This window comes from Anoxybacillus tengchongensis, from assembly GCF_014201585.1.
GTDB lineage: Bacteria > Bacillota > Bacilli > Bacillales > Anoxybacillaceae > Anoxybacillus > Anoxybacillus tengchongensis.
In genome coordinates, this window is record NZ_JACHES010000001.1 from 344650 (window position 1) to 402160 (window position 57511).

Annotated in this window: 62 protein-coding genes (2 of these 62 running past the window's edge); 40 read left to right on the forward strand and 22 right to left on the reverse strand. The window is 41.2% G+C overall.

The window, feature by feature from the left end; all coding sequences use genetic code 11:
- From asnS to HNQ82_RS01945, 4 genes are all read left to right on the forward strand, one after another.
- On the forward strand, positions 1 to 304 hold the end of the coding sequence (gene asnS, locus HNQ82_RS01930) for an asparagine--tRNA ligase (protein WP_183246679.1). 989 nt of this gene lie to the left of the window's left edge; only the last 304 of its 1293 coding nucleotides appear in the window; its start codon lies beyond the left edge, outside the window; it ends in the stop codon at positions 302 to 304.
- Between the two features lie 67 nt (positions 305 to 371).
- Complete coding sequence (locus HNQ82_RS01935; RefSeq protein ID WP_183246681.1) at positions 372 to 1043, forward strand: DnaD domain-containing protein; 672 nt, start codon at positions 372 to 374, stop codon at positions 1041 to 1043.
- Between the two features lie 13 nt (positions 1044 to 1056).
- Positions 1057 to 1707, forward strand: coding sequence for an endonuclease III (nth, locus tag HNQ82_RS01940; RefSeq protein ID WP_183246683.1), 651 nt, complete (start codon positions 1057 to 1059; stop codon positions 1705 to 1707).
- Positions 1708 to 2199, forward strand: a complete 492-nt coding sequence (locus HNQ82_RS01945) for a YpoC family protein (RefSeq protein ID WP_183246685.1) — start codon at positions 1708 to 1710, stop codon at positions 2197 to 2199.
- A 33-nt stretch (positions 2200 to 2232) separates the two neighbouring features.
- Here the strand turns inward: HNQ82_RS01945 and HNQ82_RS01950 are convergent, their stop codons facing one another.
- Positions 2233 to 4839, reverse strand: coding sequence for a transglycosylase domain-containing protein (locus HNQ82_RS01950; protein WP_183246687.1), 2607 nt, complete (start codon positions 4837 to 4839; stop codon positions 2233 to 2235).
- A gap of 15 nt (positions 4840 to 4854) precedes the next feature.
- A complete protein-coding gene (gene recU / locus HNQ82_RS01955) occupies positions 4855 to 5454 on the reverse strand; it encodes a Holliday junction resolvase RecU (protein ID WP_183246688.1) in 600 nt (199 codons plus the stop codon).
- 171 nt (positions 5455 to 5625) lie between these two features.
- Here recU and HNQ82_RS01960 point away from each other — a divergent pair, with 171 nt between their 5' ends.
- The 3 genes from HNQ82_RS01960 (at position 5626) to HNQ82_RS01970 (ending at position 8211) form a co-directional block, all read left to right on the forward strand.
- The gene (locus HNQ82_RS01960) at positions 5626 to 7371 is read left to right on the forward strand and encodes a SulP family inorganic anion transporter (RefSeq protein ID WP_183246690.1); all 1746 of its coding nucleotides are present in this window, start codon (positions 5626 to 5628) and stop codon (positions 7369 to 7371) included.
- Positions 7368 to 7712: an ArsR/SmtB family transcription factor gene (locus HNQ82_RS01965; RefSeq protein ID WP_183246692.1), complete on the forward strand. Its 345-nt coding sequence runs from the start codon at positions 7368 to 7370 to the stop codon at positions 7710 to 7712. Before HNQ82_RS01960 ends, HNQ82_RS01965 begins: the two co-directional genes overlap by 4 nt.
- A 295-nt stretch (positions 7713 to 8007) precedes the next feature.
- A complete protein-coding gene (locus tag HNQ82_RS01970; protein WP_183246694.1) occupies positions 8008 to 8211 on the forward strand; it encodes a hypothetical protein in 204 nt (67 codons plus the stop codon).
- Between the two features lie 33 nt (positions 8212 to 8244).
- Here HNQ82_RS01970 and HNQ82_RS01975 read toward each other — a convergent pair whose 3' ends face one another.
- Positions 8245 to 8412 carry a hypothetical protein gene (locus tag HNQ82_RS01975; protein WP_183246696.1) on the reverse strand — a complete coding sequence of 56 codons (168 nt, stop codon included), beginning with the start codon at positions 8410 to 8412 and terminating at the stop codon, positions 8245 to 8247.
- A 60-nt stretch (positions 8413 to 8472) separates the two neighbouring features.
- Complete coding sequence (locus HNQ82_RS01980) at positions 8473 to 8685, reverse strand: YppF family protein (RefSeq protein WP_183246697.1); 213 nt, start codon at positions 8683 to 8685, stop codon at positions 8473 to 8475.
- A gap of 154 nt (positions 8686 to 8839) precedes the next feature.
- Here HNQ82_RS01980 and HNQ82_RS01985 point away from each other — a divergent pair, with 154 nt between their 5' ends.
- Positions 8840 to 9166, forward strand: a complete 327-nt coding sequence (locus HNQ82_RS01985) for a YppG family protein (RefSeq protein WP_183246699.1) — start codon at positions 8840 to 8842, stop codon at positions 9164 to 9166.
- A gap of 21 nt (positions 9167 to 9187) precedes the next feature.
- Here HNQ82_RS01985 and HNQ82_RS01990 read toward each other — a convergent pair whose 3' ends face one another.
- Positions 9188 to 9610 carry an Hsp20 family protein gene (locus tag HNQ82_RS01990; RefSeq protein WP_183246701.1) on the reverse strand — a complete coding sequence of 141 codons (423 nt, stop codon included), beginning with the start codon at positions 9608 to 9610 and terminating at the stop codon, positions 9188 to 9190.
- 395 nt (positions 9611 to 10005) lie between these two features.
- Here HNQ82_RS01990 and HNQ82_RS01995 point away from each other — a divergent pair, with 395 nt between their 5' ends.
- Complete coding sequence (locus HNQ82_RS01995) at positions 10006 to 11649, forward strand: glycerol-3-phosphate dehydrogenase/oxidase (RefSeq protein ID WP_183246703.1); 1644 nt, start codon at positions 10006 to 10008, stop codon at positions 11647 to 11649.
- On the opposite strand, the gene HNQ82_RS02000 is transcribed toward HNQ82_RS01995, so the two are convergent.
- The 6 genes from HNQ82_RS02000 to HNQ82_RS02025 form a co-directional block, all read right to left on the reverse strand.
- The gene (locus tag HNQ82_RS02000; protein WP_183246706.1) at positions 11646 to 12434 is read right to left on the reverse strand and encodes an EcsC family protein; all 789 of its coding nucleotides are present in this window, start codon (positions 12432 to 12434) and stop codon (positions 11646 to 11648) included. The genes HNQ82_RS01995 and HNQ82_RS02000 overlap by 4 nt on opposite strands.
- A gap of 72 nt (positions 12435 to 12506) precedes the next feature.
- On the reverse strand, positions 12507 to 12932 hold the full coding sequence (locus tag HNQ82_RS02005) for an Hsp20/alpha crystallin family protein (protein ID WP_183246708.1): 426 nt from the start codon (positions 12930 to 12932) through the stop codon (positions 12507 to 12509).
- A 73-nt stretch (positions 12933 to 13005) separates the two neighbouring features.
- Complete coding sequence (locus tag HNQ82_RS02010) at positions 13006 to 13266, reverse strand: hypothetical protein (protein ID WP_055440613.1); 261 nt, start codon at positions 13264 to 13266, stop codon at positions 13006 to 13008.
- Positions 13267 to 13278: 12 nt separating this feature from the next.
- Positions 13279 to 14253: a hypothetical protein gene (locus tag HNQ82_RS02015; RefSeq protein WP_183246852.1), complete on the reverse strand. Its 975-nt coding sequence runs from the start codon at positions 14251 to 14253 to the stop codon at positions 13279 to 13281.
- 52 nt (positions 14254 to 14305) lie between these two features.
- Positions 14306 to 15388, reverse strand: a complete 1083-nt coding sequence (locus tag HNQ82_RS02020) for a diguanylate cyclase (protein WP_246348805.1) — start codon at positions 15386 to 15388, stop codon at positions 14306 to 14308.
- A gap of 71 nt (positions 15389 to 15459) precedes the next feature.
- Entirely contained in the window at positions 15460 to 16692 is a 1233-nt protein-coding gene (locus HNQ82_RS02025) for an aminopeptidase (protein ID WP_183246710.1), read from the reverse strand.
- A 120-nt stretch (positions 16693 to 16812) separates the two neighbouring features.
- Here HNQ82_RS02025 and HNQ82_RS02030 point away from each other — a divergent pair, with 120 nt between their 5' ends.
- Entirely contained in the window at positions 16813 to 17244 is a 432-nt protein-coding gene (locus HNQ82_RS02030; RefSeq protein WP_183246712.1) for a hypothetical protein, read from the forward strand.
- Entirely contained in the window at positions 17241 to 18362 is a 1122-nt protein-coding gene (locus tag HNQ82_RS02035; RefSeq protein WP_183246714.1) for a glycerate kinase, read from the forward strand. Before HNQ82_RS02030 ends, HNQ82_RS02035 begins: the two co-directional genes overlap by 4 nt.
- Before the next feature lie 86 nt (positions 18363 to 18448).
- On the opposite strand, the gene HNQ82_RS14770 is transcribed toward HNQ82_RS02035, so the two are convergent.
- Entirely contained in the window at positions 18449 to 19735 is a 1287-nt protein-coding gene (locus tag HNQ82_RS14770) for a methyl-accepting chemotaxis protein (RefSeq protein ID WP_183246716.1), read from the reverse strand.
- A 190-nt stretch (positions 19736 to 19925) separates the two neighbouring features.
- Here HNQ82_RS14770 and HNQ82_RS02045 point away from each other — a divergent pair, with 190 nt between their 5' ends.
- From HNQ82_RS02045 to bioC, 8 genes are all read left to right on the forward strand, one after another.
- A complete protein-coding gene (locus tag HNQ82_RS02045; protein ID WP_221260968.1) occupies positions 19926 to 22229 on the forward strand; it encodes a putative bifunctional diguanylate cyclase/phosphodiesterase in 2304 nt (767 codons plus the stop codon).
- A 120-nt stretch (positions 22230 to 22349) separates the two neighbouring features.
- Positions 22350 to 23210 carry an ABC transporter ATP-binding protein gene (locus tag HNQ82_RS02050; protein WP_183246720.1) on the forward strand — a complete coding sequence of 287 codons (861 nt, stop codon included), beginning with the start codon at positions 22350 to 22352 and terminating at the stop codon, positions 23208 to 23210.
- Positions 23146 to 24078 (forward strand): iron-hydroxamate ABC transporter substrate-binding protein, encoded by a 933-nt coding sequence (locus HNQ82_RS02055; RefSeq protein WP_425486231.1) that lies wholly within the window; start codon positions 23146 to 23148, stop codon positions 24076 to 24078. Before HNQ82_RS02050 ends, HNQ82_RS02055 begins: the two co-directional genes overlap by 65 nt.
- A gap of 62 nt (positions 24079 to 24140) precedes the next feature.
- The gene (locus HNQ82_RS02060) at positions 24141 to 25115 is read left to right on the forward strand and encodes a FecCD family ABC transporter permease (RefSeq protein ID WP_183246856.1); all 975 of its coding nucleotides are present in this window, start codon (positions 24141 to 24143) and stop codon (positions 25113 to 25115) included.
- Entirely contained in the window at positions 25112 to 26122 is a 1011-nt protein-coding gene (locus HNQ82_RS02065) for a FecCD family ABC transporter permease (RefSeq protein WP_183246722.1), read from the forward strand. Before HNQ82_RS02060 ends, HNQ82_RS02065 begins: the two co-directional genes overlap by 4 nt.
- Positions 26123 to 26186: 64 nt before the next feature.
- Positions 26187 to 27356, forward strand: a complete 1170-nt coding sequence (bioF, locus tag HNQ82_RS02070; RefSeq protein ID WP_183246724.1) for an 8-amino-7-oxononanoate synthase — start codon at positions 26187 to 26189, stop codon at positions 27354 to 27356.
- On the forward strand, positions 27353 to 28033 hold the full coding sequence (locus HNQ82_RS02075) for an alpha/beta fold hydrolase (protein WP_183246726.1): 681 nt from the start codon (positions 27353 to 27355) through the stop codon (positions 28031 to 28033). The genes bioF and HNQ82_RS02075 overlap by 4 nt, the downstream gene beginning before the upstream one ends.
- On the forward strand, positions 28026 to 28793 hold the full coding sequence (gene bioC, locus HNQ82_RS02080; protein WP_183246728.1) for a malonyl-ACP O-methyltransferase BioC: 768 nt from the start codon (positions 28026 to 28028) through the stop codon (positions 28791 to 28793). Before HNQ82_RS02075 ends, bioC begins: the two co-directional genes overlap by 8 nt.
- Here bioC and speD read toward each other — a convergent pair.
- The gene (gene speD / locus HNQ82_RS02085; protein WP_183243196.1) at positions 28786 to 29559 is read right to left on the reverse strand and encodes an adenosylmethionine decarboxylase; all 774 of its coding nucleotides are present in this window, start codon (positions 29557 to 29559) and stop codon (positions 28786 to 28788) included. The genes bioC and speD overlap by 8 nt on opposite strands.
- Positions 29560 to 29621: 62 nt before the next feature.
- On the opposite strand from speD, the gene HNQ82_RS14495 reads away from it, so the two are divergent.
- From HNQ82_RS14495 to HNQ82_RS02110, 6 genes are all read left to right on the forward strand, one after another.
- Positions 29622 to 30035 (forward strand): NAD-binding protein, encoded by a 414-nt coding sequence (locus HNQ82_RS14495; protein WP_343053367.1) that lies wholly within the window; start codon positions 29622 to 29624, stop codon positions 30033 to 30035.
- Positions 30004 to 30201 (forward strand): TrkA C-terminal domain-containing protein, encoded by a 198-nt coding sequence (locus HNQ82_RS14500; protein WP_246348809.1) that lies wholly within the window; start codon positions 30004 to 30006, stop codon positions 30199 to 30201. Before HNQ82_RS14495 ends, HNQ82_RS14500 begins: the two co-directional genes overlap by 32 nt.
- A 229-nt stretch (positions 30202 to 30430) precedes the next feature.
- Entirely contained in the window at positions 30431 to 30718 is a 288-nt protein-coding gene (locus HNQ82_RS02095; RefSeq protein WP_183246733.1) for a hypothetical protein, read from the forward strand.
- Between the two features lie 117 nt (positions 30719 to 30835).
- Entirely contained in the window at positions 30836 to 31096 is a 261-nt protein-coding gene (locus tag HNQ82_RS02100) for a hypothetical protein (RefSeq protein WP_032099827.1), read from the forward strand.
- Positions 31093 to 31491, forward strand: coding sequence for a retropepsin-like aspartic protease (locus tag HNQ82_RS02105; RefSeq protein WP_032099826.1), 399 nt, complete (start codon positions 31093 to 31095; stop codon positions 31489 to 31491). Before HNQ82_RS02100 ends, HNQ82_RS02105 begins: the two co-directional genes overlap by 4 nt.
- A 330-nt stretch (positions 31492 to 31821) precedes the next feature.
- Complete coding sequence (locus HNQ82_RS02110) at positions 31822 to 31965, forward strand: hypothetical protein (protein WP_183246737.1); 144 nt, start codon at positions 31822 to 31824, stop codon at positions 31963 to 31965.
- 340 nt (positions 31966 to 32305) lie between these two features.
- On the opposite strand, the gene HNQ82_RS02115 is transcribed toward HNQ82_RS02110, so the two are convergent.
- Entirely contained in the window at positions 32306 to 33535 is a 1230-nt protein-coding gene (locus HNQ82_RS02115) for an IS110 family RNA-guided transposase (RefSeq protein ID WP_183246739.1), read from the reverse strand.
- Between the two features lie 443 nt (positions 33536 to 33978).
- Between HNQ82_RS02115 and HNQ82_RS02120 the strand changes: the two genes are divergently transcribed.
- The 5 genes from HNQ82_RS02120 (at position 33979) to HNQ82_RS02140 (ending at position 39137) form a co-directional block, all read left to right on the forward strand.
- Positions 33979 to 34305 carry a nucleoside triphosphate pyrophosphohydrolase gene (locus HNQ82_RS02120; RefSeq protein WP_183243197.1) on the forward strand — a complete coding sequence of 109 codons (327 nt, stop codon included), beginning with the start codon at positions 33979 to 33981 and terminating at the stop codon, positions 34303 to 34305.
- Positions 34298 to 36730 (forward strand): DEAD/DEAH box helicase family protein, encoded by a 2433-nt coding sequence (locus HNQ82_RS02125; protein ID WP_183246741.1) that lies wholly within the window; start codon positions 34298 to 34300, stop codon positions 36728 to 36730. The genes HNQ82_RS02120 and HNQ82_RS02125 overlap by 8 nt, the downstream gene beginning before the upstream one ends.
- Before the next feature lie 24 nt (positions 36731 to 36754).
- Positions 36755 to 36958 (forward strand): hypothetical protein, encoded by a 204-nt coding sequence (locus tag HNQ82_RS02130; protein WP_183246744.1) that lies wholly within the window; start codon positions 36755 to 36757, stop codon positions 36956 to 36958.
- A gap of 228 nt (positions 36959 to 37186) precedes the next feature.
- The gene (locus HNQ82_RS02135) at positions 37187 to 38317 is read left to right on the forward strand and encodes a DNA cytosine methyltransferase (protein WP_183246746.1); all 1131 of its coding nucleotides are present in this window, start codon (positions 37187 to 37189) and stop codon (positions 38315 to 38317) included.
- A 58-nt stretch (positions 38318 to 38375) separates the two neighbouring features.
- The gene (locus HNQ82_RS02140) at positions 38376 to 39137 is read left to right on the forward strand and encodes a hypothetical protein (protein ID WP_183246748.1); all 762 of its coding nucleotides are present in this window, start codon (positions 38376 to 38378) and stop codon (positions 39135 to 39137) included.
- 146 nt (positions 39138 to 39283) lie between these two features.
- Here HNQ82_RS02140 and HNQ82_RS02145 read toward each other — a convergent pair whose 3' ends face one another.
- Positions 39284 to 40456, reverse strand: a complete 1173-nt coding sequence (locus tag HNQ82_RS02145) for a phospholipase D-like domain-containing protein (protein WP_183246750.1) — start codon at positions 40454 to 40456, stop codon at positions 39284 to 39286.
- A gap of 12 nt (positions 40457 to 40468) precedes the next feature.
- Entirely contained in the window at positions 40469 to 40684 is a 216-nt protein-coding gene (locus tag HNQ82_RS02150; RefSeq protein ID WP_088223723.1) for a helix-turn-helix domain-containing protein, read from the reverse strand.
- A gap of 608 nt (positions 40685 to 41292) precedes the next feature.
- Here HNQ82_RS02150 and HNQ82_RS02155 point away from each other — a divergent pair.
- Complete coding sequence (locus HNQ82_RS02155; protein ID WP_246348811.1) at positions 41293 to 42312, forward strand: M20/M25/M40 family metallo-hydrolase; 1020 nt, start codon at positions 41293 to 41295, stop codon at positions 42310 to 42312.
- 207 nt (positions 42313 to 42519) lie between these two features.
- Positions 42520 to 43161: a tetratricopeptide repeat protein gene (locus HNQ82_RS02160; protein WP_246348813.1), complete on the forward strand. Its 642-nt coding sequence runs from the start codon at positions 42520 to 42522 to the stop codon at positions 43159 to 43161.
- 263 nt (positions 43162 to 43424) lie between these two features.
- Here the strand turns inward: HNQ82_RS02160 and katG are convergent, their stop codons facing one another.
- Positions 43425 to 45611, reverse strand: a complete 2187-nt coding sequence (gene katG, locus HNQ82_RS02165) for a catalase/peroxidase HPI (protein WP_183246755.1) — start codon at positions 45609 to 45611, stop codon at positions 43425 to 43427.
- A gap of 231 nt (positions 45612 to 45842) precedes the next feature.
- Positions 45843 to 45974 carry a hypothetical protein gene (locus HNQ82_RS14645; protein WP_281380792.1) on the reverse strand — a complete coding sequence of 44 codons (132 nt, stop codon included), beginning with the start codon at positions 45972 to 45974 and terminating at the stop codon, positions 45843 to 45845.
- A gap of 208 nt (positions 45975 to 46182) precedes the next feature.
- Between HNQ82_RS14645 and HNQ82_RS02170 the strand changes: the two genes are divergently transcribed.
- Entirely contained in the window at positions 46183 to 47004 is an 822-nt protein-coding gene (locus tag HNQ82_RS02170) for an undecaprenyl-diphosphate phosphatase (protein WP_183246757.1), read from the forward strand.
- A gap of 27 nt (positions 47005 to 47031) precedes the next feature.
- Here the strand turns inward: HNQ82_RS02170 and HNQ82_RS02175 are convergent, their stop codons facing one another.
- Positions 47032 to 47592, reverse strand: a complete 561-nt coding sequence (locus tag HNQ82_RS02175) for a sugar O-acetyltransferase (RefSeq protein WP_183246759.1) — start codon at positions 47590 to 47592, stop codon at positions 47032 to 47034.
- 138 nt (positions 47593 to 47730) lie between these two features.
- On the opposite strand from HNQ82_RS02175, the gene HNQ82_RS02180 reads away from it, so the two are divergent.
- Positions 47731 to 48873, forward strand: a complete 1143-nt coding sequence (locus HNQ82_RS02180) for a TIGR04053 family radical SAM/SPASM domain-containing protein (RefSeq protein ID WP_183246761.1) — start codon at positions 47731 to 47733, stop codon at positions 48871 to 48873.
- Here the strand turns inward: HNQ82_RS02180 and HNQ82_RS02185 are convergent.
- Positions 48870 to 49115: a YczF family membrane protein gene (locus tag HNQ82_RS02185; RefSeq protein WP_183246763.1), complete on the reverse strand. Its 246-nt coding sequence runs from the start codon at positions 49113 to 49115 to the stop codon at positions 48870 to 48872. The two genes, HNQ82_RS02180 and HNQ82_RS02185, sit on opposite strands and share 4 nt — an antisense overlap.
- A 128-nt stretch (positions 49116 to 49243) precedes the next feature.
- On the opposite strand from HNQ82_RS02185, the gene HNQ82_RS02190 reads away from it, so the two are divergent.
- The 3 genes from HNQ82_RS02190 to HNQ82_RS02200 are packed head-to-tail and all read left to right on the forward strand — an operon-like array spanning position 49244 to position 53150.
- On the forward strand, positions 49244 to 50836 hold the full coding sequence (locus HNQ82_RS02190) for a spore germination protein (protein ID WP_183246765.1): 1593 nt from the start codon (positions 49244 to 49246) through the stop codon (positions 50834 to 50836).
- Positions 50832 to 52028 (forward strand): Ger(x)C family spore germination protein, encoded by a 1197-nt coding sequence (locus HNQ82_RS02195; RefSeq protein WP_425486232.1) that lies wholly within the window; start codon positions 50832 to 50834, stop codon positions 52026 to 52028. The genes HNQ82_RS02190 and HNQ82_RS02195 overlap by 5 nt, the downstream gene beginning before the upstream one ends.
- Before the next feature lie 15 nt (positions 52029 to 52043).
- Positions 52044 to 53150 (forward strand): GerAB/ArcD/ProY family transporter, encoded by a 1107-nt coding sequence (locus HNQ82_RS02200; protein WP_183246767.1) that lies wholly within the window; start codon positions 52044 to 52046, stop codon positions 53148 to 53150.
- Between the two features lie 9 nt (positions 53151 to 53159).
- Here the strand turns inward: HNQ82_RS02200 and HNQ82_RS02205 are convergent, their stop codons facing one another.
- Positions 53160 to 53990 (reverse strand): aldo/keto reductase, encoded by an 831-nt coding sequence (locus HNQ82_RS02205; protein WP_183246769.1) that lies wholly within the window; start codon positions 53988 to 53990, stop codon positions 53160 to 53162.
- Positions 53991 to 54074: 84 nt separating this feature from the next.
- Complete coding sequence (locus HNQ82_RS02210) at positions 54075 to 54779, reverse strand: polysaccharide deacetylase family protein (protein WP_183246771.1); 705 nt, start codon at positions 54777 to 54779, stop codon at positions 54075 to 54077.
- Between the two features lie 111 nt (positions 54780 to 54890).
- Here HNQ82_RS02210 and HNQ82_RS02215 point away from each other — a divergent pair, with 111 nt between their 5' ends.
- The 3 genes in view from HNQ82_RS02215 to HNQ82_RS02225 are tightly spaced (at most 23 nt apart) and all read left to right on the forward strand, a layout consistent with a single transcriptional unit that may run on beyond the window.
- Positions 54891 to 55769 carry an amidase gene (locus tag HNQ82_RS02215; RefSeq protein ID WP_183246772.1) on the forward strand — a complete coding sequence of 293 codons (879 nt, stop codon included), beginning with the start codon at positions 54891 to 54893 and terminating at the stop codon, positions 55767 to 55769.
- The gene (locus HNQ82_RS02220) at positions 55762 to 56343 is read left to right on the forward strand and encodes a Uma2 family endonuclease (protein ID WP_183246774.1); all 582 of its coding nucleotides are present in this window, start codon (positions 55762 to 55764) and stop codon (positions 56341 to 56343) included. Before HNQ82_RS02215 ends, HNQ82_RS02220 begins: the two co-directional genes overlap by 8 nt.
- A gap of 23 nt (positions 56344 to 56366) precedes the next feature.
- A protein-coding gene (locus HNQ82_RS02225; RefSeq protein WP_183246776.1) for a glycoside hydrolase family 32 protein crosses the window boundary here: on the forward strand, positions 56367 to 57511 show its 5' portion. Its footprint extends 346 nt past the window's final position; 1145 of the gene's 1491 nt are visible here — the first part of the coding sequence; the start codon lies at positions 56367 to 56369; its stop codon lies off the right edge, out of view.

Genomic DNA, 57511 nt, shown 5'->3' on the forward strand with positions numbered 1-57511 from the left:
GCAGCCAGATCCAAATCGCCCAGAAGTCGTTCTTTGCGCGGATTTAATTGCTCCAGAAGGATACGGAGAAATTATTGGCGGTTCAGAGCGCATTCACGACTACAATTTATTAAAACAACGGTTAGAAGAACACCAATTGTCGCTTGATGCATATAAATGGTATTTAGAGCTTCGCCAATACGGTTCTGTGCCACATTCAGGTTTCGGACTAGGACTTGAGCGGACTATCGCCTGGATTTGTGGTGTCGAACACGTTCGTGAAACGATTCCGTTTCCACGTTTACTTAATCGTTTATATCCATAATGATGAAATCCCCCGTGCTCACATGGGGGATTTGTTTTATGATATAATAGAGCGTGAGGTGTTTGACATGGATAATGAAATGATTCGCTTTTTTCGTGAAGGAAGTGTGGCCATTCCACGGTTATTATTAACGAACTATAAAGCGCTTGGATTAAATGAAACAGAGTTTATGTTATTGTTACACATCCATTCGTTTCTTGAACAAGGAACGTCATTTCCAACCCCAGATGAAATTGCTGCGCGTATGACCATTTCTTCTGAAATGTGCATGCAACAACTGCGAAAGCTTGTACAAAAGGGATTTTTGTCTATTGAAGAGCGAATGGATAACAACATCCATAGCGAATGTTACTCGCTTGATCCGCTTTGGGAAAAGCTCATTCGTGCTGTTTTTCAAGGCAAGAAACAAGAAGAAGAGCAAGAAGAACAATTGTATACCGTTTTTGAACATGAATTCGGTCGTCCGCTTTCCCCAATGGAGTGTGAAACGCTAGCGATGTGGATGGATCAAGACGAACACGACCCCGTAATCATTAAAGCGGCGCTACGTGAGGCGGTATTGTCGGGAAAACTAAATTTCCGTTATATCGACCGTATTTTATTCGAATGGAAAAAGAATGGGATTAAAACAATTGAACAAGCACAACAACATGCAAAGAAGTTTCGTAAAAATCAAGTGAAGCAAGAGCAACCATATAAACCAACCGTTCCGATTTATAATTGGCTTGAACAGTCGTAGAAAGGATGGTTACATGTTAACGAAGCAACAAATTCGCTATTGTTTAGATGAGATTGCAAACATGTTTCCAAACGCTCATTGTGAGCTCGTTCATCGCAATCCGTTTGAACTATTAATCGCCGTTGTTTTATCGGCGCAATGTACAGATGCGCTCGTCAATAAAGTGACGAAGCAACTATTTGAGAAATATAAAACACCAAAAGATTACGTGTCTGTTCCGCTAGAAGAGCTTCAACAAGACATACGTTCGATCGGACTATATCGCAATAAAGCAAAAAACATTCAGCAACTATGTCGTATATTAATTGAGCAATATAATGGGGAAGTACCAAAAAGTCGCGATGAACTAATGAAGCTCCCGGGTGTCGGCCGAAAAACAGCGAACGTTGTCATATCTGTTGCATTCGGCGTTCCTGCTATTGCTGTCGATACGCATGTCGAACGAGTGAGTAAACGGCTTGGCATTTGTCGTTGGAAAGATTCCGTGTTAGAAGTAGAAGAAACGCTAATGAAAAAAATTCCAAAGGAAGAATGGTCGGTGACCCATCATCGCCTTATTTTTTTTGGACGCTATCATTGTAAAGCACAATCGCCGAAATGCGACGTTTGTCCACTGCTGCATCTTTGTCGAGAAGGAAAAAAACGAATGAAAGGGAAGATGTAAATGATCGTTCCAAAAACGTTTCAACATCCGCTCTTTTTTTCGACCGATTCCATTAATATTCCTACGTTTCAAACGTTTCCGCTGATGATGAAGCATGTGCCGTTTTATTATGATATGACACAAGAGGAGAAGCCGTGGCAACGGAAAGAGCAGTCGCTTCCCGCTATATTTCAGCTTTGGGAGGAAGAAAAACGTGGGCTTGCTCCGTTGTTTGCAACTCGTCAAGGGAACAAAGCAAAAGACGGAATGGTTCGAGGGATTAGCTACTTTTTATGTGCGCTACATTGGCTCAATGAACGAGCAGTAAGTGACGTATGCCATTGGGAAAAGGAAGTGGAGTTGCTCCCGCTCAGCCCGTTAAATGTCGTTGATCGGCTTTCGTTTATTTTTGCTCGTCCGATCCTCCATCATTCTTTTGTTCAATTAGATGAACTATTTACCGAACTCATGAAGCTATTTTATAAACAAATGGTCCAACAAAAAAGAGACTGAGAATTGCACTCAGTCTCTTTTCTCATGTTATTATTAACGATTTGTTGTCCCGTCATTGTTTCCATTTCGTTGTTGATTGTTTGTTCCCGACGAATTTGTTGATGAATTGTTATTTGGGTTTGTCGGGTTTGTTGGTGTCCCCGGATTGTTTGGGTTTGGCTCGGTCGGGTTTGTCGGTGTCCCCGGATTGTTTGGATTTGGCTCGGTCGGATTTGTTGGCGTCTCCGGGGTTTCTCCGTTTCCCGGTTGTTCCGGTGTCTCATTTTCTTTTGGTTGCTCCGGTTCCTTTTTCGGAATTTGCACAAGCACTGTAGTTGGTGCGCTTGTTGTGCCATCTGCTGCGACGGCATATACTTCAAACAAGTACCCCGAGCCTTCTTTCGCATCAACGGTCAGCTGTGAATCTTTCGTTTTAGCAATGACGGTCGGTTTACGTCCATCTACCGTTTGCCGTACTTCAAACGATATATCTTTTTCTGGATCGATTGTATATGACCACGACAATGAAATGGTTTGTGTCGCTGGATCGTATTGTGCTCGTAAGTCTTTTACTGGTTCAACCACTTCTTGTTTATCTTCAGCTACTTCTGTTGGTTCTTCGTAACCGCGAACAAAATATTCGTACGTAATTTCACTTTTTGGCGTATATTCGCTCGCTAGTTTTGGCGGATTTGTTCCTTTTTTTACGGCTAGCTTGACAACGCTTTTTGGCTGTTTAAAGTCACCGCCGCTGCCATCATCTACGTGAGAAATGACGCGTTTAAACAATTGCTTCGCATATTGTTGTTCGTATTTTGATAAATACGCTTCGCTACTTTTTTTGCTAAATCCGGTCCAAATCGCCGCTGTATAGTTTGGCGTATAGCCGACGAACCAGCTGTCAGGAACGGCACCTTTTGAGAGACCGTACTTACGACGATCTTTTTCATCATAGTTTGTCGTTCCGGTTTTTCCCGCAATATGAAGCCCTGGTACGTTTGCTGCTGTCCCTGTTCCTGACTGAACGACTGTTTTTAACATATCGGTAATCATAAATGCTGTATAGTCTTTCATTGCAGCTTTTGGCTCTGGACGAAGATCTGCTTCTGTTCCATCTGGGAATACTACTTTTTTTACAGCGTGCGGTTCAATATAAATGCCACCGTTTCCGAATGCACTGTATGCACCTGCCATTTGCAATGGAGATACCCCTTTGCCGACGCCACCTACCGCATATGCTTCATGCATTTCTTCAAAGCCCATGCCAAGCTTGTTCGCAAATTGTTTGGCTCGCTCTAAGCCGACTTCTTGGAGCGCTTTTAGCGCTGGAATGTTTCGAGAACGGGCAAGCGCTGTTCGCATCGACATTTGTCCTTCGTATTTGCCGTCCCAGTTTTTAATTGGCGTTCCGTCCGAGTATTGATACGGTTCATCTTTTAATTGATGGTATGTCGACCATTTTAAATATTCAATTGCTGGACCGTAATCGACAATCGGCTTAATCGTTGAGCCGGGCTGTTTCCGTGTATCTGTAGCATAGTTAAATCCAAACGTAACTCCTTCTTCTTTTTTACGTCCGCCACCAAGTGCCCGAATTTCCCCTGTTTTTGTATCTACAAGAGCAATGCCGGCTTGGAAATCAGCCTTGTTTGTGCGAATGACCTCGTCGGAATTGAGTAATTCCTCCACATACGACTGAGCGTTTGGATCTAGCGTTGTATAAATTTGTAATCCAGCTGTGAACACGTCAAGGCCTGTTTTTTCTGTCACTTCATCAATCACTTGATCAATAAATGAATCGTACGGGATCGTACTTTGTTGTTTATTTTCTGTTAATAGTGATTGTACAGGTACTTTTTTCGCTTCTTCGGCTTCTTCTTTTGAAATAAATCCATGTTTAGCCATAAGCGACAATACAGTATTTCGCCGTTTTTCTGCCGCTTCTGGATGTGTAAACGGATTGTAATTGTTCGGGCTTTGCGGAATACCGGCGAGCAATGCTGCTTCTGGAAGCGTTAATTGTGATAAATCCGTTTTGCCAAAGTACGTTTCGGCTGCTTTTGCGACGCCGTAGGCTCGGTTTGAATAATAAATTTTATTCAAATACATTTCTAAAATTTCATGTTTTGAATATTTTTGCTCGAGCCGAATGGCAAGCCATAATTCTTGTACTTTTCGTTTCAACGTTTTTTCAGGTGTTAAAAAAGAAAGTTTTACGACTTGTTGTGTAATTGTACTTCCACCTTCAGCTCCAAATCCTTCGCGAATATTCGCTACAACGGCTCCGAAAAAGCGTACAATATCAAAGCCATGGTGTTTGTAAAAGCGAGCATCTTCTGTGGCGAGTACAGCTTCTTCAAGCACTTTCGGAATATCTTTATACGATACGTAAATGCGTTTTTGTTGCCCGAGTTCTGCCACTTTTTTACCGTTTCCGTCGTACACGATCGACGCTAAAGGATCGCGCAACAACGTTTCATCAAGTGGAGGAGCATCTTTAATCATCCACGCAAACGCTGCTACACCAGAAAACATACCAATGGTCATGATCAGCAACATAATAAGCACAATTTTTTTCATCATTGAACGCCCTCGCTCACGCGGACGTTGTTTTTTTTGTTCCGCTTGTTTTCGTTCTGTTCGTGAACGATAGTTCGCCATATCGTTCCTCCTATTCTAAAAATATAGTTTGTCCACAATTTGAATATAATCGATTCGTGGGTGATAGCCAAGCGGAATGACATAACCATGTCGTTCGACTTCCGCCTTTGTTATCGATTTGCGACCACCTTGTTGCTTGCGCTCCCAATATTCAAGGAGGTGATGTGCATCCAATAAATATGTCTCATCAAACGTCGTAAAACGCAAAATCACGAAGCAAATCGCTCCGTGGGCTAGCACTTGTTTCATATGTTCAATTTGGTGCTTGTGAAAATTTTGAAGCGGAAACGATGTACGATTTCGTGTTTCTTTTGCTTCAAAGTCGATATATTTCCCACGGTATACGCCGTTATAGTCCGTTGTGGACGGTTGTTTAAAATACGCTTCTTTAATGACGGCAGCGCTTCGTTTCGGATAATCAACGCGCACAATTTGCACAGGCGTCGGTTTTTTATGAATGACGGCAATACCTTGAGCTAAATAATAAGCGTTCGTTTCATTTAAATCTGCCTCGAGCGTCATCCCTCGATTTCCATACGTATCGGCAGCGGAAGTGCGCAACGTCTGTTCATTTTCTTTTTTTTTATACGGTCGCCCATTCGGATATTTCAACATATCATCCCCCCTTGAATGTTCAACATTATATCATATGTTTCGGTTGTTCGTCATTTGCTCGAAAATTAGAAAAAGAAAGATGATTTGACATGAAAATAAGAAAGTGATATAAATATTTTGTATATATGTATATTCAAAAATTTGAATATATAAAAAAAGGTGGGGTACTTTTTGAAGCGGTTCCAAGGATACACTATGGCTCATTTTCAAAAAGATTTAATATCAGGGTTTATTGTAGGTGTGATTGCTTTACCGCTCGGGATGGCGTTTGCGATTGCTTCCGGTGTAAACCCAGAGTACGGAATTTATACGACAATCGTTGCAGGTATTCTCATTTCTCTTTTTGGTGGATCAAAATATCAAATTGGAGGACCTACAGGGGCATTTATTCCCATTCTATTAGGTATTGTATTAACATATGGATATGAAAATTTACTTGTCGCCGGTTTTTTATCAGGAATTATGCTCGTGTTATTTGGAGTGTTGCGCTTAGGCTCTCTTATTAAGTTTATTCCCCGTCCTGTGACGATCGGATTTACAGCAGGAATTGCTGTTATTATTTTTGCTGGTCAAATCCCTAATTTTTTAGGATTAAATGTAAGAAAACATGAAGCGTTTATTGATAATATGAAGGAAATATGGACACATCTTCATGATGTCAATATATATAGTGTTATCATTGCATCGATAGGGCTTGTCGTTCTGTTGCTTGCGCCAAAAGTTGCCCCTAAAATACCGAGCCCATTATTAAGTTTAGTTGTTTCAAGTTTATTTTCCTTTTTTTTACTCGAAAATAAAGTAGCAACCATCGGCTCTGTTTATGGGGAAATTCCAAATACGCTTCCGCATGTTTCGGTTCCTCATTTCACACTAGAGCACATATATGAGATGATTAGACCAGCTTTTGTTATTGCGATGCTTGGCGCAATTGAATCTTTGTTATCGGCGGTCGTTGCTGATGGAATGACAGGAGAAAAACATCATAGCAATCGTGAATTAATCGGACAAGGAATTGCCAATATAGTAACTCCTTTTTTTGGTGGAATTCCAGCGACAGGTGCAATCGCACGAACAGCAACGAATATTAAAAGTGGAGCAACGTCTCCATTGTCCGGTATCATCCATGGCCTTGTTGTTCTCGCCATTTTGCTCGTTTTTTCACCGTATGCATCGCATATTCCGCTAGCAAGTATGGCACCGATTTTAATGATTGTTGCTTGGAACATGAGTGAGCGGAAAGAGTTTATACATGTGTTAAAAATGAAATCAGCTGATTCGATTGTGCTTGTCATCACATTCGTTTTAACAATTTTTGTAAATTTGACTATTGCTGTAGAAGTAGGTCTTATTTTAGCTGTACTATTGTTTGTAAAAAGAATGACAGATGTATTTCAAGTATTCAAAGTACTTCCAGATGAACAAAAGAAAAAAGTCAGTCCCCGAATGGTTGAACAAGGAAGAGACTGCCCGCAAATTAGTATATATACAATTGATGGTCCATTGTTTTTCGGTGTAGCTCAAATGTTTGAGCAATCGATTATGTCGACAATAAACCATACCCCGCGTGTTCTTATTTTACGCATGAGTAAAGTACCGTATATGGACCAAACAGGGGAAGCGAATTTAGCAAGTCTTGTTGAGCATTTTCAATCGAAAGGTGGAATTATTTTCGTTTCCGGTATACAACAACAACCGAAAGAGATGTTAAAAAGATGTGGATTATATGATAAAATTGGCGAAGAAAACTTTTTCGAGCATACAGGGGAGGCGCTAAAAACCGCTTTTTTACACATTAACCAAACGCAATGTGTTGGTTGTAAGCATTTTGCCTTTTCAGAGTGTCGCCAGTTATGTCATATTCAAGCAGAACAAGCGGTCAATCATTTTAAAACAGAATATGTTGGAGGAAACAAATGAACCTAGAATTACAGCAATTTAAAGCGGAGTTTTTCAAGGCTTTAGCCCATCCTTTGCGCATTCGTATTTTAGAATTATTAGCAGAAGGGGACAAAAACGTCAACGAATTACAAACGTTAATCGGTGCTGAAGGATCTGCCGTATCCCAACAACTGAGCGTGTTACGTTCAAAAAACATTGTGTATGGAACGAAAGATGGGAATCGAGTAATTTATTCATTACGTGATCCAATGATTGTCGATTTGTTACACATTGCCAAACAAATTTTTAATAATCATTTAATTGATGCGATCTCTATTTTAGATAAAATGAATGAAGAGAAAGAGACAGGGGGAACGTGATCCCCTGTCTTTTTATGTAGAAGGACGGTCTGGACCTTCTAGCTTTTTGTCGCCAAAACCTGTCGTTTCTTCTTGCTTCGGCTTTTGTTTTTTCTTTTGTTCTTTTTTGGCCATCACAATGCCCCCTTTCGTCTTTTTATTTTGACCGATCATGTCAAAAACATGCGCATGGATTTGTCGAATTTTGTACACATAACACTTTGTTTGCCGAATTTCTTCTAGTTTTGTCAAGTGAGAAGGGAGGAAGTGAAAGATGGCGAATGTGTATGGCAAAGGTCGAAAGGGGAGTTGGAGGATGGAACATATTCAAATGCAACTACAACAGTTGTTTGAGGAGATTGAGCAGTTGGAAAATAAATTAAAAGAGCGTACAGAAGAACAAATGGCTACACATTACGATATGCAGCAAGATAGTTTACAAGATATCGAACGCCAACTCGACAACATCGAACGACAAATGGAAAAAAGAGAAATATATACGTTCGCTCCAGCGATATAAAAGATATAAAAAAGGTGGCATAGTAGCCACCTTCTATTCTTTTACCCGTTCAATCGTCACCGGACGATGTTCTTCATTTCCTACTGTATCAATGGCGTAGTCAACCACTTCACGTTCTTTCGATGACGCCAATTCGCCATGTTTCGGCTTTTCGCTTTCATGCCCTTTTTTCTTATGGTGAAAATGAACACCACGACCCATTTCCATCATCCTCCTTTTGCATGCTAACGTCTCACTTAGCATGGCACAAGAGGGGACAAATCATTCAGCGCTCGCTGAATATTGTTTTACTCGTTCATCATCAGGTTTGTAAGCACCAAGCGCTTCTAAATCGCGCACGAGATGGCGATACACACCAAGCGGCAATTCGTTGCGCAAATACAGTTGGCGCGCAAAATCAAGCAATTCGTTTGCGTCAATCGGCTCATATTGTTTTGTCGCAATAAATTTGTTTTTTAATTCAATAATTGTCATAATTATTCCCTCCCCCTTTTGCACTTATCATAACATAAAAAAAGACGACATGTTAAATTCAAAAAATTGAGAATTCCGACATCGATTGACATGATTAGTCACGAACCATTTAGCTAAAAAACGAATATGATGTGATGAAAGGAGATGAGAAGCTATGTATCAACCATGGTCTACCATGCAAATGCCACATATTCCACCTGTTCATTATTATCCATACTATTCCCAACCGACCTCGTTTCCGACTCAGCCAGTCGTTCCGCCAGTTGTACCGTCCATGTCTCCATTCGCTCCACCAACCGTTTCTCCTTTTATGCCGCCGATGTCTCCATACACGAAACCGCCAAGCTTGCTTGAGCAGTTTAAAACAAAAGAAGGAACGTACGATATAACAAAAATGATGAATACGATGGGGCAGGCGGTGCAAGTCATGAACCAAATGAGCGGGCTTGTGAAAGGATTAACGCAAACGTTTAAATTGTAACGTTTGCGTTTTTTCGTATCGTTATTCAATTGGGATAAATGTTTTTTTCTGCGGGAGACGAATGATCAGCTTACCGTCTTGAAATGATGCGTGAATGTCTGATTCACTCACAGGATAAGGGAGAAAAATAGATTTCGTCGCTCGTTCATATGTGCGTTGGCGATGAACAATTTTCTTTTCATCATCAATTGTTTCCGTCTGTTCATCGTAAATGACCGATAGTAACAGGCGTGTATCATCTATGAACTGCAAATGAATACCGTCACGTTTTGCGTTTGGAATATGGGCAATGATGACATATTCTTCATTTGTTTCACGCACATCAATCGGAATATAAACAGGTGAAAATGTGCGATGAACATATTCATCAAGCGCATGCAACATTTTTTTTAACGACCGATCATCGAAAAATGAATCGAGCATATGAGACAAATCTTTTTTCATCAGCATTCACTCCTTATAACATACGTTTGTTCGTAATATATGCAGGAAAAAAGTAAATCGTGCGCGAAACTTTTTATGTTGTCATTCGTAAATATGTAAAAGAGATGAGAAAGGAAGAGATCGCGTGCAAAGAAAAAGAAAGGAAAACAAGCGACTAAACGCGAGACAGATTGTAAACAAATATAAAGAAAAAGGAATGAATATTAGCTTATGCAAGCCACGCTCAGCTATTAAATGGCTTTTTGTGCAAAACAGTTGCCTTTTTCCACGCATATGATACAATGAAACTAAAGTTCATACATGTCAAGAGACGAAGAGAGACCATACATGCATAATAAGCAAAAGCTTATTGTGCCTGTTTTGGTCTCTTTTTGTTTTTACAAGGGGGGATCGTTATGTTTTCAGCAAAACAACGGATGCAAATGATTGAGGAAATGGGCAAAACAACGTATGATGTGCTCGTCATTGGTGGAGGAATTACTGGTTGTGGCATTGCGCTCGATGCAACGACGCGCGGAATGAAAACAGCGCTTGTTGAGATGCAAGATTTTGCAGCAGGTACGTCAAGCCGTTCAACGAAGCTCGTTCATGGCGGATTACGTTACTTAAAACAGTTCGAAGTGAAAATGGTCGCAGAAGTAGGAAAAGAGCGGGCAATCGTGTATGAAAACGGTCCGCACGTGACAACTCCGGAATGGATGTTATTGCCGATTCATCGCGGTGGCACGTTCGGCAGATGGAGCACATCGATCGGGCTATGGGTGTACGATCATTTAGCGCGCGTCAAAAAAGGAGAACGACGAACGATGTTATCAGCAGATGAGACGCTACAAAAAGAACCGTTAATTAAACGAGATGGATTGCTCGGTGGTGGCTATTATGTTGAATATCGAACAGATGATGCCCGACTGACGATTGAAGTGGTGAAAAAAGCGGTAGAATGTGGAGCACATGCGGTAAACTACGTACAAGCGGAATCGTTTGTGTACGATGAAAACGGACGTGTCATTGGCGTCATATGCCGGGAGCAAATCACAGGGCAAACGTTTACAATATATGCAAAAAAAATAGTCAATGCGGCAGGTCCATGGGTTGATATACTTCGTGAAAAAGATGGTTCAAATGTCGGAGAAAAATTACGTTTAACAAAAGGTGTGCACATTGTCATTGACCAAGCACATTTCCCGCTTAAACAAGCGGTATACTTTGATACGCCTGACGGTCGCATGGTATTTGCGATTCCGCGCGATGGGAAAACGTATGTTGGAACAACAGATACGTTTTATGATAGCGATCGTGCTCATCCGAAAATGACAAGTGACGATCGCGACTATTTATTGCGTGCCATTCATTACATGTTTCCTTCTGTTCATATTACAAAACAGCATATTGAATCGAGTTGGGCTGGTTTACGTCCTTTAATTTACGAAGAAGGAAAAGATCCGTCAGAGATTTCTCGAAAAGATGAAATTTGGCAATCTCCTTCCGGCCTTATTACAATTGCAGGTGGAAAATTAACAGGGTATCGAAAAATGGCGGAAACGGTCGTTGATCTTATTGCTAAACAGCTAGGAAAGACGTATTCACCTTGTCAAACAAAACATTTGGCGATTTCCGGCGGGGACGTTGGCGGTGCAAATCAATGGCATACGTTTATGTCAAAAAAAGTAGCTGAAGGGATTGCTTACGGATTTACAGAAGACGAAGCGAAACGACTCGTTCAACGATACGGCACGAATGTCGATCGTTTATTTGCCCTTACAAACACATATGATCGAAATAAAACGTCCCTTCCGCTCGATTGGTATGTGATGTGTGTATATGCGCTCGAACACGAAATGACCGTCACACCCCTTGACTTTTTCATTCGTCGCACAGGGGCCCTCTTTTTCGACATCGCTGCGGTTCGCGAGCTAAAAGAAGCAGTCGTTGCATATATGCAATCATATTTCAATTGGACAGAAGAAGAACGAAACCAATATGACCAACAAGTAAACATGGCGCTTCATGATGCGGTCATTCCATGTACGAAATGTTAGGCGGGTTCTCCCGCCTTTTTCATTTCTTGAAGTTTTTCCATAATGCGCCGTTTTCGATAAAACATCGCACCCGTTTCAGCTATATCAGCAATCATTGCTTGATTCGTCCATGCGCCAAATACCATTCCTGCGATCGGAATAGCTTGAAATAATTTTTTCCAACCGTATTGATCGCGAAACGCCCAAACGATTTCTCGCCATCCTTGCAATTGAGAAATGGTTTGCTGTTCGCTCTTGGATGACCATTCGTTTAAAATCGCTTGCTTGCCAACGACGTCAGCGAGCGAGAATTGTAAACATTTTACGATAAACAATCGTTCTTCTTTTTCATGTGGATCAAATCCGTATATGATCGCCATTTCTTGCAATGTTTTTAAAGCTGTTCCGAGAACGACAGCAACATCGAGCAGTAACGTCCATGCGCCACCAAAGCCTGTCGCTGCCCCTTGATATGTCGCGAACGTTTTACGTTTTGCTACAAGTTTCTCACAAGCTTCATTCATCTTTTGTAACGGAATCGCACGTACCTCATTTAACGTGATCCTACCATAAAATGAAGATAGGACGGCTTCTTTATTCACTAAATATTGTCCACCTGTTTGAATATATTGGCCAAGCTCATCAAGAAGATGTGCCATTTTTTTATGTATCCATGCCGGTGTTAAACGGTCAAGTAAAACAAATGGCAAACGGCTTATTTTTTCCCAAAACCAAATACGCTTTTGTTCTTTTTCCCATTTTTCAATTTCGCGTAATTGATCGATTAAAAACGATTTGTCATCCATTCCGCTCACCTCGTGTATATATACGTGTAACAAAAAAGAAAGTTTCAAAAAACACCGGCGATATGGCCGGTGTTAATGAAATTGTACGTCAATTCGTTTTTTGTCGCTCGCTTGTACTTTCGGAATGCGAATTTCAAGCACCCCATTTTTATACGATGCTTGCACGTTTTCATGGGCAGCAGGGGAAGGGAGAGGGATCGTACGGTAAAACCTTCCGAAAAACCGCTCTTGCCGATGCATATGTTCATCGTGCACGTCATGTTGCCGGCGTACGTGTCCACTAATCGACAGCGTTTGATGATCAATATGAATATCGACGTCTTCTTTTCGTTCTAGCCCTGGAATATCACATGTTACGACTATTTCTTTTTCATTTTCATGCACATCGACGCGAGGCATACGAAACACATCATCTACGTGCGAGAAAAGCGAAGGGAAGTTAGAGAACATACGTTCTATATCCCGTCGCATGACATCTAATGAACGAAATGGATCCATCGTAAAACCTCCTCGTATCATATTCGCTACGTATTTTGCGCAAATGACGGGATGTTATACAAAAAAACTTGCCTTAGCGGGAAGGCAAGTTTTCGAGCTGTTGTACGTATAAACGAACGAGTTCGTATTGTTGTTTAGCATCAAGCGATGATGACGCAATACGCTTGATCGCCAGTGAAAATTTCTCGTAAGGCGATTTTCTCAAACGCGGATGTGTCATTTCATCTAATAAATCGCGCCGAATCGCATCGATTAACACTTCTTCTGCTTCATTTTCCGTTGCGGGTAGCGAACGGTTTGACCATAATGATCGATACGCTTCTAACAGTTCCAAAAAACTCCCTCCTTAGTCAATGCGGTCAATCGTTTCTGCCATTTGTAAAAACGGGTCTAACTCATTTGTTTGTTGGACAAAAATAGTCAGTCGCATCGGTGTTCCGTTTTTTACAACGAATACATACACTTCGCCATCTGCAATGGCACTTTTATATACATCCGCACCGTTCAAACGCGTTCCTTTTGTCCACGTTATTTTTTCGACCGTTCCGTCTTTACTGCTCGCTTTTACATATTGTTCAGCTTGTTCTGCGATAAGTGACCAATCTGCCCCTTCATCAATAAGTTCGACCGTCATCGATGATTTTTCTTCATCAAGAAAAATCATATCTTTGCCTGGTTCAATTGCTTCTGCTTGATAACCGTCTAAAATATTCGCTTGAAACGGTTGATTGCTACTTTTATATGTGTAAAATGATTCGCTTGTTTGTTCGCCCGTTTCATTTTCGATCGTTGCTGTACGTTTAATTGTTTTTGCCATCGTCATAAATGGCTCAAGCCAGTTATCTTCTTTTTTCGTAAACACCGTTAAAAACATCGGGGCATCTCCTGTTACACCAATAATATAAACGACACTATCATCGACCGGGGCTTCATATACGATGGCGTCTTCAAACGGCAACGTTCCTTCAAACGGTGTAGCTTGTTCGGAGACGGCCGTGGCCCGTTCTTTTGCGTACGTTTCGATTTGGTCTTTCGCTTCTTTCGGCAAAAGTTCAATGCGCATCCATTGTTCTTGCTCGCTTTCATGCATGACGACATCTTTTCCTGGTTCTTCTGCTTCTAAACTAAACTTTGGTAATAATGAAATTGTAAACGGTTGATTCGTACTTTCAACAGGTGTCAATTCAAGCGGGGCTTGTTTTTTTTGTTGCTCTTTATTTGCAACAGGCTGCTTTGCTGGGGCAGTTGTTTGTTCGTTGCAAGCAGAGAGCAATGTGAAAGCTGCAACGATGCTAATGAATAACTTCGATCGTTGTTTCATATTTTTCGCTCCTTTAATTGTTTTTACTTTTATTGTCGTATAGTTTGGCATTTCATGCAAGTGTTCCTTTATATACAACCGTACGATTTCGTCCTTGCTGTTTCGCTTCATATAAGGCGATATCCGCCTGTTTAAATAGTTCTGTTTCATTTGTTGCAAGCGTCGGGAAAAGTGAAATGCCGATAGAAACTGTAATATGCACCGTTTGTTTTTGTACGACAAATGGATAACGCTCAATCGTTGTTCGGACATGCTCGGCAAATGTTACTGCTTCATGTTCGCAACTTATAAGTAGGATCGAAAATTCCTCACCACCATTGCGAAAGGCTAGGCCGTTTTTCGGAACGAGCGAGCGAATGAGCTCACCAAGATGACGTAAAATGACATCTCCACCATCATGTCCGTACACGTCATTTACTGATTTAAAGCGATCAATATCAAATAAAATAAGCGCTAAACAGTTGTTTTGTTGCTTGACTTGTGCCATTTTTTCATTTAATACAGTATGAAACTGACGAACGTTATAAAGCCCCGTTAAAAAATCAGTCGTTGCCCATGCTTTATAATGTTGCAATAAATCTTTTGATTGGCGAATATCTTTACAAATATTAGCAGCTATATATGTGGCGATAATCGAGATGGGCCAGAAAATGACTAACGTTTCAGTGTAAATGTAGCGATCTGGAATATTAATGAATAAGGCAAACGAAATGAAACACATGCTGTAAGCATTCATCCAAAACGTTGTTACCGCGATGTTTCGCTTCATCCAGCGACTTATTAGCCCACAGCCGATTGCAATCGCAAGAGAAATAAAAAAAGAAACGAGCGATGCAAACATATTGCCGAATAAAAATCGTCCTGCTCCCATAATGATCCCTGCCGCCAGTGCGCTTGGCATGCCGCCGTAGTAGCTGACGACAATGAGTGGAATGTGGCGCAAATCCGCAATAACTCCATGTCCAAGTGGAATGGAAAAAAGCATAAGCACAATGCTTAATAAGCCACAAAAAGCCCCAGCAAGTAGGCGCATATAAAAAGGAGATTGTTTATGAATGTTTAAAGGGAAAAATTTACTAATTAAATAAAAACCAGCAATAAGTATGCCGCTGTTGGCAATAAATTGTTTGATCATCCCTCGCTCCTCCTCTCTTTGCCAATATATGCGAATGAAAAAAAATGTTGCGGACAAACGCCGCAACATCTTTAAATAGAAATCACCCATTCACCATTTCGCATAATCGGTTCGCGCACACCGTCTTTTGTGATGCCATCGACGTTTAATTCATGAGAACCGATCATAAAATCTTCATGCACTAAGCTATCGTTTGCTCCACGTTCAAGCAATTCTTCTGTGCGCATATTTGTGCCGCCTTCGATATTTGTCGGATACGCTTTGCCAAGCGCCAAATGTGAGGCAGCATTTTCATCAAATAACGTATTATAAAACACAAGATTTGATTGTGAAATTGGCGAGCGATGTGGCACGAGTGCAATTTCTCCTAATCGACGTGCACCTTCATCTGTATCGAGCAAATGTTTCAACGTATCGTAGCCAACTTCTGCTGTAAAATCGACAACTTTACCATCTTTAAATGTAAGTGTAAAGCCGTCAATAATATTTCCGCCGTAGTTCAGCGGTTTTGTATTGCGCACAACACCATTCGTTCCATCTTTATGCGGCATCGTAAACACTTCTTCTGTCGGCATATTTGGATTAAATACAATGCCGTCTGTACTTTTTGCTGCGCCACCAGCCCAAATATGTCCATCCGGCAACGCAACAGTTAAATTTGTGCCCGGTCCGTCATAAATGAGTTGTTTATATTGTTTGTTGTTTAAATAATCGACAATGCGCGCTAATTTTTCATTGTGCGCTTTCCACGCAGCAATCGGATCGTCTTGGTCGACGCGAGTGACTTGGAAAATAACGTCCCATAACTTTGCAATAGCTTCGTCCTCATCCATATTCGGAAATACTTTTTTCGCCCATGCTGGTGTCGGCACAGCAATTAAAGACCAGCAGTTATGATCGGCCATTAAGCGACTACGGTAATGTTGCAACGCCATGCTTGCTGCTTTTGTTGCTGCAGCTACTCGTGCAGGATCAATATCTTTTAATAAGTCTGGATTCGGTGCATAAATACTTAAAAACGCTCCACCTTTTTCGGCGACTTCCTCGCGTCCTTTCGCAAGCCATGTCGGGTACTCATGAAGCGCTTCTTCTGGCGCGTGTTTAAATTTTATGTACGTGATTTCTTCATCGCTCCACTCGACATGCACATGTTTTGCCCCAGCTTCGTACGCTTTTTTAGCAATTTCGCGCACAAGTGGAGCAGACGGTAGCGGAGCGTTAATAAACAACGTTTGCCCAGGTTGAATGTTTACCCCAACACGCACAGCAAGTTGTGCGTATTTTTGTAATTGTTTTTCTAACATAACAACGCCTCCTTATCGTAAAGCATACTACCATTTTAACAAAAGGAATGATGTTGTGAAAACATTTTCACTTGTATTATTATTTATTATTAAGGAACATCATTGGAAAGGGAATGACTTATGGAATGTGGTGACAAACAATTATTTTATGTTGAAGGTATGTTTATTTGCGCCCATGAGCGAACGGTTGATGTACAAGTCAAAGGAGAGACGCTCACATTTACGACGACAGAACCGCTGATCGGTTTTTGTGCGGGAGATGATGTTGGCGTCGCTTTCTGTGAAATTAGTGACGAAAAAAAACTCATTTCCATTGAACGACAAGACGGTCCACTGCTTTCGTATGTGAACGGTGAATGGTTTGCGGAAATTATATTTATCGATTCGATTGATGAGACAACATTTTTATTTGATTTATATCGCTCCCCTTATCGTGATGATGAACGAATGATGACATACGAACCGCTTTCGCGTGAACGTGGAACGATTATGACTGTTGTATTTGTTCGACAAGACGGAAAAAATGTATTAAAGAAGGTGGTAAGCGGATGAATGTAGTCATTGCACCCGATTCATTCAAAGGAAGTTTATTAGCGGGCGAAGTGTGCACGATTATTGAAGAAGCGTTTCGCTGTGAATATCCAGAAGCGACAGTCGTCGCTGTTCCGATGGCAGACGGGGGAGAAGGGACGATGGAAGCGATCGTTTCCGCGATGAACGGCTCCGTTCAATATGTCACAGTTCGCGATCCGCTTTTTGAAACGAGGCAGGCGGCATATGGTGTTGTTCAAGATACAGCGGTCATTGAAGTTGCTCAAGTCATCGGTTTGCCGCTCGTTCCAATGGAAAGGCGCAATCCGCTTCACACGACCACGTATGGTGTTGGGGAAATGATTATGTCAGCGCTTCATGCGGGGTATCGCCGTTTCGTCATTGGGCTTGGCGGAAGTAGTACAAACGACGGTGGGTTCGGCATGTTATGTGCGCTCGGTGCGACGTTTACGAACGACAAAGGAGAACCGTTGCCTCCGATCCCGTCTTCTTTACCGCATATTGCCTATGTTGATATGACATCCGTTGATCGACGTGTATACGAAAGCGAGTTTCTCATTGCATGTGATGTCGATAATCCGCTTTATGGGGAGCGAGGGGCATCGTACGTATTTGGACCGCAAAAAGGAGCAAATGATGAAACGATTCGTATATTAGATCAATGGATACATACGTATGCACAAACCATTGAACAGCAAATTGGTCGTTCATATGCACATGAGCAGGGAGCTGGAGCGGCAGGCGGTTTAGGTTTTGCCTTTTTATTGCTTGGAGGAAAATTAATTTCTGGAGCAAAACTTGTCGGGGAAACGGTGCAACTGCCGGAAAAAATGAAATGTGCACATATTGTCATTACGGGAGAAGGGCAAAGCGACGAGCAAACGTTGTACGGGAAAGTTCCATGTTACGTTGGACAACTGGCGAACGAATATGACGTCCCTGCTTTTTTATTGTCCGGCAGTCTCGGCGATGGATTTGAAAAACTATATACATATTTTGTTAGTTGCGATGCGATTGCGACAAAACCGATGACTGTAGAACAATGTATGCAATCTGCTGCCACACTTTTATATACGAAAGCACGCAACCTTGCCCGTACGTTCAAACGGTTTTCCTAGTTGAGAACCGTTTCATTTACGCCTTTTTTATTTTTATTAAACATTGTTCTAAATAAACAATAAACAAGGGGAGAAGCACCCCTTGTTTATTCCGCTTGTTCGACTAATTGCATAGACAAGGAAGATAAATGTTTCATCACGCGATGAATTTCTTCAATTGATCGCAAAATATAGTCGATTTGTTGTTGGTTTTCTTGGAACAGATGAGTATGATGATCGAGTTCCATTTTTGAAGCAACCATTGCTCCTTTTGTTTGTTCAACTTGACTAGAAGCTTCTTTTGCCATTGTACTCATATCGTTCATTTTGTGGACAAGGGTTGCAACTTGATGGTAGTTCGTTTCTATTCCTTCAATGATGTGTGTGCTCATTTGTTTTGTATGTTCAGCTAGTTTTCGTACTTCATCAGCAACGACAGCAAATCCTTTTCCTGCTTCTCCTGCTCGAGCCGCTTCAATTGCAGCGTTTAAAGCGAGCAAATTTGTTTGATCCGCAATCGTTTGAATTTGAGAAGACGTATTACGTATACTTTCAGATGAGTTAGATAATTGTTGTAAAATCGTAAGTACATCGTTTACTTTATCCACCACTTCATCGAATGTTTTGCGCGTTTGTTCAACTTGTTGTTCTGTTGAGTTCATAAGGCTAGATAAGTTTTGACTGCTTTTCTGCGTCATTTCTGTTTGTTCTCTCACTTTTCTTGCTTTTTCTCCGGCTTCACTTAGCCCTGCCTCCGTTTGTTCAATTGAAGCGGCAAGCTGCTGACCCATATCACGTAATTGTAATTGAGTAGCGGTTTGTTTTTTAGTTAGTTGCTCCAACTGTTGCATTCGATCATCCATATAGGCACTCATAATGAGTTGTGAGTCAAAGTTAATAAGATGAAAGAGAGCAGTTATTATGTGAGTCCACCGATCAATTCGCCCTTCCTGTTCCGCATATGTTAATAGGCGTGGAAGCAGAGCTGTTACAATTGCTTCATATGTTGCGATCATCCATTCGATTGGTAAGCCACGTTTATGATGATTACTACCGAGCTGTTTCCGAAAAGAAATATAATCTTCATTAATTGTTGCTGAAAAGAGAGAGTCAACATATTCAACAAATACTTGTTTTAAACGTTCCCGCGTCGTTTTTGCATGTGCGACTGACTGCAATAGTGAAAACGAGTATAAATGATTAAGCACATCTTCGACTGCCTCATCAACATGTTCCATAACGAGCGGTTTTATTTCCCGCAATAGTTGTAAATGTCCTTCTTTCACTCCCATGTAAGACAATCGTGCTTTCACTTCATTTGTTGTATGTACAATAGGTTCTCTACTGTCTAAGTGAAATGGCGGAAACTGTTTTTTATATTTAGCAAAAAGCATGGAACATCACTCCTTGTTATTGTTGTAATACAATTATATTCCTTGCATTATGAATTGACGAACAATAATGCGCTCCCAATATATTAAACATTGTTTTAAATAAACAACTAAAAAAAACACATTTTTAAGCGCTCGGCTAGTTGTCCTATTCGTTTCTTTTTCTTGCGCATATGATGTGAGAGAAGGAGGGATGCGAGTGCAAGTCATCGTATTTTTATATATCATCGCTTACTACATGGCATTATTTATTATGTCTGGACAAACAGAAGTGATTGTTGGCTCATTTTTTTCGTTAGGTGGCATATTTCTTTCAATCCTTTTATTATGGAGAGCGTCCATTCGTATAAAAACAAATGAACGTGTATTTTGGAAATGGATGACCGCTGGTGCAATTTTTTATTTTATTGCTGAAATGATTTATCGCATATATGAATGGGCGTTACAAACAGAGCCACCGTTTCCAGGGTGGGCAGACGTATTTTATATTTTATATTCTCTTGCCTGCATTGCAGCGTTAGTATATATCGTGATGCAACAGCAAAAAACCGTTGTCATATGGCAGTCATTATGGGATGCGCTCATTGTGACATGCGTCATTATGGCATATAGCTGGATATACATTGTTCAACCGATCACCTATTTGGAAGAAGAAGTGTTATACATTTCTATTTTAGTTACTTATCCACTTCTTGATCTCGTCATGTTATTTTTACTTTTGTTTCTCTTTTTTGCAACAAACGTTCGCCGCATTTGGTTATGGAATATTGTCGGTGTTGGATGTTTTGTATTTACAGATACTATTTATTTCGTACAAATGATGCAATTTCATTATGAATCCAATTCATGGTTAGATCCGTTATGGATTTTAAGTGTACTTATGATCGGGTTGTCAGGCTATCGAGCCAAAGATGGAGATTTATTGTTTCAAAAAAGAGAACATCTTTCCGTCATCAAAGTCATTTTTCCGTATGTATGTTTTCTTATTTTAATGTGTGTTCCTTTTATTTCCCCAGACGATCGCATCGTCATCGCCTGTCTTGTGTTTGCGGCCGGATTGATTTTCATTCGTCAATTTATGACGCTACAAGAAAATCGACAGCTTTTGCAACGACTTCAAATATTAAATGACGACTTAGAGCAGAAAGTCGCGACACGAACAAGGGAGTTAACATATGTAAACGAACAACTTGCTTATGCCGCAAATCACGATTTTTTAACAGGACTTTTCAATCGGCGAGCATTCGTCACCAAGCTTGAGCGGGAGATCATTCGTGCTAAAAATGAGCAACGTTGTCTCGCTGTCATTTTTATTGACATTGACCGTTTTAAACATATTAATGACTATTTTGGCCATCACATTGGGGATGAATTAATTGTACACATTGGAAAGGTATTAAAAGAAAAAGCCCGCCCAACCGACATTGTCGCTCGACAAGGCGGTGATGAATTTACAATTATTTTTACACCGTTACATCATATCGATGAGCTTCGTCGTTTTGTCAATGACATCGTTTCTATCAGTCAGCAACCGATCGCTGTTCAACATTTAGATATGCGTGTATCGCTTAGCGTAGGAGTAGCGGTGTATCCGTATGATGGGGAAACGGGCGATACGTTAATGAAACATGCTGATATGGCAATGTATCGCGCGAAAGAACAAGGGAAAAACCAATATCAGTTTTTTAACGGTGAAATGGATCGCGTTATCTTACAAAAAACGACTATTGAAACTGCGCTTCACGAAGCGATTGAAAAAAAACAGTTTACGCTATTTTATCAACCACAATTTGATGTGCAAACAGGGGAATTAATTGGGATGGAGGCGCTCATTCGCTGGATTCACCCAAAGCTCGGTATGATTTCACCAAGTGTGTTCATCCCGATTGCCGAAGAAACAGGGCAAATTATTGCGATTGGTGAATGGGTGATGGAAGAAGCATGTCGTCAAGTGAAAGCATGGAACGAACAGATCGGGCGATCGTTTCGTATGAGCGTCAACATTTCACCAAAACAATTTTTAAAAGAAAACTTTGTTGAACATATTCATTCAGTCTTACAACAAACGAACTTGTCCCCAAACAAACTCGATTTAGAAATTACAGAAGGGGTTGCTGTATTTAACGAACAATATACGATCCAGAAATTACAACAATTAAAACAGCTCGGTGTTTGCATTTCTATTGACGATTTCGGAACCGGCTATTCGTCACTTAGTTATTTACGCAAATTTCCAATTGATCGTTTAAAAATCGCAAAACCATTTATTGACGGAATTACAGAAGAAAAAGAAGACGTTGCTGTTGTAAAAGCTATCATTGTACTTGCGAAAAACTTAAAATTACGCGTCATTGCAGAAGGGGTAGAAACGTTGCAACAATTGCACATTCTTCGCTCGTTACAATGCGATGAAATTCAAGGATATGTGCTTGGAAAGCCCGTGTCTGCCCACCTTTTTTCAAAAACGTACATCGAAAACCAGCTTCTAACTGATTGAAGTTGGTTTTTTTTAAAAAATTTATTGACAATGATAATCAATTGATGTAGTTTAAAATATGTATTGATATTAATTATCAATATCGATTAGTCAACTTGACGTTCAAGGGGGAAAACATATATGCCGCGGTTGTATACAGAGCAGCTTTCTGTTGGATATGGCGAACGCGTCATTGTCGACCGATTAACTGTACATATTCCAGATGAAAAAATCACGACAATTATCGGGCCGAACGGTTGTGGGAAATCGACGCTGTTAAAAGCGATGACACGCATTATCCGTCATCAAGAAGGCGCAGTCATTTTAGACGGCAAACAAATTTCGCAAGAGCATACGAAACTGTTAGCGCAAAAAATGGCCATTTTACCGCAAACGCCGGAAAGCCCTGGCGGTTTAACGGTCGGCGAGCTCGTTTCTTACGGACGGTTTCCGTATCAAAAAGGATTCGGTCGGCTAACGAAGCGAGACTATGAAGTCATCGATTGGGCGCTTGAAGTGACTGGAACAATCGATTTTAAACATCGTTCGGTTGATTCACTATCTGGCGGCCAACGACAACGGGTATGGATTGCGATGGCGCTTGCGCAAGAAACAAATATCATCTTTTTAGATGAGCCGACAACATATTTAGATATGGCTCATCAATTAGAAGTGCTCGAATTACTCCAACGTCTGAACCACGAACAAAAACGCACGATCGTCATGGTGCTACATGATTTAAATCAAGCGGCTCGCTTTGCTGATTATATGATCGCGATGAAAGACGGAAAAATTGTTCAAGCGGGAACGTGCGAACAAGTGATGACGCCAGATGTATTACGACATGTGTTTCATATTGACGCGGAAATCGGTCGTGACCCCCGAACAAACAAACCAATTTGTATCACATACCATTTAATAAAAGGAGATGCACAACATGTTGAAAAAACGAATGATGTCCATTCTTCTTTTGTTCGTCCTCATCTTGAGTGCGTGCGGTAACGAAGCAGCAGAAAACGAACAAGAAAAGGCAACAAAAGAAACGAACGAACCAAAAACGATGACGTATCAATCAGAAACAGGTCCAGTTGAAGTGCCTACACATCCGAAGCGTGTTGTTGTTTTATCATCATTTTTAGCAGGTAGTGTGATGGCGTTAGATGTGCCAATTGTTGGTGTGGACTCTTGGGCAAAAATGAACCCGCGTTATGAGCCATATTTAAAAGATGCAAAAGAAGTAACAGATGAAAGTTTAGAACAAATAATCGAGCTTGAGCCAGATTTAATTATTGCAGCGTCAACAAACAAAAACTTAGATAAATTAAAAGAAATTGCTCCAACGGTCACATATACGTACGGAAAAGTAGACTATTTAACACAACATTTAGAAATTGGAAAGTTATTAAATAAAGAAGAAGAAGCGAAAAAATGGATCGACGACTTTAAAAAACGGGCACAAGAAGCCGGTGAAAAAATTCGTGCAAAAATTGGTGAGGATGCAACGGTTTCGGTCATTGAAAATTTCGATAAGCAATTGTATGTGTTCGGCAACAACTGGGGTCGCGGAACAGAAATTTTATATCAAGAAATGAAATTAAACATGCCAAAAGCAGTAGAAGAACATGCGTTAAAAGATGGATACTATGCAATTTCACTCGAAGTGCTTCCGCAATTTGCCGGCGATTACGTCATTTTCAGCAAAAATGCAGATGGCGACCTTTCATTTACAGAAACAGAAACGTATAAAAATATTCCAGCAGTAAAAAACAATCGCGTCTTTGAAGCGGATGCAAAAGAATTTTACTTTAACGATCCAATTACATTAGAATACCAGCTTGAGTTTTTCAAAAAGCACTTTTTAGGAGAGTAATATAAAAGAAGGAGGAGTTCGTCGTGAATTCCTCTTTCTTTATGTATGGAGAAAAAGAGGGGATGCATATGCTAAAAAAATTTTCGCTCGCTTTCATTGTATTTATTGCGACATTTATTGGAGCGATTGTCGTCGGGGCAGCCGAAACGACAATGAAAGACGTATGGCTAGCTGTCACGGCACCGAAGACAAACGAAGTTGCAACGATGATTTATGAAGTTCGTTTGCCACGTGAAGTCGCAGCGGTCGTCGTGGGGGCAGCTTTAGCTGTCGCTGGCGCCATTATGCAAGGGATGACACGAAATCCGCTCGCAGATCCTGGACTTATTGGTTTAACCGCAGGGGCGAATGCTGCGTTAGCGGTGATGTTTGCGTTTTTTCCTTCCGCTACATATATGCAAACCGTATTCGCTTGCTTTGTCGGAGCGGCCTTTGGTAGCTTGCTTGTATTCGGTATTGGCGCAAAGCAATTTTCACCGTTTCGTATTGTACTAGCTGGTGCCGCGATTTCTACCTTCTTATATGCGGTCGCAGAAGGGATTGGACTCATATATAAAGTGTCAAAAGATGTATCGATGTGGACAGCTGGTGGGATGATGGGGACGACATGGCATGAACTGAAAATCGTTACCCCATTCATTTGTTTCGCGTTGCTTTTCGCTTTTTGGCAAAGTCGACAGTTAACGATTTTAAGTATGAGTGAAGAAGTAGCTGTCGGACTTGGCCAGCAACTGACGCGTGTAAAAACGATTCTTTTTTTCATCGTTATTGTACTAGCTGGTGCGTCTGTCGCGCTTGTTGGCAACTTAGCGTTCGTCGGTTTAATGATTCCCCATCTCGTTCGCTCGCTCGTCGGAACAGATTATCGCTTTATTTTGCCGATGAGCGCGATCGGTGGGGCAACGTTTATGTTGTTTGCAGATACAATCGCACGAATGATTCATGCACCATATGAGACACCCGTTGTTGCAGTTGTGGCGGTTATGGGGCTTCCGTTTTTTCTTTTCATTGTGCGTAAAGGAGAGAAAATGTTATGATCGTACCTCAGTTACGAAAAAAACAGCGCATCATTTTGCTCGTTTTGCTTATGTTCATTTGCATGACGGCCATCATCAGCATGGGGACAGGCTATTCCTCTTTATCTTTCGATCGGCTCATGCCGGTGCTATTAGGTGAAGGGACGTTTAAAGAACAGTTCGTTCTTTTCTCCATTCGCTTACCACGCATCGCGATCACGTTGCTTGCAGGAATGGCATTAGCGTTATCAGGTGCGCTTTTACAAGTCATTATGCGCAACGATTTAGCCGATCCAGGTGTCGTCGGTATAAACGCTGGTGCTGGTGTGGCGGTTGCTCTGTTCTTTTTATTTATTCCGATTCAAGCTCTATCGTTTGCTTATATCATTCCGCTTGTTGCCTTTTGTGGTGCGCTACTTACAGCCATCCTCATTTATGCGTTATCATACAATAAACAAACAGGACTTCAACCGATTCGACTTGTGTTAATCGGGATCGGTTGCGCAACAGCGTTTTCAGGATTCATGATTGTGCTCGTTTCAGGTGCTGATCGCACGAAGGTTGATTTTATTGCGAAATGGTTAGCCGGAGGCATTTGGGGAACGGATTGGGCGTTTGTGCTTGCTTTATTGCCATGGCTTATTATTCTTGTCCCATTTGTTTTATATAAAGCTCATCGTCTTAATGTATTGCAATTGAGCGACCCGGTAGCGATCGGCATCGGGCTATCACTTGATCGGGAACGACTTGCTTTATTGCTTACAGCGGTCGCACTTGCTGCATCGGCAGTGTCCGTTACAGGAGGTATCGCATTTGTTGGTTTAATGGCGCCACACATTGCTCGTGCGCTTGTTGGACCGCGCAATGAGTTAAGCTTACCTGTCGCCATGCTGATGGGCGGTGCGTTGTTATTGCTTGCTGATACGATTGGACGAAATCTTATTGAACCGGACGGTCTTCCTGCCGGTGTGCTCGTATCGCTCATCGGTGCACCTTATTTTGTTTATTTATTATGGAAAAAGAAATAAACGTATGATACGATAAGTGTAAACTTTTTTGTTTATAAGGTTTACAAAAAGGGGGAGAGGTGCATTGTGGGAGGAATTGCAATTACATATCGAACAACTTGCGGGCAAAGCGCAAAAACGAACATTAGTCAAAACAGAAAGTGACGGTTGTTTTATACATATGGACGGGCGTCATCTATTTAATTTGTCATCGAACAACTATTTAGGTCTCGCAAATGACGAACGGTTAATTCATGCGAGCATCGAAGCAACAAGAAGATACGGCGTTGGAGCGACTGCTTCACGCCTTGTCGTTGGAAATCATCCGCTGTATGAACAAGCAGAAGAAGCGTTGATCCGTTGGAAAGGTTGTGAAGCCGCACTTATCGTCAATAGTGGATACACAGCAAATATCGGCATTCTTTCTTCTTTAGCAGGACGAGATGCAATTATTTTCAGCGACAAATGGAATCATGCAAGCATTGTGGATGGCGCGATATTAAGCCGGGCGGAAGTGAGACGCTATCGCCATGCCGATATGGACCATTTAGAGACGTTATTAAAGAAAGCAGAGAGACATAAACGGAAAATCATTGTGACGGATACAATTTTCAGTATGGACGGAGATGTTGCACCGTTACGTGATCTCGTTATGTTAAAAGAAACGTACGGTGCCATGCTCGTCGTGGATGAAGCACATGCGAGTGGTGTATATGGGAAAAATGGAGAAGGAATGGCTCACGAACTTCAACTCGCACAACATATTGACATACATATGGGGACATGTAGTAAGGCGCTTGGTGCATATGGGGCATACGTCACTGGAAAACGCGTCTTTATTGATTATTTGATGAACACGATGCGTCCATTTATTTTTACAACCGCATTACCTCCAAGCGTTCTCGGTGCCATTTGTGCAGCTGTTGATATTGTGCAACACGAGATTACATTGCGTCACCATTTACATGCATTAAGCAATTACTTCCGTACACGTCTTCAACAGGTAGGGTTTCATATTGGTGAAAGCACGACGCACATTGTACCAATCATTGTTGGCGACAACGAACGGGCGCTTGCGTTTAGTGCTCAATTGCGCGAGCGTGGTATTGCTGCTGTTGCGATTCGCCCACCAACTGTACCAGAAGGCACAGCGCGCATTCGTTTTTCACTCATGGCGACGATGACAAACCAACAAATTGATTGGGCGCTTTCGCATATTTTTGAAGTTGGAAAAGAAATGGGGCTGATCGCATGAACGTGTTATTATTGCCTGGGTGGGGGATGAAAAGTGACGTTTTTACCCCGCTCATTGAAGCGCTTCAGCTAAATGATGTCACGATCGTTGAATGGGAGCATATGCGCGATGTGAATCATTTTTTGGCGAAAGCCAAAGAAGCGTTGCACGCTCCTTCGCTTGTTATCGGTTGGTCTCTTGGATCGCTTGTCGCTTTACAACTCGGTATGCACCCGTATGTTACGCATCTTGTATGTATTGGTGGCACAAGCCGATTTACAACATCAGAAAATTATCATGCAGGTTGGCATGCGCGTGTTGTTGAGCGTATGAAAGTACAATTAGTGAGACAAACAAATAAAACGATTCAGTCGTTTATTGATATGTTGTGGGGAGAGAAAGAAGCACGACCATTTCCACATATGCATGATCGAACGTCTGACTTGTTGCTTGGATTAGATTATTTACTAGCGACAGATGTACGAGACCAGCTACAACAAATGGATGTGCCAATTTTACTTATTCACGGTGAACAAGATCGCATTTGCCCTCCCCAAGCTGCGCAGTATATATACGAGCGAACAAGGAATTGTACGTTGACGCTTTTACGAAACGTCGGACATGCACCACACGTCACGCAACCATATGCGTGCGCTCATGTCATTCAAACATGGTTAGGCGGTGGAAGCAATGATTGATAAACAGTTGATGCAAAAACGATTTAGCGAACGAGCAAAAACGTACGATCAGTTTGCCAACGTACAAAAAAAGATGGCACATAAATTAATGATGCATATCGCTCGCCCGCCAAAAACGATTTTAGAAATCGGATGTGGTACAGGATATTTAACGAAGTTGTTACACGATGCGTATCCGCATGCGAAGCTAACAGCTGTTGACATCGCACCCGGTATGATTGAGACAGCGAAACAAAGGCTCGGTGCGACGTCAATAACATGGCGATGTGCGGATGTGGAAGAAGTAACGTTTCATGAGACGTACGATTTAATTATTTCCAACGCAACGTTCCAGTGGTTCACCGAGCCAAAACAAACAATTGCTAAACTTGTCAAACAACGAAACAACGGAGGGCAACTTCTTTTTTCAACGTTTGGCAACGGCACGTTTCACGAGTTGCACACCTCATTTGCTTACGCTTTAGCGAAACAACATATTCATGAGCCGCTTCGCATCGGCCCGTCGTTTCCAACGTTTTCTGAGTGGCTTCGTATGCATGCACATGCTCGTGGACATGAACAGTTTGAAGTCGAATATTTTCCATCTGTACGCGATTTTTTCTTATCCCTTCGTCATATCGGCGCAACAAATAGTACGTCTGGACGTTATTGCCAACGCCCGTCTGTGTTTAAAACGATGATGAACGAATACGAAAGCCGATTTGCTGAACATGGCTTCATTCGTGCGACATATCATTGCATTTGGATTGACATCACTTAGGTGGTGTCATGTTTTTTCCATAAAAAATTTCATCCATTTCAATGCGCAATTTATGTGTAATTGCTTCAACTTCTTCTTTTGTCAGTTGATCTTTTGACAACTCAAACAAATAGCTGTCTAAATCAAACTCGCGCAATTTGCATTTTGTATGAAAAATATGTTCTTGATACACGTTCACGTCAATCATATCGTATTGTTTCCGAATGTCGTCAGGAATGTAGTTTTGAATCGATGTAATATCGTGATCAATAAATAATTTTTTTCCAGAAATGTCGCGTGTAAATCCACGCACACGATAGTCGATAATCATAATATCGGTCTCAAACGAACGAATTAAATAATCGAGCGCCTTTAACGGTGAAATTTCTCCACACGTGGCGACATCAATATCCGCCCGAAACGTGCTAATCCCATCGTTCGGATGATATTCAGGATATGTATGCACTGTAATATGACTTTTATCGAGCGCACAAACGACCGCTTGCGGCACAGGCGGCTCTTCTTTCGGCACTTCAATCGGCCCTTCTGATATAAGCATCGTGACGCTCGCCCCTTGTGGCACGTAATCTTGCTTAGCGATGTTTAAAATGTGCGCCCCAATCATATCCGCTACGTTTTTTAAAATATTCGTCAACCGTTCCGCATTATACACCTCGTCAATGTATGCAATATACGCTTCCCGCTCGTTTGCACTTGTCGTATAACAAATATCGTACATATTAAAACTAAGCGATTTCGTTAAGTTATTAAATCCGTGTAGTTTCATCATAGCCCTTCCTTTCTTTTTTCTTATCTTGCCCCGTTTATGCGAAAAAATTTGTCAAACTCATCGGGACAAATCAATTTACGCTTGCGGCAGTTCGCGATTTGCCGCCAGATGAATATGAAACAACATTGTATCATATTCGCCAAGATAAAATAGAACAAACAGAACACATTTTCCCAATTGTCGATATCGATGATTATTCATTCGAAACGTTACAAGCACATGAGGCATTAACAGCTGACATCGTCGTTTTAACAGGTAACGAACAGACGAACGCCCAAATCGCAACATGGGCAAAAGAGCAAGGCACTCCGCGCGTGATCGCTTTCGCCGAGTCGCCATCCGTTGTTCAGCAATTAAAAGAAGTTGGCGTTGAAACGATTTCTCTCTCTATCAGCAGGAGCGATGTTAAAAGCGTTTATCGAATCACCAAACGTTGTCCATATGTTGACACACCGCGACATCACATTGTATGAAATCGAAATGAACAACCTTGCTTATCACGGTGTGCTTCTCCGCCAATTCCCATTTCTCGGCGATTGCATCATCGTCCGCATTTTCCGTGGGCACGAATCGATCGTTCCACACGGCGACACCGAAATGCGCATCGGCGACCGCATGATCATCACGAGGAATATGTGAAAGAATTGCGGGAGTTGTTAGAGGGAGAAACAGAAGATTTTTACTGTGTCATGTAACGAAGCAGTCCACGAGAGGGTGGGTTGCTTGTTTGCTTAAAACTCAGAAAGGAAATGGCCGTCCCGTAGCGAATAATAACAGTAGATGAATTGTTGCGATGTTTACTCGGGTGGAGCGCACCCATCGTTGTATTTAGCTAGTAGTTTTTCTGTGAAGGGGATGCAGAAGGAAGATGAGAAACTGGGCAGCGCTGTTATTTCATACGCTTGGTGTTGCGATAGTTACATATGTTTCATTTTGTTTGGCTCTTTCTGGAATTTTCGAAGCGAACCAATTTCCAAACGGTCTCTTTTTATTCGGGATTGCATTGCTTTTATTTGGCACGTTAGCGATTGGATTCGCGACAAGAAAGTATATCTTTTCTGTTTCTAGCAATAAGCAAGAAAGAAGAAAACTACAAACGAGTTTCATTGTATGTACGATAGCGACGGTTTGGATAGTAGTTTCGTTTTTAGTTTAGGAAGTGGTGGAAGATTACTACTTTCACAAGATTTCCCCAGACTGTTAGTTTGTCAAAAAGATCAGTTTTTTCTTTGTTTGTGTTAAGATAAAAACAAAAAGAAATGGGGGAAAGACGATGAAGTGGGAAGAGATTCGACAAGCTTTTCCGAATCGTTGGGTGCTCATTGAGGCGGTCGATGCTTATACAAATGAGAAAAACGAACGTGTTTTAAACAAATTAATCCCGATTGAAACGTTTTCGGATCCAATGAAAGCAATGAGTGAGTATAAACATCTTCATAAGGAAAACCCTCATCGAGAATTGTATGTTCTTCATACGAATCGCAAAGAAACAAATATTGTGGAAAGAACATGGACGGGAGTGCGCCGAGGATGATAGAGCTTCGTATCGAAGAAGGGATGTTGCTCGCTACATTGCAGTTAACCCATAAAAATCAAACGATTGAGTTAAAAAGAGCGTTAATCGATACCGGCTCAACAGGAACTATCGTATCTGCTGATCAAGCAGCAACAATTGGAATCGTTCCAGAAGAAAACGATTCTATTTATCGAATTAGCGGGGTGGGGGGAACGGAATTTGTTTATGCAAAAATTGTAGATGAAATCATGATAGGATCCATGAAAGCAGCAAATGTTGAAATTGAATTTGGTGCGATGGAGTACGGAGTAGAGCTAGATGCGATTATAGGACTTGATTGTCTTTTGCATATTGGCGCTGTCATCGATTTAGAAAAACTTATTCTTTATAGTAAAGGAAAACGAATAGAATGATTGCCTCTATAGGAATGGCAAACGAGTTTTATTTGATGCACGCTGGCGGAGAGATGAAACGAATGGAAGGAAAGCGGTTCACAAACGGTGAACAGCTTTATTTTTTGGGGTATCTATCTTTTTCTACTATTTCCAGCGATAGAACTATTTTCGTTGGAGGGTGAGAAGATGTATATTTCAAGTTAACTTGCTTGCCAAATTAGGTTGAATGAAAGCATAGTTCATCTCTAGCAGCTTTTGCAAGAAACGGGCGGGGAGTGGGGCGTGATGACGTACGAAGAGTGGCAAAAGCGCCTTCCATTTTGATCGGTGAGTACGTTCCGTTGCGCTGTGTACAAACCTGAACGCTTAGGATACATCGGCAACTTTAACCGAAACAAAATCGACCAAACGAAATCGTACCGGCTGAATCACGAGGAGCTGCAAAAGCAACATATTGAAGTGGAACAAAAGGAAGTCATGATGAGCCAATGAAACATTGTTCTAAATAATAAATTTGCCTAAAAAATATCAAAAGCAATGGAAAATCCCACAAACTCCGAGGCGCTAAAAGAACGGTTGAAGCGGTACAAATAACGTCATGACACGTAGTTTTTTCGTTCCAAAAGAGTGGGGAATATTGTAAAATAGGAAGAGAGAAACAGAAAAGTCCTGCGGTAATATGTCAAGGTGAAACATCATCGAAATTGTGAAACATCATCGAAATTGGAAATTCGATTGTCCGATGATCCGAAAAAAGGCAATACTTAAGAAGCCCAGTCTTGTCTTATGTCATTAACTGGGTTTTGATGCAAAATCAGTTAGATCGATACCCCTATCGATCTTCCCCCTTTCTTGGCGTGTAGATTTGACCGTTGCGTAGCAGCGCATCGATCACACGCACGAGTTTTCGAGCGGTGAGGACGAGGGCTCGTTTATGTTGGTGCTTGGGCACTTCCTCATACTTCTTCCGGTAATAGGCGAGAAACGTCGCATCATGCCGTTGTACCGAGTTGGCAGCCTCCACTAGGTAGTAACGGAGATAGCGATTGCCAGAACGAATGAGGGAAGTCTCCTCGGCTTGGAACCGACCGGACTGGTGCTTAGACCAAGTCAAACCTGCATATTTCGCTAAGGCAGCTTGGTTGTCAAAGCGCTCGATTTGTCCAATTTCGGCTAAGATGCCAGCGGCGTAGACCGGACCAATGCCGGGAATCGTTTGTAGCGTATTTGGGATGCCTTCCAAATGGCGGGTAATCGCTTTGTCGAGCTCTTTGATTTGCGCTTGAAGGCTGCGAATAGACTGAATCGATAGCCCTAAAAGCAAATCAATGGAATCCTCGACACACTTGGAAAGCCGATACGACGAACGAGCCGCCTTTTGAATGGACTTGGCGATGCATGCCGGATCGGCAAAGCGATTGCGTCCCTTTTGGCGCAAGAAGTCAGCGAGCTGTTGTACGTCCATCTGACTGATTTCGTCTAAGCTAAACGACTCGAGAAGAAGCTCTAAGATGGCATGTCCGAATACGGAGCTGTCCACCTCTTGGGTAAAGGAACTGCACTTGTAAAACAAGTGTTGGAGGAAGTACTGCTTTTCCCGAGTGAGCTGATGGACGAGATGATAGCGCATGCGTGTGAGCCGTTGAAGGGCGATAAACTGTTCTTGCATGACAGCTGTCACTTTCAAACGGCCAAAGCGAAGCCGATCGGCGATGATCCACGCATCGATGCCGTCCGTTTTATCCAAGTCGGTGTAAGCTTCTTTAAATTTGCGAATGAGCTTTGGATTGATGGTAAACACCTTGACATTCCAAGACTTCAGCTCCTCCTGTTGGTGGAAAAACATCGCCGGATGCCAGCTGTAGACCGAAGTGGCTTCCATCCCGATGAGAATTTCGGATGGTTGGCGCTCGTTTGCCCATCGGAGGATTTGATCGCGAAGGAAGGTCGCGCCAAGCAGATGATTATCCGTCTTGAATTGGGCGCACGTGTTTCCTTCTTGATCCATGATACACGTGTATAAGTCCGTTGAGCTCACGTCAATCCCGACGTAGAGTTTCATGAGATCACCTCCAATCGTAGTAGGATCGTGGGGTTGGGACTCTTCGGGATGCCCCCGGACCGCGCCTGTTGACCAGTCACCCTCGCGTATGAGAACTCACGTTGGGCCATGGGCTGCCTGGAAGCTGCTCCTTCCAGCATGGGAAACCAACGGGAACAGCCTGCGGGTTAGAAGTCCGAACAGGAGCCGAGGAGACAGACTTTTCAAGTAGTCAAGGCTACAGGAGGAAGAAGAGTGTCCCCGATGATCCTCAAGATCATTATCCAAGAACATCGCGAAAAGTCCAACCCCGATGTTTGTGAAATAGGTTTGCGACCCACGGGGGAGGGGCGCCCCTCCCCCGTGGGCAAGTCACCCAAGAATATACGATTGTCAAGGAGCGTATCGAACTGGAAGTTCGATTTAAAAATCTTTCTAAACATACTATACGAGGAGAGGATACGATGCCTGTTTATAATAAATTGGTTCGGGATTTGATTCCGAACATTATTGAGGAAGCTGGAAAGACGTTTACAATGCGCACGTTAAGTGATGAAGAATATCGCGAACAGTTGCGGAAGAAAGTATTCGAGGAATTAGAGGAATATATGAACGCATCAGATGATGTCACAGCGGTGGAAGAATTAGCGGATGTATTAGAAATTATACATGCGCTTGCCGAATGCCATGGGGCAACGATCGAACAAGTCGAAGCCGTTCGTGCCTCGAAAGCGGAAAAACGAGGAGGGTTTAAAGAGAAAATTTTCTTAATTGAGGTACACGATGAGTAAAATCGAGTTTGTCAAAAGCCATTTAATTGAAAAACTGAATGAGCATATCGAAACAGCCTCGACGATTTACATTTTGACGTCGTTTGTGATGAAGTCGGGCGTGGACGTCATCCAAGAAACGCTAAGAAAAGCCGCTGAACGAGGAGCAGATATTAAAATTTGTGCTGGAGATTATTTATATGTCACACAACCAGAAGCTTTACGTCAACTTATAGCGATCCATCCGAATATTGAAGTTCGGTTATGGAAAAGTAACGGTATTTCCTTTCACCCGAAAGCGTATTTATTTGAAAATCAAAATGATGGGTATTTTATTATTGGTTCGTCCAATTTATCTCGTTCAGCGTTAACGAGCGGTGTAGAATGGAATATTGGCGTGCCTAAATGTGTGGAAGAAAGTGTGTTTGCTCAAGTGATGAATGAGTTTTTAACTCTTTTTTATGCGGAACAAACGGTACAAGTAAACGCCGAAACGTTAAAGCAATATAAACAACAATATGACGATTATCATCAACGTCATACAAATCTCGTGCGACAATGGACGAAGCTAGAGGAAGTAGAGTTGATGCTTCCAACGACAAAGAAAGAAGAAACGGAAATGATTTATGATGAAAAGGCTTCATATGGGATCATTCAGCCACGCTTTGCGCAAGTAGAAGCGCTTGCTCAGCTAGAGGCTACATACGAAGAAGGTTATGATCGAGCGATGGTCGTCATGGCGACAGGATTAGGGAAAACGTACTTGGCTGCCTTTTTCGCTCGAAAGTTTCAAAGAGTGCTATTTGTAGCGCATCGCGAAGAAATTTTACATCAGGCGAAGCGTTCGTTTGCGCAAGTGCTTTCGAATAAGACGTTTGGCATTTACGACGGCAAAATAAAAGAAAGGCAAGCCGATGTCGTCTTTGCGTCGATTTTTACGCTAAGCATGAAAAAACATTTAGAAATATTTGCGGAAAACGCGTTTGATCTCATTGTCATTGACGAATTTCATCATGTCGCGGCGAAGTCATATGAACGAGTGCTTGCGTATTTCCATCCGAAATTTTTACTCGGCATTACCGCAACCCCTGATCGCAACGACTATAAAGACGTATATGCGCTCTGTGACGGGAATGTGGCGTACCGTATTGATTTTATCGAAGCAGTACAGCGCGGCTGGCTTGCGCCGTTTCGGTATTATGGCGTGTATGATGACACCGACTATACGAAAATCGCCTGGCGCGGCAACCGCTACGATGAAGAACAATTGTTACAGGCGCAGTTGCGCACAGAAATGGCAGAAAATATTTTGCGAGCTTGGGAGAAGTATAAGCAAACGAAAACGCTCGTGTTTTGTTCTTCCATTCGCCAAGCGGATTTTTTGGCCAATTATTTTAACGAACACGGCTACCGTACGGTGAGTTTGCATTCAAAACAAGTACATATTACGCGCACGAAAGCGATTGAACTACTCGAAAAAGGCGAATTAGACGCGATTTTCACCGTCGATTTATTTAACGAAGGCGTCGATATTCCAGCGGTTGATACGCTATTATTCGTTCGTCCGACCGAGTCATTAACGATTTTCACTCAACAAGTTGGGCGTGGCTTGCGTCTCCATCCAGCCAAACAGTATTGTGTCATTATCGATTTAATCGGAAACTATCGCAACGCCGATGTGAAACTCGCCTTATTCGATACGCAAAAAGAAGAGAGAAAAAAACGAAAATCTATGGTTCCTGTTGTTCCAGACGGATGTGTCGTCGACTTTGATGTTCGTGTCGTTCACTTATTAGAAGAAATGCGCAGAAAACGCCAACCACGCAAAGAAAAATTATTAGTAGACTATTACGACGTAAAACAACAGCTCGGCCGCCGTCCGACATATCTTGAACTTCATTTGCATGGACGAAGTGAAGCAAAAGAATACAGGGACGAATTCAAATCGTACGTCGGCTTTCTTTACTGGGCGGACGAATTGTCCGAGCGGGAAAAAGAAGTATTTTTGCGATATGAATCGTGGCTAATATTAGCAGAATGGACTGATATGCGTAAAAGTTATAAAATGGTCGTCTTGCAGGCGATGTTAAACCGCGGATCGTCGCATTGGCATTTGCCAATCACGCCAACAGAAGCCGCCCCATTTTTCCATCAATATTTAACGGAAAAAGAATACCGAAAACGCATCGATTTCTCCGACGGGGAAACGAAGCGCTTATGGCAATACGACGAGCAAAAAGTCGCCAAACTCATCGCCAAAATGCCGATGACCAAATGGAGCGGCAGTTCCAACGGACTTCTTTCATTTGAAAATAACGTCTTCTCGCTCACCTTCTCCATCGCGCCGGAAGACGAACGCATTTTATATGAATGGACGCAAGAAATTTGTGAATATCGGTTGCATGTGTACTTTGAGAGGAGGGGTGGGGGGAGCACTCGGAAATAAGAGAAGCAAGGGGGATGTGTGTTCATGTATTCTATTCTTGAAAACTTGCGCTGTCCAATCTGCAGAAAAACATTTAAACGACAAGACCAAGTTGTTCTCGATATTATTAATACAGTTATACATCATGAATGTTATTATACATGTGTAGGAAGGAAACTGTTTCCGGTCAAAGACGAGGGATCGCTTCGGAAGATAATCGCGACGTATGAGTTTTTTGCAGATGAATGATGTTCTTCTGAAGTAATTATACAGATAGGATAAACGTTGTTATATTTTCTGATAGAGGATCTTTGATTTTCAATAAAATCCCTAATTCATGCTTTTGACTTGCTACTGCATTAAGTTTTTTGATGAAATCCAGACATAGGGGGCGGCAGAGATCTTCGATATATGGTAGAATGATTTATATCAATTATGAAAGAACATACATTCGTTCTTGAGGAGGTATGTTATATTATGTCTGGAAAAAAATATAAAGTAGCGAGTTTATTTGCAGGAATCGGAGGTATAGATTTAGGTTTCGAACAAGCTGGAGCGGAAGTTATTTGGGCGAACGAAATGGACAAGAATGCATGTATTACTTATAGGGAGAATTTTAACCATACTTTAATTGAGGAAGATGTTAGAAAGGTTAATGAGTATAGTGTTCCGAAGATAGATATTCTAACAGCTGGTTGGCCTTGCGTAGCTTTTAGTATCGCTGGAAGAAGGCACGGTATGCACTATAAATGTAAAGGCTGTGGTCATGAGCATTTAGTAACCTTTGAGGAGTATATGGGAATCCCTGTTTGTCCAGAATGTGGTGGACATACTGAAGCAAAAGATCCTAGGGGTACTCTATTCTATGATATTATTCGATTTCTTCGTGCAACACAGCCTAAGGCATTTCTTTTAGAGAATGTAAAAAATCTCAAAGGCCATGATGGAGGAAGAACATTTAAAGTCATTGAGGAAATGCTACATGCAGAAGGATATTATTTTACAAGCAAAGTTTTAAATACAATGGATTATGGTAACATCCCGCAGAATAGGGAGCGTATTTTTATCGTGGGATTTAAAGATAAGAGAGCATTGTCGAGTTTTAACTTTCCTAAGCCACAGCCTTTAACAAAGACAATCGATGATATTTTGGAAAGAGGAAAGAAGCAGGAGGATAAATATTATTATACTGAAAAATCACAATACTACCCTATGTTAACAGAAGCTATGCGTAGAAAAGACACTGTATATCAGCTACGAAGAGTTTATGTGAGAGAAAACCAAAGTAATGTATGTCCGACACTTACTGCTAATATGGGTACAGGAGGACACAATGTTCCGCTCATTCTTGATGATTATGGAATAAGAAAAATTACACCGCGTGAAGCGCTGTCGTTTCAAGGTTTCCCTAAGGAGTTCAAAATTCCTGAGGGAATGGCCGACTCACACATTTATAAACAAGCAGGAAATTCTGTCTCTGTTCCGGTAGTGAGGGCAATTGCAGAAAATATAATTAAAGCATTGGATTCAGTTTATACTGACATCACTGATAATTATGACACGGATACTAGCTCAAAAGTAATAGAACAATTAGAACTTCTTGTTTAAATCAAACATTCCCATCCGTTCTAATATATTTTATTATTTGGATGGGGAGGTTTATTTTATGAAAAAGCTAAGAATAAAAAATAATATTTACTGTTTAACAAATCCTAAGAAATTTGAAAGTATGGGTGGCTTTGATTCGTTAACATTGGAAAATGTATTTAATTTTGCGTATGATATGAGTTTTGATAGTAAAGGTGCACACAGAGATCATCGTAGTGGGGGAACATACAGAAGAAAAAATGGAGAAATCTTTACGGATGCTTTTCAAGGAAAACTGGGTGAATTTGGAGTATATGATTATTTTAAGAGTAGCGGTATTTTGTTGAATTATCCTGACTTAAAGACATATCAATTGGGAATATGGGACACGAGTGATTTTGAAATAAATGGGCTCAAAATTGCTGTAAAATCGACGAAAAAATATGGACAATTGTTGCTACTAGAAAAGGCAGATTGGGATTCAAAGGGACAATACATCCCTAATCTAAGCAATGGGAACGGGATTTACGATGCTTTTATCCTAGTAAGGATATCCCCTTCTATCACATCGCTCATGAAGAAAAATAAACTATATTATTCAAATAAGGTTGAGAAAAACGTCTTAAAAAGAACCATTTTTGCACAACGTTTTAACTATGATATACCTGGATTCATAGATAGAGAGGTACTTGTCAAGTTGATTGCAGAAAACTTTGATATTCCTAAGGGGGCGATGTTGAACTCATCAAGAACTGTAATGGATGCAGACAATTATTATATTCAGGCAGGGGATATGATGGATATAAAGGATTTAGTTAGTTACTTGAAGAGTAATACTTAATGTGAATTTAAAAATTTAAAAATTGAAAAATGGTAAACTCAGAGAGACTCCACACATTCAAAGGAGTCTCTTGTTTGCCAGATATAAATATACTAGTTTCCTCTTTTACGGACAAAGTAATTTTGTTTAGGAAAACAAAATTCAACTCACACATTAGTTTTTATTTTTTGGAATTCGTTCTGAAACTCATCATATGATCCTATGCTACAAAAATCAATTGAAAAGTGTTTTTCGCTGTGTTTGTACACTATCACAGAATCAATGCCTAATATTTTTAGTTTATCATAAGTAAGGAGCTCGCCTTCTTTCAATTTCATTACTTTTCTGAGGAGCCATTCACCGAGAGCGCTATTAGGATTAGACATGAGTGCCTTGCTGTTTTCTTGACAAACCTTGGCTGACAGAAGAGATTTGTCTGGGAGTTGTAACTGAAAACTTTGGTCACGTGGTGGAAAAAAAGTCGGGAAGACTTTATGAATCCAAGAAGGTATAGGTATATAAATTTCATTCGGATTTCTCGGTCTCCCAGCTGCATTCCATTGATTGAGCCCACTTTTTTCTGGAACATGTCTTTTGGCCCCGCGGTCTGAAAAAAGTGGTAGCAAGATATATTCCGTAGATTTCAAAGTATTATGAGGCACAGTTTCCTCTCTCACTATAGGCTCTAGGGTGAGATTAAACAATCTTGCGAGCATCGTATAAGGATTAGGAAGAATTTCGACATTAATTTCAGCTAATGGAATATTGGTATAGAAGCGCTTATACAAAGTACTTTTAGTGATATTAAAGCTGTACTCATTTCGCCCGTCTTCAAATGTAATTGTGTTTTTATTATTGCTGACTTCTATATTTTTAATATTTGAAACGTCTATCAGATCCATAGGCATTTCATAAATAAGTATTTTTCCTGGTAACCTTGTTACACAATGGTAAATCATTGTATGAAGATTATAAGCTCGTTTAGTGAACTCGATCCTTTCGTTACGAAGTTTAGCAATTATATAAACAAGTTCTTTGTATGATTTGTTTCGATATAAATCTGAGTCTCTATTAAATTCTGCAATTTTTTGAAGTGTCCGACCGTTACCGTGAAGGAAAGTTTTAATGCCTACTCCCACTCCATGTAATGAAGCATCCGCTGAACAGTCAGCACGTCCTAGATTTTCTGCACCGAAGGCTTCACAAAATGCATTTTCTACACTGCGAGAAACCAAATAAGGTGAATCACTTTCTGAAAATAAATTGGATAATGCACCTGTTAATCTTAACATTTGTTTGTAAGCAGTTTGGTTACTTAACGGTTGTTTGTTGTATAACATTGGTCATCCTCCTCATTTCATTTCTCTCTTCAGCCCTACAAGATAGTCCATTGAAACATCCAGTTTTTCAGCAATGATTTTTAAAGTGTCCACAGAAGGTGTGCGTTTATCACTTTCATATAATGACCAAGTGCTCTTCGAAACGCCAACCAATTTTGCGGCTTCACTTGCACTTAATCCTTTTCGTTCGCGTGCATTTTGAATACGTGTTCCTAGATATTCAACCACCTTCATCCCTCCACTCCATTGGAACATTGTTTTTATATTACCATCCAAAGCTTTCAAAACAGTCATGAGTTTGCGATTAGAAAACAAATGTTGTTTGCTTATAGAAAACTTATGACTACAGATTTTAATCGAGTATGAAGCAGTATGGTGGATATGTTGTCGGATGATTGATATAAATATTCTTGATTTTTCCTCCTGATATAACCCATTTTTCACAATAAAAAATATTTGATTTATGCTAGATTATTTGTTCATTGTGTTTAATCGATGCAAAGGAATTATTCTACTGTATAATATAGACATACAAAAATTCGTATAATAAAAAGCAATATACGAAGTTTGTTTTTACAACTTTTATACTTGCTGTATATTTTGAGGAAATTAAAACTGTAAAGGGGGTATTTCTAATGAGAAGCACAGAACAGACACCTATAAGAACAGATACCTACATATTCGTATTTGGGGGTTTTACCTTCATCACAGATAAAAGATGATTTAAAAAGAAAATTAAAGGGGTTTCTTTTATCGGGAGTAAAGGTTCTTTTATTAACCGAGAAAGATATTTGCTTAGCGAACAGTGCCTGTCACTGTTCGCTCTGGAAAAAGTGATGCAGTTGTTCCATGCATTGCAGGTCCATGTGCACTTCAGACCTTCTCGTTTTCCTGAAGTCGTGTTTTTAACAAAAAGAGAACGACTTCTTGACCTCGCTGAGCAAATGAGAAACGTACAAGTCGAGTGGTTAGAACAAGGGGAAGCCTATATCCGCAAAATGCTATTTCTCTATGAGCTTGAAGAATTGCTTAGCGTTTCAGGAGAAAGCGGAAATGAACATCATATTCGCTCAGTCGTATATGAGAAACTTGAACCATATGTCGATCACATTACAATCGATCGATACGGAAACTTGCTTGCGCAAAAAACATATAAATCAGGGAATGGACCAACGATTTTGTTGAATGCGCATTTAGATACGGTAGAATCGTTCGCGCCAGGAAGAACGATTGTCAAACAAGGCGCGATTTGGTCGAGCAGTGAAGGCATTTTAGGAGCGGATGATCGCGCTGGGGTGGCAGTGTTGCTTGAAATAGCGAAATGGCTTGAAGCGTCTTCGTTTAACGGAACGGTTAAATTTGTTTTTACGGTTGAAGAGGAGTGCGGGCTTGTTGGTGCAAGCAAGCTTAGTGAATATTTTTTATGGGGCGTTGATGCAGCAATTGTCGTCGATCGGCGGGGAACGGGCGATATCGTCACGTCATGCGGCACGACCCAGCCATTTTGCGATATTCGATACGGACAGTTTTTCGAACAAGTAGCTTACGATGCCGGGTTAACTGGCTGGAAATGCACAGCTGGTGGAAGTAGTGATACGAGAATTTGGGCACAACATGGCATCCAAAGCGTGAACTTGTCCGTCGGATACGAGTGCGAACATACAGACGATGAAACATTAGATATAGATGCTTGTTACGGAACGGTACGGCTCGTTCAAGCAGTTCTTCATCAATGGCGAGACTTTTCAAGAATGTTACGGGATGTGCGTCGTGTTGATCGAAACGATTTATCTTATGTTGGTCGAAATGATTTACGTCGTGTTGATCGAAAAGTTGTCAAAGTGGAACATTTCTAGAGGGAGAGGGTGTCAAAAGTGAAATCGAAGCAGATGAAATGATCGATTTTGCGTTATGAAAAGGACGTCGCTTAGGCGTCCTTTTTTGGTGGTGTAAAAAAGTTTGATAAATAAATTTAATGGCTGTATGTCCTATCTATGAGAATTTATAGTAAAATGGAAAAGGCGAAAGTATGTTTCAACAAGAAGGGAAAGATGTGTATGAGGATGAAAAATTTACTTTTTTGGGCGCTTGTCGGTGCAAGTATTGGAGTTTTTCTAAACGTATTGAATGTCCAGTTTCCTAAGCCGATCGGAATTGGCATAATTAGTTTGATTGTTATAGGGATTGGTTGTTATCATATGTATATTCTTTTTTGGACAAAAAACGTAAATTTAGTTGAAGGTTATGTAAAAAAAAGAATCAAACATCCATATTATGCATTAACGAAAGCATTAGTACATAAGCAGTTTGAACGAGCTGAGCAATATGCCGAACAACTAGAGAAAGGTTATGCAGAAGCCAAAAAGCTAGCCCTTGTCCATATATACATAGAGCAGGGAGAATTAGAGGAAGCAGAACATGTGGCGAACGACATTCAAAACGAGAAAGCCCGTTATTATAATCAAGCATTGATTGCCCTGTTGCGCGGACAGGAAGATCGGTTCGAGAATTTGAAACAGAAAGTAAAAAAACACACGTTTTGTTATGTATTAGAAGCAGAAAGGGAGTTTCGAAATGGCGATCAAAAAGAAGCTGAGCGATATGGAAAACTAGCCATTTCTACTTCGCGTGGACTTCAACGGTATGTGCTTGTTCGTTCGTTAGAAAACCAACAAAATCATCCAAACCGCCGAACGTTTTTCTAATTAACATAGTCGATATAAATTAGGAAGCAAGGGTGTGATACAGACACATGTACATAAACAACGCATTTTCGCTTATTGTGTTTAGTCTTTTATCTTTCTTGTTAGGGATTGATTAAGTGATCCGATGGGCTCTATTGATTCATTCGATGTGTTGTTTGCTGGCTCGTTGAATAACGAAATCGTACGGCAAATTGCGCGTGATGGAGTTGTTATTTATGAGAAATAAAAAGCAGGGGACAACATCGTCCGCCTGCTTTTTTCATTTAAATCGTGACCGATGTTTTTGTTTTTTTCCGCAGGTCGAAGCGGTCAGCGTTCATCACTTTTACCCAAGCTTGAATAAAGTCGTGGACAAATTTTTCTTTGTTGTCGTCTTGGGCGTAAAGTTCGGCGTAGGAGCGAAGAATCGAGTTCGATCCGAACACTAAGTCGACACGCGTTGCTGTCCAGCGGACTGCCTTTGTTTTCCGGTCGCGAATGTCATACAAGCCATCTTCTTTCGGTACCCATTCATAGTTCATATCCACGAGGTTAACAAAGAAATCATTCGTTAGCACACCGATGCGGTCAGTAAATACTCCGTGAGGCAAATCGCGGTACGTTGCCCCTAAGACGCGCAAGCCGCCAACTAATACAGTCATTTCTGGAGCGGTTAAGCCGAGCAATTGAGCTTTGTCGACAAGAAGCTCCTCTGGTGTGACGCTGTATGCTTTCTTTTGATAGTTGCGGAATCCGTCGGCAAACGGTTCTAATACGGCAAAGCTTTCGACATCCGTTTGTTCTTCTGTTGCATCGCCTCGTCCAGGCATAAACGGTACGCGAACGTCAAACCCAGCATCGCGCGCTGCTTTCTCGACCGCCGCGCTGCCGCCAAGCACGATTAAGTCAGCGATGCTTACTTTTTTAGGTAACTCGCGCTGAATGTCTTCATAAACAGAGAGAACTTTTGCGAGTCGTTCCGGTTCGTTCACTTCCCAATCTTTTTGTGGAGCGAGTCGAATGCGCGCCCCGTTTGCGCCACCGCGTTTATCAGAGTTGCGGAATGTGCTAGCGGACGCCCAAGCGGTTTTCACAAGCTCGCTTACTGTGAGTCCTGATTGTAAAATGCGTGTTTTAATGTCTTCGATTTCTGCCTCCGTTAATTCCACATCTCCTTCTGGAATCGGGTCTTGCCAAATGAAATCTTCTTTTGGCACTTCAGGACCAAGGTATCTCGCTTTTGGTCCCATGTCGCGATGAATAAGTTTAAACCAAGCGCGAGCAAACGCATCCGCGAACTCTTCAGGATGTTCATAGAAACGGCGAGCAATTTTTTCGTATGCTGGATCAAAACGCAACGCTAAATCAGTTGTCAACATCATCGGCGGTACTTTCACATTTTCATCTTCTACATCAGGTGCGAAATGTTCTTCTTTTAAATCAATTGCTTCCCATTGATACGCGCCAGCTGGGCTTTTCGTGAGTTTCCATTCATATTCAAATAGCAACTCGAAATAGCTATTATCCCACTTTGTAGGTGTCGGTGTCCAAGCACCTTCAAGACCGCTTGTAATCGTATCGCGACCTTTTCCTTTTCCGTACGAGCTCATCCAACCTAACCCTTGCGCTTCAATTGGAGCAGCTTCTGGATCTGGACCGACATGCGAAGCATCCCCAGCCCCGTGCGCCTTGCCAAACGTATGACCGCCTGCGATGAGCGCGACTGTTTCTTCGTCGTTCATACCCATCCGTCGAAACGTTTCACGAATGTCACGCGCCGCCGCAAGTGGATCTGGTTTGCCGTCAGGACCTTCTGGATTGACATAAATGAGCCCCATTTGAACAGCAGCGAGCGGATTTTCTAGTTCGCGGTCGCCTGTATATCGTTCCGAGGCGAGCCATTCTTTTTCAGCTCCCCAATAAATATCTTCTTCTGGATGCCATACATCTTCACGGCCAGCACCAAAACCGATCGTTTTTCCCCCCATGGACTCGATTGCTACGTTGCCGGCTAACACGATCAAGTCCGCCCAAGAAATTTTATTGCCGTATTTCTTTTTAATTGGCCACAATAGGCGACGTGCTTTATCTAAATTCGCGTTGTCTGGCCAACTGTTTAACGGAGCGAAACGTTGTGTACCTGTTGAGGCACCGCCTCGTCCGTCCCCGATGCGGTACGTTCCCGCAGAATGCCAAGCCATGCGAATAAACAACGGTCCGTAATGTCCGTAGTCAGCAGGCCACCAATCTTGGCTTGTCGTCATGAGCTTGCGCAAATCTTCTTTCAACGCCCAATAGTCAAGTGTTTGAAATTGTTCAGCATAGTCAAACGTTTCGTCATGAGGATTCGTTTTTCTGTCGTGCTGATGAAGAATGTTTAAGTTTAATTGATTTGGCCACCAGTCTTTGTTTGTTGTTTTGTTTGAAGCGTGACTTGTCACGCTCCCATGGAACGGGCATTTGTTTTCCATTCTTTTATTCTCCTTTCGTGCATATAAATCAATAAAGTCTAGTTGCTTACTCAACGATAGTGATAATGATTAGTACATTAGAATTATACTAAATTAATATTTAATAGTAAAGTATAAAAAATATTTTTATTTAAAAATTATAAAAATCCCCCATTTCATTCTGTTCGCAGAATAAAATGGGGGATTTATACGTCTACATCTGTTTTTTCGTTCATCGTTTCACTCCAATCTTTAATTTTGGATCATATGCTTGACTTGTTCTGTTGTTAAGTTGCGAATAAATTCGATCAAATCGATCGCTTCGATGCCAAACTCATGGCATTTTTCAACGTATCGTTGATAAGCTTTTGTGTACATATCCATAAACAAAAACTCCTTTCACACGTTTCTTTTGTTAATTACATTGTAATATAACAGATTTAAAAAATCAATATCTGTTATATAATCATTTTGCGAATGGTTTTGATATTTTTTATGTACGTGTAGTAGAAATAGAGCGTTTGTAGTACAATGAAGTAGGTCATGAAAAGGAATTATACATATTTCACCAATTAAGAAAGGATGGACATGCATGCATATTATTGAATTAATGAAAGCGATCATTTTAGGGCTAGTCGAAGGGGTGACAGAGTTTGCGCCTGTTTCATCGACGGGGCATATGATTATTGTTGACGATATGTGGCTAAAGTCAAGTGAGTTTTTGGGGAAATATGGGGCGAATACGTTTAAAGTTGTCATTCAGCTCGGTTCCGTCTTAGCTGCCGTTGTTGTGTTTAAAGATAAGTTTTTTGAGTTGCTTTATTTGCGTAAACGTGACAGAAAAACAGGACCGCATTTAACGCTCATGCACATTTTTATTGGACTTGTGCCTGCTGGGGTGTTGGGAGTTTTATTCGAAGACTATATTGATGAACATTTGTTTTCAACGGAAACGGTGCTCATTGGACTTGTGCTCGGGGCGTTGTTAATGATCGCAGCAGATCGTTTCGGAAAACGAACAGTCGCGCAAACGGTAGATGATATTACGTATAAGCAAGCGTTTATTGTCGGCCTTGTTCAATGTTTATCTCTTTGGCCCGGGTTTTCGCGTTCAGGCTCAACCATTTCAGGTGGCGTACTTGTAGGCATGAGTCACCGTGCTGCTGCTGATTTTACATTTATTATGGCTGTGCCGATTATGGCAGGGGCGAGTGGCATTTCGTTATTGAAAAACTGGGAGTACATCACGATTGATGCTTTGCCATTTTTTGTTGTTGGTTTTATTAGTGCGTTTATTTTCGCCTTGCTAGCTATTCGCTTTTTCTTGCATTTAATTAACCGCGTTCGTCTCGTTCCGTTTGCGATCTATCGCATCGTGCTCGCAGTGGTTATTTATATCGTTTATTTTGCGTAAGTGCAAGGCTCCTTTCGTGGGAGCCTTTTATACGTTTAACTGTTTGATTATTTTTGCTGGGTTGCCCGCGACGACAACGTTATTAGGAACGTCTTTTGTGACAACAGCACCAGACGCGATGACAACGTTATTCCCGATGTTTACTCCTGGATTAATAATGGCCCGGCCACCGATCCATACATGATCACCGATGATGACTGGCTTTCCGTATTCTAATCCTGATGCTCTTTCCGTTGGATCAATGGGGTGAGTAGCAGTATAAATATGAACGCCGGGACCAATAAGGCAATTGTTTCCGATGCGAATTTCACATACATCTAAAAAAACGCAATTGAAATTTGCAAAGAAGTTTTCCCCGACATGAATGTTATATCCGTAATCGCAATAGAAAGGTGGCTCAATATATACGTGTTCTCCTGTTGAGCCAAACAGTTCTTTCAACAAAGCAACGCGCCGCTCATGTTCGGTTTCTAACGTTTCATTCAATAGCCTTGTTAATTTGCGGGCATGCTCGCGTTCTTTCACTAACTCTGGATCGGTAGCCCGATACAATTGACCACTTACCATTTTTTCTTTTTCTGATTTCATTTTTTTCAACTCCTTTATTTTCCTTGTTCCATTTTAGCATAACGATGTTTAAAAAATCGTCAAAAACATGCGAGTGTATCGCCAAAAAATAAGCCTATAATGAATGTGAAAAATAACATAAAAAGCTGGTGATGGAATATGCATAAACATGCGCATGCGGTAGATTATAATGAAAATCCATTTATCGTCATTTGGGAAGTGACGAGAGCGTGTCAGTTAAAATGTGTACATTGTCGTGCGGACGCCCAGCCTCTCCCTGATCCGCGTGAGCTGACACATGAAGAAGGTCTTCGATTGATTGATGAGATATATGAAATGAACAATCCGATGCTCGTATTTACGGGCGGAGATTGTATGATGCGTGAAGATTTGTTTGATCTCGCCGAGTACGCGATGAAAAAAGGGATGCGTGTTTCGATTACACCGAGTGCAACGCCAAATGTGACGAAAGAAAAAATGAAAAAAGCAAAAGAGATTGGATTGTCGCGCTGGGCATTTAGTTTAGATGGGCCGACGGCCGACATTCATGATCAATTTCGCGGTACACTAGGATCATTTGATTTAACGATTGAAAACATTCGCTATTTAAATGAACTACATATGCCATTACAAATTAATACCGTCATTTCGCGCTATAACTACGATCATTTAGAACAAATGGCAAAATTAGTTGCAGAGTTAAAGGCAGTGATGTGGTACATTTTTTTACTCGTTCCAACAGGTCGTGGGCAAATGAATGATTGCATTACTCCAGCTGAACATGAAGAAGTGTTTCGTTGGTTATATGAACTAAGTAAAACAGCACCATATGATATTAAAACGACAGCAGCGCAACATTATCGTCGTGTTGTCATTCAACAAAAAATGCGAGAAAAACAAATTGAAGCAGGGGATATTCGTTATGAACATGCGATGACGACTGACCGTGCTTCAATCATTGACGGATTAAAACGAGCGCCAAAAGGCGTGAATGATGGTAACGGCTTCGTTTTCGTTTCCCACACAGGAGATGTCATGCCAAGTGGCTTACTTCCGATCGTATGCGGAAACGTACGTGAACAACCTTTAGCGCGCATTTATCGTGAATCGGAAGTGATGAAACAATTACGCCAACCAGATTTATATAAAGGAAAATGTGGCATTTGTGAATTTCGCTACGTTTGTGGCGGATCACGTGCTCGTGCATATGCAGTCACAGGCGATTATATGGAAAGTGAGCCGTTTTGCGTATATGTTCCTTTAGGCATGAGAAAACAAAAAACCCGAACGGTGTTCGCTTAACGCGAGCGCTGTTCGGTTTTTTTGTTTTGACCTTTTTTTCGAAACAGATGGAGGGATGTATCAAGTATCCATAGGACGATCAGAAAAAACAACACGCCTAGTTCGATGGGCTCCATCACTTTAAATGGATTAAAAATATCAATAAACGCTTGGTATATGCTCATCCCTAACAATACATTCATACTGATGGCTAGGCCGCCTAACAACATAGGGATAAGAACAGAAATGATGACAAGCTTCATTTGTTCATCTCCATAAATATCTTTTTTGGACTAGCGTGCAACTTTTTGACGTGTTTTATTCCTTTTCGCATAACATATGTATTTATTGCTTATTCTAACCATAAGCGATAGTGAATGGAGAGAGGCGAATGTGGTTACGGTTGAGAAATCAGAACAAAAAGCAAGCATATCCATGTGATAAAGTAGCGCAAGAAGGAATATATGGGACGATTGAGCGAGATTTACACGCAAATATAGAAAAGATACGTAATATAACGGGGAATAGTGCAGATATTGTCATTCGCCGTTTTTGGCTTGGGAAAGAAGACAATCTTTCGTCAGCTCTCTGTTTTGTTAGTGGAATGGTTGATGAAAATATGGTTCAGCAATTGTTCATTGAAGCCAGTGTACAACTGTCTTTTCCTTCAATGTGTTGTGATCAATTAGAATATATTGAGAAAAAGATCGCTACAGCCAATACAACGAGACGTGTGAAACAATGGAATGACGTATTTTCCTTGCTCATGTCTGGGGAAAGCATTTTATTTATTCACGGTATGCAAGAGGCAATTAGTATAGCGGTAAAAGGTGGAGAGTACCGTGCTATTACAGAACCGAGCACACAATTATCTATCCGTGGACCACGCGAAGGGTTTACAGAATCACTAACAACAAATGTAGCCATGGTGCGACGACGTATTCAACATCCACATGTATGGGTAGAAGCCATTACAGTTGGTGAGGTGACACACACAAACGTACGTATAATGTATATGAAAGGAATTGCGGATGACAACATTGTCGAAGAAGTACGTAGCAGACTGCAACGCATCTGTATGGACGGTGTACTAGAATCCGGTTATATTGAACAATTCATTGAAGATGAAACGTTTACGACGTTTCCAACCATTTATCATACAGAACGTCCGGATAGTGTTGCAGCCAATTTATTAGAAGGACGTGTTGCTATTTTTGTAGAAGGTACGCCTTTTGTTCTTATTGCGCCAGCGGTGTTTATTCAATTTTTTCAAGCGGTTGAAGATTATTATGCACGTTTTGATATTGCAACAGCACTTCGTTTTTTACGCATACTCGTATTTTTCATCTCGCTTGTTGCACCGTCTCTGTATATTGCAGCGACGACATTTCATCAAGAAATGATTCCGACTTCTCTCGTTATTGCGATTGCTGCACAACGTGAATCTGTTCCGTTCCCTGCGTTTGTAGAGGCCGTTATTATGGAAGTAACGTTTGAAATTTTACGCGAGGCTGGAGTGCGGTTGCCTCGAACTGTTGGGCAAGCTGTATCGATTGTTGGCGCACTAGTCATTGGACAAGCAGCGGTCGAAGCGGGATTTGTTTCTTCAGTCATGGTTATTGTTGTATCTATTACAGCAATCGCTAGTTTTGCTACACCATCATTTGCTATTGCAGTTTCCGCGCGTCTCATTCGTTTTTTGTTAATGGTGTTAGCTGCGTTATTTGGTTTTTACGGTATTTTAATTGGATTAATTTGGATGACTATTCATTTATGTAGTCTTCGTTCGTTTGGTGTACCGTATATGACGCCGCTCGCTCCGCTTATTCCAACGAATTTACGTGATACGTTCGTACGTTTTCCTTTATGGGCATTAACTGATCGACCACATGGGATTGCAGAAGAAACAAATATCGTTCGTCAAGGGGACGAACAACGTCCGAAGCCTAATCAGGAAATGAGGAGAGAAGGGGATGAAAATTAAACGATATCCTTTTCTTATTTTTATGTTGTTCATATGTATGCTACTTTTCGGATGTTGGAGTAAAAAGGAGTTAAGGGATTTAGCATTAATTATTGCAGTTGGTATAGATAAAAAGGATGGAAAGTATATATCGACGTTTCAAGTCGTCAATCCTGGGAACGTAGCAGGGGCGACGCAAAGAGGAGGGGGAAGTACGGGGCTTCCTGTAGCTTTATATACCTCAACAGGCGATACGTTAGTGGAGGCGAGTCGGAAAGCGTCGAAGCAAATATCCCGCATTCCATACTACGCTCATACGAATCTTGTTGTGGTTGGGGAAGAACTTGCGAAGGAAGGAATTCAGCAAATTTTTGATGTTGTTGAGCGTAATCCGCAATTTCGCCCAACAGCAAATATTGTGATTGCTCGTAAGCAAACAGCAAAGCAATTGTTATCTGTGCTCACGCCAGTCGATAAAATCCCAGCAAATCAAATGATTAAAACGTTAGAATTAACAGAAATGATGTGGGGAGAAAATGTTGGCACTCGTTTACGAGAAGTAATTGAAAGTTTTTCGCTTGCTGGAAAGGAAGTCATCATGAGCAGCTTTCATGTAGACGGAAATCGAAAGCATAGCGACGATCAAGAAAATGTTCGTACGATGGAGCCTACTGCACGTCTTCGAGCTAGTGAATTAGCCATTTTTAAAAGAGGAAAGCTTGTCGGATGGATTGGAAAAGAAGACGCGCGAGGAGTATTATGGATTCTCGATAAAATTAAACAGACAGTCGTCACAGTTGATTGGAAAGAAGAAAAAGAAGCATTGTCTTATAAAGTAGTGCGGGCAAAAACAAAAGTGACAGCACAATTAAGAAATGGGAAGCCTATCATATTTGTTACAGTTGCAACAGAAGGAGATATTGGTGAAACATTTGTTGCGATTGACTTTACCGATCCGAAACAAATCGTTGCACTCGAAAAGGTGATGCAACAAGAGATTAAAGCAGAAATTGAAAAAGCGGTACATGTTGCTCAAAAGAAAAAAAGCGATATTTTCGGATTCGGAGAAGTTGTTCATCGTACATATCCAAAAGAATGGAAGAAGATGAAAAAAATGTGGAATGATAAATATTTCCCGAAATTAGATGTTCAAGTAAAGGTGGAATCATTTATTCGAAGAACAGGATTGCGAACTCGTTCATATATTCAGTGAAAAGGCGGTGAGAAAGTGGAGAGAGCGCGTATAAGTGCGCGACAGCTATTTATGCTTGCCATTTTATTTGAACATGGTAGCGCGATGGTTATTCCACTTGGGGTGGATGCGAAACAAGATGTTTGGCTTGCCATTTTATGCGGTATGGTTTTCGGTGTTGGATTGTTATTTGTCTACTATCGCCTTTTCACGTACTATCCGAATCTCCCTTTTACATCGTATAGTCAGCGCATTGTCGGTCCCTTCTTTGGAAAAGTACTTGCGCTCATATATGTGCTTTATTTTTTATATATTTCTGCTCGTGTATTGCGTGATTTTGGAGAGCTGTTATTAACGTTTGCGTACCCTGAAACACCTTTGTTTATTTTAAATGCGGTCATGATGTTGACTGTGATGTATGCTGTATATAAAGGGATTGAAGTGATCGCACGAGCGAGTCAATTATTTTTCTTTTCCCTTTATTGGATACTTATGTTAGGTTTCGTGCTGATTATTATCGCAGGAGAGATAGATGTTCGTCGCTTACAACCAATATTAGAAGAGGGATGGCCGCGCATTTTTCATGTTGTATTTACGCAAACATTATATGTTCCGTTTGGAGAACTTGTTGTTTTTACAATGATTTTTCCTTATTTACGAAAGGAAGAAAAAGTGTGGAAGGCAGGGTTTCTTGCATTATTGTTAAGTGGCATAAATTTAGCAATGATTATGGGGATGAATGTAGCTGCATTAGGCGCAGATATTGTTTCACGTTCAACTTTTCCACTACTAAATACGATTCAAGAAATTCGCGTGGCAAATTTTTTAGAACGGTTAGATGTACTATTTATGATTGCATTAATTGTCGGCGGATTTTTCAAAGTCGGCGTCTTTTTTTACGCAGGAGTTATCGGCGTGGCTGACTTATTTGCGCTTAAACAATATCAACGTCTTGTTTATCCGCTAGGCATTTCAGTCTTGTTTTTGTCTCTTGCCATTGCAAGCAATTTTGCTGAACATATTAAAGAAGGGCTTCGAATCGTTACAATTTATATGCATGTTCCTCTTCAAATGATCATTCCTATCTTCCTTCTTTTGATCGCAATGGTTAAGCATCAAAAAAAAGAAAGAAAGGGGCGATGAATTGCCCCTTTAAAAATCAAAATGATCTGGATCTGGACCGATGCGGTGGTTTTCGTTTAGCGCATCAATCGCATCCATCTCATCTTTCGTTAATGCAAAGTCAAAAATGTTTGCGTTTTGCGCGATTCGTTGAGGTGTGACAGACTTTGGAATAGTAACGACTTCATGTTGCAAGTCCCAGCGCAAAATGACTTGGGCTGGAGTTTTATTATATTTTTGTGCAATGCTTACAAGCGTTGGCTCGTTTAACCATTCACCGCCACGCATAAGTGGTGACCATGCTTCTAATTGAATGTCGTGTTGTTTACAAAAGGAAAGAAGCGGTTTTTGTGTTAAACGTGGATGAAACTCGACTTGGTTGACCATCGGTTTAATCTCACAATCAGCAAGGATATCTTCTAAATGATGGATTTGGAAGTTGCTAACCCCGATTGCACGTACAAAACCGTCTTTATACAACTTTTCAAGCGCCTTGTACGTTTCTTTATATTTTCCTTTGACAGGCCAATGTACTAAGTACAAATCAATATAATCAAAGCCAAGTTTTTTTAGGCTTGTGTCAAATGCTTTTAGTGTCGCCTCATACCCTTGATCACTATTCCATACTTTTGTTGTGACAAAAATTTGATGGCGTGGAATGCCTGATTCACGAATCGCCTGACCGACACCTTTTTCGTTTTCGTAATATGCAGCTGTATCAATGTGACGATAGCCAACTTCAAGCGCTGTGCGAACAGCTCTGTTTACTTCGTCTCCTTCTTGTACTTTATAAACGCCTAATCCAAGCCATGGCATGCGAACTCCATTATGTAATGTGGCACCATCTTGTAAACTTTTCATCACTTTGCCCCTTTCCAATATTTGTCCCTTTTATTATGAGATGGATGGGCTGAAAAATCAAAATATATGCTTACATGAAAGGTGCTACAAGTTCAAATGGCGATAGTTTGGATGGTGTTTTAACAGTTCCGAGACAGTGACAAACGTATATCCTTTTTCTTTTAAAATCGGCAAAATTTCTTTTAATGCTTGAACCGTTTGTTTTCGACTGCCGCTTCCATGGTCGTGAAATAAAATAATTTGCCCAGGTTGAATATGGCTAATGACACGGCGCACGATGCGGCTTGTTCCAGGGTTTTGCCAGTCATACGTGTCTTGATGTTTTGACCACATCACGACGGTATATCCTCGTTGTTTAGCAATGTCAATAATACGTTTATTGTAGTAGCCGAGCGGGGGACGAAACAATGTCGGTCGCTTTCCTGTTATTTGATATATGACATCTTCGCTTTTTTTTATTTCTTCTTCAATCGTTTGCTTTGATTTGCCTCGAAAATCGAGATGTTTATACGTATGATTGGCAATTTCATGTCCTTCGTCCATTTGTCGTTTAATAATATCAGCATATTTTTCCGCTCGAAATCCAACGACAAAAAAAGTCGCTTTTGCGTCATACTGCTTTAAAATCGTTAAAATGTCAGGCGTATATAACATATCCGGTCCATCATCAAACGTAATAGCGACCATTTTTTCATCGGTCGGAACGTTCCAAACAATATCGTCATTCATTCGCTGAACAGGTGTTGTCGCCATAACGAATAAAGACAAAAATAAGAAAAATGCATTCATTTTTCATCCCCACTTTTTTTATATATCATGTGAAAAAAGTCGTTTCGTCATTCTCTTTTCTATGCAAAACATAGTAAAATAAAGATAATCGATATGTGGGAAGGGATATAGATGAAAAAAGTGATCAGTATGATTACATTTTTATTTGTACTTGTTGTAGGGGGGGTGTATTTGTTCGCACAAGAAAAACAGCTCGTGCGCGCCACATGGCTTTGGAATCCGTGGCTGCTCGTGAAAAATGAAGAGCGCATCTTTTCATTTTTAGAAAAGAAGCAAATAAGCGATGTGTACGTGCAAATGGATGAAGAAGTTTCAATGGAGGTATATCGCCAATTTGTTCGACATGCAACGGAAAAAGGGATCCGTGTTTATGTACTAGATGGAGCGCCGCATTGGATTGAAACGAACGAAGGAATGGAGCGTTTATTCCAATGGATTGACCAATATGAAAGCGCTGCCGAACAAAATGAAAAGTTTAGCGGTGTTCATTTAGACGTTGAACCGTACTTGCATGAACGTTGGCGTACGAATCGAGAAGAAGCAATCGTTTCGTATCAAACACTTTTACAACGTGCACGGCAACTCGCAAGCGAACGATCGCTACGTTTTGAAGTTGATATCCCGTTTTGGTTTGATGAAGTACAATACGTAAACGGTAACCTAGCGGAATGGGTGATTGCACATACAGACGGTGTGACGATCATGGCGTATCGCGATGAAGCAAAGGCAATTATTAACATTGTAAAGAAAGAAATGAACCTTGCGAAAAAGTACAACAAATCAATTGTCATAGGTGTGGAAACAGGACAAGTTGAGGAGGGGGATCACGTTTCATTTGCTGAAGAGAGCGAAACGTATATGAATGAACAATTAGCGATTGTTCAGCAACATTATGCTCGCACAAAAAGTTTTTCTGGCATTGCGGTGCATCATTTAGAACAATGGATGAATAGGAACGGAAAAACAAGTGAAGGTGAGATGGATGAGTGAGCATGAAGAAAAACAACTATATACACTTGCTGAGTTTTTTGAGCTTGTCGGGGAACGACGAATGGAGTTGTACGAAGGAACTCCTGTGCTCATGATCCCAGCTTCATACGAACATGAAGGAGTTGTAGCCAATTTAATTGGGGAAATGACATTTGCATTAAAAGGTAGCCCTTGTTTTGTGTTTGGAAGTAATTTACAAGTTGTGTTTCTTTTCCAAGATGAGCAAAAAGGAAAGGAAAATGTAACAGTGTTGCCGGACATCTCAGTTGTTTGTGAGAAAGAGAAATTGCGCAATAAGCGCTGTTATGGCGCCCCAGCTCTTGTCGTCGAAGTTCTCTCTCCAAGCACCGCAAGAAACGACCGATTATTGAAGCGCTATTACTATGAAAAAGCGGGGGTAAAGGAATATTGGATTGTTGATTATCAACATAAGGCGATTGAAAAATATGTTCTTCAAAACGATCGTTTGCAACTAGAAGAAGTATATGACGATCAAAACGATCATTTTGTCTCCACTTTATTTCCGAACATAAAGTTCTCTACACATCATATTTTTTCATTTCTTGATATATAAACAAAAGAGAAAGGAGCAAATGTATGTCGAAACATACGAAGCACATTCATGAAGTAGAAACACGAGTACAGCTTGCCAAACAAAACATGGACTGCACGTACCGGCTAGCATATCATATTATGGCTCCGGTAAACTGGATGAATGATCCAAACGGGTTGATTCAATGGAATGGGGAGTACCACGTATTTTATCAGTTCCATCCCGACAGTCCAACGTGGGGGCCGATGCATTGGGGGCATGTGAAAAGTAAAGACCTTGTACATTGGGAACGTGTACCGGTTGCGCTTGCGCCGAGCGAATGGTACGACGAAGGCGGCTGTTTTTCAGGAAGTGCAGTCAATGACAATGGCGTGCTCACGCTCATTTACACCGGAAATGTCTGGATGAACGAGGAACAAACGGAGTTGAAGCAATACCAATGCATTGCGACAAGCAAAGACGGCATTCATTTTGAAAAGGACGAAGCGAACCCTGTTTTAGCTGAGCCTCCGTTTGATTGCCAAGGCCATATTCGCGACCCGAAAGTGTGGAAACGCGGCGATAATTGGTACATGGTGCTTGGGACAAGAGAGGGGAATAACGGAAAAGTTGTTTTATATAAGTCGAAAGATCTGCGTCATTGGGAATATGTAAATATCATGGCTGAAAGCGATGGTAGCTTAGGCTATATGTGGGAGTGCCCAGACGTCTTTCATTTGAACGGCAAAGATATATTGCTGTTTTCCCCGCAAGGGATCGAACCAGACGGCGATCGTTTTCAAAACCTTCATCAAACAGGCTACGTCGTTGGTACGCTTAATGATGAAACAGGAAAACTCGTGCACGGAGCGTTTGAAGAGCTCGATAAAGGATTTGATTTTTACGCGGCGCAAACGTTTGAAGATGAAAACGGACGGCGCATTTTGTTCGGCTGGATGGATATGTGGGAGTCTTTTATGCCGACGCAAGCACATGGTTGGGCAGGGGCGTTGACGATTCCTCGTCTTTTGGAATTAGCGGATGATGAGAAACTATTGATGAAGCCAGTGCCGGAATTGCAGTTATTACGCGAAGAGCACGTGCGGGTGGAATCGATTTCAGTAAACGACGGAACGTACACACTTCCAGTAAAAGGCGATCGATTAGAATTGCTCGTTCGTTTTTCGTTAGCCGATTTTCAAGGGAACGC

Bases quoted from the DNA above. Each gene is read 5' to 3' on its own strand.
- HNQ82_RS01935 (WP_183246681.1), top strand. From the start codon at position 372: ATGGATAATGAAATGATTCGCTTTTTTCGTGAAGGAAGTGTGGCCATT.
- nth (WP_183246683.1), top strand. From the start codon at position 1,057: ATGTTAACGAAGCAACAAATTCGCTATTGTTTAGATGAGATTGCAAAC.
- HNQ82_RS01945 (WP_183246685.1), top strand. From the start codon at position 1,708: ATGATCGTTCCAAAAACGTTTCAACATCCGCTCTTTTTTTCGACCGAT.
- HNQ82_RS01950 (WP_183246687.1), bottom strand. From the start codon at position 4,839: ATGGCGAACTATCGTTCACGAACAGAACGAAAACAAGCGGAACAAAAA.
- recU (WP_183246688.1), bottom strand. From the start codon at position 5,454: ATGTTGAAATATCCGAATGGGCGACCGTATAAAAAAAAAGAAAATGAA.
- HNQ82_RS01965 (WP_183246692.1), top strand. From the start codon at position 7,368: ATGAACCTAGAATTACAGCAATTTAAAGCGGAGTTTTTCAAGGCTTTA.
- HNQ82_RS01970 (WP_183246694.1), top strand. From the start codon at position 8,008: ATGGAACATATTCAAATGCAACTACAACAGTTGTTTGAGGAGATTGAG.
- HNQ82_RS01975 (WP_183246696.1), bottom strand. From the start codon at position 8,412: ATGGGTCGTGGTGTTCATTTTCACCATAAGAAAAAAGGGCATGAAAGC.
- HNQ82_RS01980 (WP_183246697.1), bottom strand. From the start codon at position 8,685: ATGACAATTATTGAATTAAAAAACAAATTTATTGCGACAAAACAATAT.
- HNQ82_RS01985 (WP_183246699.1), top strand. From the start codon at position 8,840: ATGTATCAACCATGGTCTACCATGCAAATGCCACATATTCCACCTGTT.
- HNQ82_RS01990 (WP_183246701.1), bottom strand. From the start codon at position 9,610: ATGAAAAAAGATTTGTCTCATATGCTCGATTCATTTTTCGATGATCGG.
- HNQ82_RS01995 (WP_183246703.1), top strand. From the start codon at position 10,006: ATGTTTTCAGCAAAACAACGGATGCAAATGATTGAGGAAATGGGCAAA.
- HNQ82_RS02000 (WP_183246706.1), bottom strand. From the start codon at position 12,434: ATGGATGACAAATCGTTTTTAATCGATCAATTACGCGAAATTGAAAAA.
- HNQ82_RS02005 (WP_183246708.1), bottom strand. From the start codon at position 12,932: ATGGATCCATTTCGTTCATTAGATGTCATGCGACGGGATATAGAACGT.
- HNQ82_RS02015 (WP_183246852.1), bottom strand. From the start codon at position 14,253: ATGAAACAACGATCGAAGTTATTCATTAGCATCGTTGCAGCTTTCACA.
- HNQ82_RS02020 (WP_246348805.1), bottom strand. From the start codon at position 15,388: ATGATCAAACAATTTATTGCCAACAGCGGCATACTTATTGCTGGTTTT.
- HNQ82_RS02025 (WP_183246710.1), bottom strand. From the start codon at position 16,692: ATGTTAGAAAAACAATTACAAAAATACGCACAACTTGCTGTGCGTGTT.
- HNQ82_RS02030 (WP_183246712.1), top strand. From the start codon at position 16,813: ATGGAATGTGGTGACAAACAATTATTTTATGTTGAAGGTATGTTTATT.
- HNQ82_RS02035 (WP_183246714.1), top strand. From the start codon at position 17,241: ATGAATGTAGTCATTGCACCCGATTCATTCAAAGGAAGTTTATTAGCG.
- HNQ82_RS14770 (WP_183246716.1), bottom strand. From the start codon at position 19,735: ATGCTTTTTGCTAAATATAAAAAACAGTTTCCGCCATTTCACTTAGAC.
- HNQ82_RS02045 (WP_221260968.1), top strand. From the start codon at position 19,926: ATGCGAGTGCAAGTCATCGTATTTTTATATATCATCGCTTACTACATG.
- HNQ82_RS02050 (WP_183246720.1), top strand. From the start codon at position 22,350: ATGCCGCGGTTGTATACAGAGCAGCTTTCTGTTGGATATGGCGAACGC.
- HNQ82_RS02055 (WP_425486231.1), top strand. From the start codon at position 23,146: ATGTTGAAAAAACGAATGATGTCCATTCTTCTTTTGTTCGTCCTCATC.
- HNQ82_RS02060 (WP_183246856.1), top strand. From the start codon at position 24,141: ATGCATATGCTAAAAAAATTTTCGCTCGCTTTCATTGTATTTATTGCG.
- HNQ82_RS02065 (WP_183246722.1), top strand. From the start codon at position 25,112: ATGATCGTACCTCAGTTACGAAAAAAACAGCGCATCATTTTGCTCGTT.
- HNQ82_RS02075 (WP_183246726.1), top strand. From the start codon at position 27,353: ATGAACGTGTTATTATTGCCTGGGTGGGGGATGAAAAGTGACGTTTTT.
- bioC (WP_183246728.1), top strand. From the start codon at position 28,026: ATGATTGATAAACAGTTGATGCAAAAACGATTTAGCGAACGAGCAAAA.
- speD (WP_183243196.1), bottom strand. From the start codon at position 29,559: ATGAAACTACACGGATTTAATAACTTAACGAAATCGCTTAGTTTTAAT.
- HNQ82_RS14500 (WP_246348809.1), top strand. From the start codon at position 30,004: ATGTTGACACACCGCGACATCACATTGTATGAAATCGAAATGAACAAC.
- HNQ82_RS02095 (WP_183246733.1), top strand. From the start codon at position 30,431: ATGAGAAACTGGGCAGCGCTGTTATTTCATACGCTTGGTGTTGCGATA.
- HNQ82_RS02100 (WP_032099827.1), top strand. From the start codon at position 30,836: ATGAAGTGGGAAGAGATTCGACAAGCTTTTCCGAATCGTTGGGTGCTC.
- HNQ82_RS02105 (WP_032099826.1), top strand. From the start codon at position 31,093: ATGATAGAGCTTCGTATCGAAGAAGGGATGTTGCTCGCTACATTGCAG.
- HNQ82_RS02115 (WP_183246739.1), bottom strand. From the start codon at position 33,535: ATGAAACTCTACGTCGGGATTGACGTGAGCTCAACGGACTTATACACG.
- HNQ82_RS02120 (WP_183243197.1), top strand. From the start codon at position 33,979: ATGCCTGTTTATAATAAATTGGTTCGGGATTTGATTCCGAACATTATT.
- HNQ82_RS02125 (WP_183246741.1), top strand. From the start codon at position 34,298: ATGAGTAAAATCGAGTTTGTCAAAAGCCATTTAATTGAAAAACTGAAT.
- HNQ82_RS02130 (WP_183246744.1), top strand. From the start codon at position 36,755: ATGTATTCTATTCTTGAAAACTTGCGCTGTCCAATCTGCAGAAAAACA.
- HNQ82_RS02135 (WP_183246746.1), top strand. From the start codon at position 37,187: ATGTCTGGAAAAAAATATAAAGTAGCGAGTTTATTTGCAGGAATCGGA.
- HNQ82_RS02140 (WP_183246748.1), top strand. From the start codon at position 38,376: ATGAAAAAGCTAAGAATAAAAAATAATATTTACTGTTTAACAAATCCT.
- HNQ82_RS02145 (WP_183246750.1), bottom strand. From the start codon at position 40,456: ATGTTATACAACAAACAACCGTTAAGTAACCAAACTGCTTACAAACAA.
- HNQ82_RS02155 (WP_246348811.1), top strand. From the start codon at position 41,293: ATGCAGTTGTTCCATGCATTGCAGGTCCATGTGCACTTCAGACCTTCT.
- HNQ82_RS02160 (WP_246348813.1), top strand. From the start codon at position 42,520: ATGAAAAATTTACTTTTTTGGGCGCTTGTCGGTGCAAGTATTGGAGTT.
- katG (WP_183246755.1), bottom strand. From the start codon at position 45,611: ATGGAAAACAAATGCCCGTTCCATGGGAGCGTGACAAGTCACGCTTCA.
- HNQ82_RS14645 (WP_281380792.1), bottom strand. From the start codon at position 45,974: ATGGATATGTACACAAAAGCTTATCAACGATACGTTGAAAAATGCCAT.
- HNQ82_RS02170 (WP_183246757.1), top strand. From the start codon at position 46,183: ATGCATATTATTGAATTAATGAAAGCGATCATTTTAGGGCTAGTCGAA.
- HNQ82_RS02175 (WP_183246759.1), bottom strand. From the start codon at position 47,592: ATGAAATCAGAAAAAGAAAAAATGGTAAGTGGTCAATTGTATCGGGCT.
- HNQ82_RS02180 (WP_183246761.1), top strand. From the start codon at position 47,731: ATGCATAAACATGCGCATGCGGTAGATTATAATGAAAATCCATTTATC.
- HNQ82_RS02185 (WP_183246763.1), bottom strand. From the start codon at position 49,115: ATGAAGCTTGTCATCATTTCTGTTCTTATCCCTATGTTGTTAGGCGGC.
- HNQ82_RS02190 (WP_183246765.1), top strand. From the start codon at position 49,244: ATGTGGTTACGGTTGAGAAATCAGAACAAAAAGCAAGCATATCCATGT.
- HNQ82_RS02205 (WP_183246769.1), bottom strand. From the start codon at position 53,990: ATGAAAAGTTTACAAGATGGTGCCACATTACATAATGGAGTTCGCATG.
- HNQ82_RS02210 (WP_183246771.1), bottom strand. From the start codon at position 54,779: ATGAATGCATTTTTCTTATTTTTGTCTTTATTCGTTATGGCGACAACA.
- HNQ82_RS02215 (WP_183246772.1), top strand. From the start codon at position 54,891: ATGAAAAAAGTGATCAGTATGATTACATTTTTATTTGTACTTGTTGTA.
- HNQ82_RS02220 (WP_183246774.1), top strand. From the start codon at position 55,762: ATGAGTGAGCATGAAGAAAAACAACTATATACACTTGCTGAGTTTTTT.